Raw genomic sequence first — 57,671 nt, forward strand, 5'->3', positions numbered from 1 at the left:
CCTTAACTCAACTGTATTGAACAATAATGAGGTAAGGTATTGTTGGGTTTCACTTCGTTCTACCCAACCTACAATTATAGTAGCTCTTGAGATTATAAAACTGCAAAAAAAATCCTTAACTCAATTGTATTGAACAATAATGAGGTAAGGTATTGTTGGGTTTATCCTACGGATAAGCGACCCTAACACTTCCTTCTACCCAACCTACAATTATAGTAGCTCTTGAGATTATAAAACTGCAAAAAAAATCCTTAACTCAACTGTATTGAACAATAATGAGGTAAGGTATTGTTGGGTTTCACTTCGTTCTACCCAACCTACAATTATAGTAGCTCTTGAGATTATAAAACTGCAAAAAAAATCCTTAACTCAATTGTATTGAACAATAATGAGGTAAGGTATTGTTGGGTTTATCCTACGGATAAGCGACCCTAACACTTCCTTCTACCCAACCTACAATTATAGTAGCTCTTGAGATTATAAAACTGCAAAAAAAATCCTTAACTCAACTGTATTGAACAATAATGAGGTAAGGTATTGTTGGGTTTCACTTCGTTCTACCCAACCTACATTATAGCTCCCTTTTTAAGGGGATAATAAATAAAAATTTTCATCTCTTTGTCAATCCTCTTCTTTTCAAGGAGAGGTAATTCTAAATTCTAAATTCTAAATTCTAAATTCTTGAATCCCATATAGAACAATCAGGAGGAATTTCCGGGTCAGAATCTTTATCTTGCTCAATTTCCTTTATCCTCTCTTGGTTAGCTTGCTTATTTTCAGCAATCCATTGAAATTCAAATCTTGTAGTGTCTATTCTTTTGTCAGATATTGTGTCTATATTCTCTTGAAATAATGTGTTTATATTGTTTGTTTGTATTGTACTCTTTACATAAGTTGCTTCTTTCCAATTGCAGGCTAATTTTATTTGTGCATTAGTGAGGTTTTTTGCATTAAAAAGGTAAGCTCCACGGAGGTTAGCTCCATCAAGGTTAACTAAATCGAAGTTAGCTTCACTGAGGTTAGTTCCACCAAGGTTAGCTTTAGTAAACTTAGTTCCAATCATGTTAGCTTGGCTAAGGTTAGCTCCATTGAGGTAAGCTTCACTGACGTCAGCTCCAATGAAGAAAACTTTACTGAGGTTAGCTAAAACCAGATTAGCTTTAGCCAGTTTATTCCTACTGAGTATAGCTTCACTAAAGTTAGCTTGAAATAGTCTAGCTCCAATGAGGTTAGCGTCATGGAGATTAGTTTTATTAAGTTGTAGACCAGATAAAGAAAATCCTTCTTGATTTAATCGTTCTACTGCAGTTTTCACAACCCCAGATTTATCGCCTTGACCTTCATTAATAATACTCCAGGTAGAAAAATGTCTTTCTTCTTTTCGTTCTTTACGCTCCGTAAACCAGCTCACTAAACTAACAATAAGAGTAATATTGGCAAGCAAACCAACAACATTTAAAATTGCGAAATTTGTTAACAAATAGTCTATATCTTCTACAAATTTCTCAATAGCAGTTGTTTCCCACCAATCTGCAAAACGTCTGATTGGTCTGGTTTGTTTTTCAGGAGTTTCTTTTTCAGGAGATTGAACGTCTTGAGGAGAAGAAATATATTGTTGTTTCGGATTTTCTATTCCTTCCTCTTCAATATTTATTTTTTCTGGGAAAACTACATTTTCGTACAATAAAGAAGTAGTAAATTCAAAATTAATGCTTTCTAATTTAAGCGAAAATTCCTGTTTACTATCAGCTATTTCCTCAAGAGAATAAGTAGTAAGTTCCCATTTATTTTTTTCATTAATTTGATAGTATTCAATACATATCTTTTCTGAGTCAATAAGAACATATTCTTTGAGACTTTCTATCTGACGATAATGTTGGAATTTTTGAGCGCGGTCGAAATTTTCTGTACTTGATGATCAAACTTCTACAATTAAACAGGGATAATAGATAATATTTCTAGATTTTGTGTCTCGTGGATCGCAACTTACAACTACATCGGGGTAGAAAAAGGAACCATTGCTGGAAACTGCGACTTTAGTATCTGCGATTTGCACTCTACAACCTTTTCCTTGCAGGTGACTTTTTAAAGCAGACGCTAAGTTGAGAGCAATGTCATTATGAGAAAGAGTTTCTCTAGTCATCCCGTAGACTTTGGCATTGATATATTCATATTTTACGGGTTGCTCTTCTTCCCATGCTAGATATTCTTCTGGAGTCATCTTTTCAGTTATCAGTTATCAGTTACCAAGGAAAATTAATTGTGTTCCCTTAATTTAGCAGGTCGGGACGTTGGATGCAACTTCCCTACCGGAAAATGATGTACAAGGTAAATAGTGAAAACCTTGTAGTGCGGGCATATTGCCCACTATATGATCTGATTACAGCGGGAAGCGCTGTAATTCTATTTTCACAACCGACAAGACTTACGTTCGCGGGTTTCTTCCACATTTTGCCAACCATAAGAAAAATGACTAATAGAATTAATTTGAGGAGTTGCTCTTCTAATAGCTTGCATTTGGATCTCCAAGGAAGGGCGACCAGTAACAGGTTGTCCCCAAACTCCAGCGATCGCCGGAATAACTGATACCCCATTTGGTGCCATACTTACCACTATCTCTACTTTTGAAACAATACAACTGGGGTTGCGATCGCCACAAGTTCCATAAGACATGGGATGCCATTCCATTGAAGCTGGAAATTGATCCCAAGGTTGGAGTCGAGAGTCAAACCCATTATCGCGTACCCTTTTGTTACCACCAGGAAAAAATACAGCACCAGCAGAAAGACCTCTTTGTTTCACTGGTTTAGTCGCCACCTTGAGAAAGTCAAGTATTCCTTGAGCTGCATGAGCAACACTCAATTCCCAAACTTGTCGTCCCGAACCTCCTTTCGGTAGTCTACCAGTAGCAGATTCAGTAGTAGCAGGTGAAAAGAAATTTTGCCACTTAGGAGTTTGCTTGTAAGAAACCGCAGAAATATCTCCAGAAGTAACATATCCTTTGTCTAAAAATCTTGTGAGTAATTCCTTTCCTGCTTCATTTTTCGCACGTTGCAATAGAACTTTCCTAGAAGCTTCACCATAAACCCATAAATCTTTTACTTCATCCGCTACAGAGTCTGGTCCTACTCCCCGCAAATAACGAACGTAGTCGAATAAAACACCTTGAGGTCGGCGTTTGAGTACCTCATTAATCATCACTGTATAATCTTGACGTGCTTCTGGACTGTAAGGGTCAATGAATGTATGAAAAGCATGACTTGCACCTAATTGGTCGTGCAAACTCGTATTGTCTGGAATCACATCAAGGGTTGTTTGACCTTTACCGTTGCGAGCTAAAGCTTGTTGACGGTTGGGTAGTTGAGAGTAAGTATAGCCAAAGTTGATGGTAAATACCCAAGCATAAGCTCGTAGACCGCGATCGCCTGCTTTTTTGAGACTCTCAGCTAATAGATCGACATTTTCATAACCAGGGACGCGCAGTACAGACGGCCAAACTGTGGGGTTATTTGCTGCGGGAAGAAGTACTTGTCCATCATAAAAAGCTTCTATGTAAACTTGATTGTAGCCTTTATTAACTACATGGTCGAGTATTCTGTCGATTTCTCCTGGTCTAGCATCACAAGGATATAGTCGCAACCATATGCCTTGAGTTTTTGGCCAGTTTCTCAGGCGACAGTTGTTTACTTCTCTACCGTGTTGAATCAAGATATCTTGATATTGTTTTTCTACTTCTTTATTTCCTGTTAAGACTGCTTGACGTAAGTTTTCTTTTGTAGCGATCGCTTCTGGTGACAACCGACAATAAGCATCTGTTTGTGCTTGAGCTGGTTGCTGATACGAAAATAATGGATTTGCTACTAGGCAAAATAAGGTGCCTAGTAGGGCATGATATAAGGTTTTTTTTGCTTTAATTCTTTTCTGTGAAGTATAAGTTTTGTTCATAAGAATAATTAAATTTATTTCCTCATACAAATAAACAGAATAACACCTATAGCAATGTGCGCTGGCATATTTACAAATTACAGTAACTGTCCAATAGCTAAAAGCCTGATATTATCGGTTTTTTATTCCCCCTTCCGGAGCTGTTGCCTGTTGCCTGTTGCCTGCGCACAGCGCTATAATATCATGTCTCTTTGAATAACCACTTCGGAAAAATTTAGGGAGTAGGGAGCAGTAGGGAACAAGGGGAAATTTGTTTGCGCAGAATTCCGCACCGAAAAAATATTCTCGCCTACAGAGAAGAACATTTTTACCCTTGGCTAATTAGGGCTTGCTGATTAAATATCAAAGCATTGACTGATATTGGTTTCAGCCTTTTTTTGCCTAGAAAAAGTGCAAGCTTTTCGGTCGCTCAAGCTCAAAAAGCTAGTGTTTTGGGGCGATTATGGCAGAAAAATCACTCTTACAATTTTTCCGACTACCTCCTCTACAATTCCCCTAACTCCTGTCTCCTGTCTCCTGTCTCCTATCTCCTACCCCTACTAAAAGACTTCCTAATTAATAAGACTTGATATAATTATTGATTAGCTATTCGGTCAATACCTAGTCTTTCAGTATAGTTTAAGAATAAATTGTATAGCGCTACGCAAATAAATAGTGCGCGGACATTCGTTTATTTCCTACTCCCTGCTTCCTACTCCCTTTTCACTGAAATTTGATTGTCAAATGCCAAAGAACCTACTGCTAAGTAGGTAGGTCTAATTAAACGTTAAAAAAATTGTCGGGGCGGGTTTAACCAAAAGCTTTGATGTAAAGCACGTTTGAGTTCTAAAAACCCGCCTTCTAATATTGCGTTTATAGCGCTGTGCGCAGGGAACAGGGAACACTTAACTGGGAACAGGGGGAATAAATTGCCGTTTGCGCAAGCATTCCGTAGGAATCATATAAGACTTCTAGCTCTTTTGCCCCTACTACAATTTGTAAATATACCAGCGCTCATTGCTATATTTATGCTCACCTAAGATTGACAAAAAAAAATTCGGATTATAGTTACCCGAATTTATACAGCTACTAAGAAAAAACTGAGGAATTGATGATTTTTTCACCTTCTTTGTAAGACAAATTAAAATTAGTCGAATACCTACAACCTATTTTGTACTAAATAATAGGAGGTAGGATATAGTTATAACTACAATAATTTGAATTAATACTCTTTCATTGATTTTAGAAATTGAAGATCTTAACTATGATGACTATCATCTCATAGTCTATGGGAAGTTCATAAGTTCAATGAAAAGAACCTCTAAATATCACCTCACATTTTTGTTCAAATTTTGTCTCAGTTTTTGTGTTTTTTTCAGCAATTATTTTTCTGTTATTTCCAGTTCTATAGCATTCTTAAATTATTGGTCAAAAATCCAGAATTGTATAGACAAAAAAATGTCAGTTATTAACCCCTTTTCCTTATTTCTAAATTCCCAAATATTTTCTGCACAACTTAAATATAACTGCCATATTTCTAGAGGTATAAAAAATATTTTCTTTAGTTAAAAGGCAAAGAGATAATTGCTAAAGTAAGAATTAATATAGTGTTTCTCAGACTTAGTTTAAGATACACTTATTTTCCCTATTTTATTTTTCCTTTTCTCTAAAACCAGTAACTTTGTACTTCAACAGTATAGTAATTGCGATAATCATAATTTAATCTGAGAATTACGCTCCCCGCTTTAAAGCAAGTTCTACTTGTCTAAATTCTTGATTTAAACGCTTCTTCAATTTTTCAGGCACAGGACGATTTGGATAAGAACTATAATGCCCTGCTAAAGAATTAAGAGCAGTTCGCATAGTGGTAAAAGAAGGTAAAGTCGATACAGAATTATCACGTCGGTAGCGAGAGGCATAATCATTAATTGTTTGACGTGCTATTGCTTGAGCTTCCGCCTTACTTTCTGTATTCTCTGGTAACTCAATAGCTGTTTTTAAGGTATTTATTAAAGCTAATGTGTCTTCTTGATAATTTCCACTTAAAGTTGCGGGATTATTAGAACAGCCCATCAAACCTATTACACAAACTAAAACTAAGGCTAGTACACGAGAAATAAAACGTTTCATAGAACTTTATTTGCTATGGTAGCTAATTTGTTATTGATTATTTCATAGTATAGTCTAGCTCAATTTGACATTTTAGTGTAGTTAAATATCAAAAAAATATTCTATTACTACAATTTTTTATTTTTGTCAAATGTCAATTGTTTGACCACGATCGAATAATCAAAAATCCCAGAAATAACTAATTTGTCCCGATCGCACCGAAAGAATTTGAGTATCTTGTAACCACTGACCATCAAAACACCCTAAATGAGTAGTTGTAATCAACGTTTGAAAACGGTCAGTAATTGCTTCTAACAACTGATTTTGTCGATGCAAATCTAACTCTGCCAACACATCATCCAATAACAACAACGGCGGTTCCCTTACTACCTGCTCAATAAGTTGCAACTCCGCCAACTTTAACGCTAACACCAAAGTGCGCTGCTGTCCTTGAGAAGCATATTGTCGTGCTGGAGTATCATTAATAGTAAAAACTACATCATCTCGATGAGGACCTACTACTGTAGTACCTTGATATTGTTCGGCGATCGCCCGTACCTTGATTTTTTCTAAAAAAGCTTGACGCACGCCATCCAAACTATCTTGAATAATCAATTCCTTGCTATCAACCATCACATTCGCTAAATATTCCATCTGCAAAACTTCTATATTTCCAGCGATCGCCCGGTGCCACTCACTCGCTAACGGTGCTAACCTCTGTAAAACACGCTGTCTTCGGCGAATTACCCGCGCTCCAGTAGTTGCCAACTGGGCATCCCACAAAGCTAACTCCTGAGTAGAAATAGAATTTATGGAACCAGTAGTTTCTGCTGCCATTTTCTGTTGGCGAATCTGTTTTAACAAAGCATTCCGTTGACGCAAAACTTGATTGTACTGTTGCAAAATGTGAGCATAAACAGGTTCGAGTTGTACCAATAGTCGGTCTAACCAGTGACGGCGTACTTCAGGTCCACCTCTGACTAAATCTAAATCTAGACTAGAAAACTGAACCACTTTCAGAATGCTTAAAAAGTCTAAATGGCGACGTAAAGTTTCACCATTAATTGCTACAGTGCGTCTACCTTGACTCCGTACAGTTAAAGTCAGCTCAATATTGCCAACTTGCCTTTCTAAGTTAGCTTGTATTTGTCCCGCTGGTTTGCCATCTAGGATTAAATCGCGATCGCGACTAACCCGATGAGATTTGAGAGTGGAAAGTAACTCTACTGACTCCAGTAGATTAGATTTACCTTGGGCATTATCTCCCACTAAAATTGTTTTGGCAGCATCAAAATTAACTTTCTGGTCTAGATAGTTCCGAAACTGTCGTAAATGTAAATGTCTAAGGTACATATTCACTAGGAGACAGGAGACAGGAGACAAGAGACAGGAGACAGGAGAAATAGGAATTTAGAGGAGGTAGGAGTAAGAATTGTCCCTTGATTTTTCTACCATAGTCAGCCAAAAATATAGCAATGTGCGCTGGCATATTTACAAATTGCAGGAGATGTCCAATAGCTAAAAGTCTTAATATTATCGGTTTTTTATTCCCCCTGTTGCCAGATGAGCTGTTGCCTGTTGCCTGCGCACAGCGCTATACTAGCTTTTTGCAGCTCACAGGCACCGAAAAGCTGGCACTTTTTTGAACCCCAAAAAGGCTAATACCTTATGTTTATCAATACTTTGAGAATTAATCAGCAAACCCTACATATTTACTAGAAGTCACGACGTTTAAATTAACGAGTTTAACCACCAGATTAAATAAAACCGCCCCAAATATCTAACTATAACGTCTTAGTTTCTCAACATAAAACTCCTATTATTAAGTATACTAACGAGCGTCAGGGATTACTTCTGACTTTTGTACCTCACCAATCCAACAGCTCCCCTATCTTGTACCAATTCACTTGAAAAATGTCACAAATAGTTTCAAACTTTAAGTGTTAAATAATTTCCTGAAATTACTGTAGCATCAAAGTTTTGAGCTTCTATAAAATCTAACTTTTAAATTTTGACTTTTAACTTTTAACTTTTGACTTTTGACTTCTTATAATTCTATGAAAATAATATTCTTTGGCACACCCCAATTTGCTGTTCCTACTCTGGAAAAATTATTAACCCGTCCAGAAATTGAAGTTGTGGCAGTTGTCACTCAACCTGATAAGCGACGGGGACGTGGCAATAAACTTATCCCATCTCCAGTTAAGTCACTAGCAGTTTCTCACAGTATCCCTGTTTGGCAACCCCGTCGAGTTAAAAAACATACTGAAACTCTCAATTTATTACGACAAGCACAAGTAGATGTATTTGTGGTAGTTGCTTATGGACAGATTTTGTCTGCGGAAATTTTAGATATGCCGAAGTTGGGTTGTGTAAATGTTCATGGTTCGATTTTGCCGAAGTATCGCGGTGCTGCTCCTATTCAGTGGTCTATCTATTATGGTGAGAAGGAAACAGGTAATACCACGATGTTGATGGATGTGGGGATGGATACGGGTCCAATGTTGTTGAAGAGTATTATTCCTATTGGTTTATTGGATAATGCTGCATCTGTGGCGGAAGTTTTGGCAAAGGATGGGTCTGATTTATTATGGGAAACTTTGTTGAAGTTAGAGACAGGGGATATTGAACCTATTCCTCAAGATAATTCTTTGGCAACTTACGCTCCGCTGATTCAAAATTCTGATTATCAAATTGACTGGTCAAGGAGTGCTTTGGAAATTCACAACCAAGTAAGGGGGTTTTTTCCCAACTGTGTCACAAGTTTTCGGGGTCAGTCTTTGAAGGTAATGGCAACTGTGCCAGTAGGTGCTGAATATTGGTCGGAGTTGCCACCTGAGTTGCAGAAGTTAGAGAAGGTGTGGTCTTCTGAGTCTGGGGTTTCTGGGAGTGTGGGGGAAGTAGTGAAAGTTATTAAGGGTTTGGGACCAGTGCTACAAACTGGCGCTGGTTGGTTGTTATTGTGGCAGGTGCAGTTGTCTGGAAAGAAGGCGGTTTCTGGTTGGGATTTTGCTAATGGTACTCGTCTGGCCATGGGGGAGATTATTGGCAGTTAGGATGGGTCATTTCAGTTATCAGTTATAGCACTACACAAATAGGGCGCGGACATTGATAAATCCTCAAACTCAGTCAGGGATTACTTCTGTAGGGGTGTTAATGATATTTTGCTTCGCATAACTATCGTTAATGTCCCTACTGACTTCTAATATCATGTCCGGATAATTAGTGATAAAAAAAACTTTCTCCTTCTTCTTCTTTCTTCCCTCCTGACTCCTGACTCCTGACTCCTGACTCCTTCATCGTTTATTTATAACTGTTCAACCGGACATGATATAACTTCTGACTTGCGCGTAGCGCTATATCAATACCTCCGACTGAAGCAGGAGGCTACGAAAATACGGAGTTCTCTTTTTTTATCTCCTTAAAAGGGGAGACTTGAGACCTTATTTTTCGGTTATTGGTTGTTAAATTTAAAATTTAAACTTATAAATTTTAACTTTTAGTTTAGTTTCAACTGAAAAAATGGATAGGAATTAATTTAGACTATGTTGACAATTTTACAAGTATTAGACTCTCCAAGAATCAATTTCCTGCTCTTGATTAAAGAGGAGCTAAGTAATTTTCTAGGAGGTTTACTAATTTGGACTATTTTAGCCTTTATTTTATATATAGTGGTCTTCTATGAGGCATGGATAAATTTTTACAGCAAATTGTTAATGCTAATAATAGTTTCTTAGAAACTAAGTTAGATAACTATGGCGAAGAGTTATGGAAATGGATGGAGGATAGATTTCAAATTTATGCTGCTTGGCAACATCCCAAAATTTGGATGAACAATGTGACAATAAAAAGCACTGGAGAAGGGACTATAGATTTGGCTGTAAAGTTTTTTATTGATAATGTGAAATTGAAACAATGTCAGCGTGGTAACCGCATCCGCAGTGAAGTTCATGGAGAAATTGTTAGCTGATTAAGGTAGGCTTATTTTTACAGATGAAGCACCCAATGGCAAACAAATCATCTAGGGATTTGCTCCTTCTTGAGAAAATCTGTTTTGGACTTAAATTTAAATACTTAATACAATCAAGTTGGATGAGAATAGAGTTGTTTTTTTGACCGCTAATTATACTCAATCCGGTTTATACAGAACCTTTATTTATGAAGGTAAGGAAGAAGGTAGAGAGAAGAAGGATTAGAGAAGAATTTGAAAAACGTGCTTTTGATATCTGGATTTGGTATTACTTAGACTAGGATTGATGAATTGGATGAAGTAAAAATTAATATTTTTATAATGAATATTATTAGAGAACTCGGCTAATATACTATTGTTTATGTTTAGTGTTTTCTGTAAAAAAAATACCTGCTATGGTTGCTAATCAAGAATTAACAGAAAAAGTTTCTAATCAAAGTCCAGAACTTCAAACTTTTCAACTCAAAACTCAACTTTTGAGCAAGGGAAGAAGTGACTATACCATCGCTAAAACTGATTTAATGAGCGTGAGAATTAAATGTTACGCTCAAGGGGGAGAAAATGTTCTACACTCTCATCCTGGAGAGGACCATACTTTTGTAATTTTAGCTGGACAAGCTAGGTTTTTTGGCAAAGATGGTGAAGTTGGAGTGTTCAGCAGAAACCAAGGTATATTAATCCCTAGAGGTGGTTTTTACAAGTTTCAAAGTTGTGGAGATGAACCTCTAGTTATGTTGAGAGTAGGTGCAGAAAAGGAAAAAATTCCAGTTAATCGTATTGGTATTGATGGTCAGTCATTACCAGGAAAATCAAAGGAAAACAAACATGAGGATGGTGTACCGATAGAAGGGTTATATTATGAATAGCCGCTTTCTTAAGTAGCAATGTTAATGAAGTTTTGAATCAATCAATGTTTTGAGTGATTCCTTCTCTAGAAACTACTAAATTTTTATTGGTAGGTTCTGGAGAAGATTATTGATATGAAATAGAAAATTTAAAACCTTAGATTTTTCTATCAGAGAAGTTTGAAAGAGGATTTCCACTATAATATAATTTTTAATTTACGGTCATTTCAGTTATCAGTTATCAGTACCTCAAAAATAACGTACTATACTATCACGTCAGTTGAATATTTATAAATAAGGGAGTATGGAAAGATTTACTTTATGAAGTGAAGGGATTGTTTTTCCCTCCCGTGAATGGAATGGAGTTCTATCGGGAATTAAACAGTCATCCAATTATCATTCCTTAAGTTGATTTTGAGCTTCTGTAATATTGTTAAAAACCCTTATTTAATCTCCCTTTAATATTGGTAGAATAGTCAAACTTATAAATCAAAAAATTAGTAAGCATTTCCTGCGGAATGCTGCGCAAACAGCTATTAGCTGTCAGCTCTCAGCTCTCATGAGGGGGTTTGAATAAATATAGACTTTCAAGCCAGCTTTTATAGTAAGTATCAATTATGACTCAATTAGTAAAGCTTTTATCTAAAATTAAAAGCAATAGCCGATAGCTGGCGGCTGAATGCTTACAGAAATAAAGCCGAAATAATTAGTAGTAAAATATTATAATTTTTCAAAGAATATGACCTATTTGTGGCTAACATTAGCAAGTATTGTTGGGTGGTTTGTCAGTACTCTAGCAGGTGGTGGTAGTTCATTTCTGTTAATGCCATTCATTGGTTTTTTTTTAGGAGCTTTAGCCATCCCACCAATTATTACAACTGGAGCAATTATTGGTAATGCTGAACGTGCTTTTACTTATCGGCAAAAAATTAACTGGACAGTGATTTTTTGGGAACTACCTGGTGCTATTGTTGGTGCTTGTTTGGGGGCATTTATGTTGACCCAAATTTCTGTAGGATGGCTGAGTTTTTTAGTAGGATTATTTCTAGTTATCTCTGGGATAAATTTAATTATTAAGAATCAAGACCAATCTTTTACTGTTCGTGCTTGGTATTTTTTACCAGCAGGTTTTATTTATTCCTTTTTGTCTGGCATTATTGGTAGTATGGGACCGATACTTGCACCTTTTTACCTGAATTTTGGCTTGGAAAAAGAGGAACTATTGGGCACTCAAGCAGTGAACCGGATGGTAGTTCATATTGTTAAGTTGATCGCCTACGCCATTTTTGGTACTTTAACTTTGCCTTTGTTTGGATATGGAATGCTCATAGGAATAGCTGCTTTTCCAGGTAATTGGTTGGGTAATTTAGTATTAGAAAAAATGAGTCCTCAATTGTTCCGTCAGCTAGTAATTATTTTTGTGCTTTTTAGTGGTGTCTTTATTCTTTGGGAACAAAGGAATATATTAATATTGTGGTAGATTTGGCAGTAATGCTAAAAAAATTTAACCAATATTTTTGTAAGCACTCAGCTATTAGCATTTCCATTTGTCATACTCTGCAATACAGATGCATGAACGTAAAGGACTTACTAAGGTTAGCTTGTTACCTTTTTCTTTCGGTGCGGAATGCTGCTTAAGGAAGTCAGAAGTCAGAAGTCAGAAGTTGTTTTTGTAACTGGGATTTGAGCAACTGTCCAAAAACATTTCGCCTGAAAAGGCGGAGTTTTAAAGCCCAATTATTTTGATAAACATAATTTTTAATTCTCCTTCTAATAGCAATTTGAAAAAAGAATGCTACAAAAAGGTAGACCTTGCTCGAATATGCTTAAAAATAGCTAGTCCAGTTCATTTTAGATAGTTATTTATATTGTTTTTCCCTTTTTTTCAATATTTATCCCTTCTTTCTTCTTTCCTCTTCCTTCTTTCATACGGACGTTGCATAAGGGCGTCCCTACCATTTGTAACAAACATTTATCAAATTGGTATAATACCATTTTCAAAAAATACTGTTACAGTGCTTTAGTCTGTTACTAGGATTATTGATATTAGTACTGTAGCGACCTTTTTTGAATTTGATATTCAGATAATAAGTTAATAACTGATAACTGATAACTGATAACTGATAGCTGACTCCTGATTGCTGATTGCTTACATATTTTTTTGGGATGATAACAAAATTTCATCCACGTTTTCTAAGGTCATCTTTTGTCGGTCGGCTAAATTTTTAATTGTTTGAGTAATAGTTTGAATTTGGAAGTTGTCTAAATTCAGACCGAGTTTAAGAGCACGATGAGCAATACTATTTTTACCTGTAAGTTTATGATTAATTAAAATTGACCGATTTAAATCAAAGTCAGTGGGATTTATTGCTTCATAAGTTCTAGAATTATTGATAACTGCTTTAGTATGAACTCCAGCTTTATGATTAAATGCAGCTTCCCCTACAATGCAATGATTAAAAGGAATAGAAAGTTCAATTTTTTCCGCTACTAATTGATTTAATTTATGGAGATAAGATAGAGAATATTTATTGTTTAAAGCTTCTGGTTCGAGGGTATAAAGACGAGCAATTAATCCAGCTAAAGGAGTAATGCCATTACGTTCACCAATCCCTAAAACAGTTGTATCAATATGAGTTGCCCCTGCTTCAAAAGCAGTAAAACTATTAGCAATTGCACAACCTGTATCATTATGAGCGTGAAATTCTATATCCTCACAAAAGCATTGTCTTATATTTTGAATTAGTTGATAAACCTGGTGAGGAGTTGCTATACCTACTGTATCAGCTACTCCAAAACGATTAACTATTCCTAATTTATTAATTGCTAAATAGACTCGCAGTAAATCTGAAAGGGAGCTACGAAATGAATCTTCAGTAGAAAAACGCAATTCTGCTTGAGGATTTTTTTGATGAATAAAAGTGATAACTTCTGTAGCTATATCTATAATTTCTTCTATACTTTTACGGTGACCAAATTGACGTAAAATTTGTGAAGTACTGATGAACAGATTAATCCCATCTACACCTGTATCTAGGGCTATTTTTGCATCTTCTAGATGGCAACGAATGTGAGTGACAACTTTAGCTTGTAAACCTAATTGAACTAATTTTTGACAATCTTGATAGGATTGAGGAGAAGCTCTCGGAGAAGTAACTTCTATGTATTCTACTCCGAATTGATCTAATCCTCTAGCTATTTCAATTTTATCACTCGTAGAAAAGTTAGATTTAAAAAATTGTTCTCCTTCTCGCAGAGTAGAATCAACTATGGCTAATTTACTTAATAGCATTTTTTTAGTTTAGGCATAATTCTATAATTTTCAGCTAAACATATTACAGGAATTATGGTTAGTATGGTTAATTACAATTAATATCACAAAAAAATGGTATATATTAAAGATATTTAATAATATTTAAGAACATTTAAGTTATTGTTAAAATCTATAGCAAAGCAGTCTTATTTGAGTTGTGAGATATTGTAGATTTTAGGGAATAGGGAACAGGTATGGGAGAAACACCGAAGCAATAAAATGATCACAAATGATTTAGGATTGCTATAGTAACCCTCAATCTTAAATTCTAATTAATATTTTTATAGTTATTTGAGTAAATTATATCAATTTGGAAAAAGAATGTTACGAATAATCAGGGCAATTAAAATACTTTATCGGAGATGTCTCTTGGACTAAAAAAATAAATTACAATCTAAAAACTGGTATTAAAAGCCATTGATTCTGACTCGGTCCGACTGACTTCCCCTCTTGGGAGGGGGAGGGGCGAGGGGTGGGTTGACTCCTAAGAAATATCCTAGCTATTTGTAGGAAAAATTTATCAATTTGGTATTATAGCGTTTCTCAAGTTACTGAGGTACAGTTATTTTTCTTCTTTTCTACTTCCTACTCCCTAAAAAAATGAATATAGTTGAGAAAACAGCTTCTTAAAAATATTCTATGACTACTTTTAAACAGAATATAAAGTTAATAAAATCTGGAAAGTTTCAGGTAAAAATATCTTTGAATTTAGGGAACAGGAAATAGGAGTATTTTCAGTTATCAGTTATCACTACCTCTAGCTGAAGCAAAAAGCTTAACATCAGGAATATTCTCTTTTGACTCGGTCCTTCTACTAAAAAAAACTGTGTTTATGATAGGGGAGCATTCCCCGATCAACAAAATAGTAGGAGACTTAAACCCTCGAATTTTTAAGTAATAAGTAAGCAAGAATTTTTTGAGTTAGTTGTTGAGGTGAAAACTTAGTAGTATCTAAAAGCAAAGTTCGCTCAGGAGCAATTGTCTGTAAAGCTGTTTTTGTTGCTTCCGAATCATAATTTCTGCTCTCCTCAACCAGAATGTTTAATCGTTCGCAAACATCTACAGAGTTATATACTCCTCTTTCCAGTAGAGTTAAAATTTCCTGCTCTTCATCAAAGGTAAATAAATTGGATGCTTCGGGTATACCAAAGTCAGAAAAACTCATAATTTTTTGGGGATTAACTACTTCATTATCTGGATATTTTGTGATTCTATCGAAAGCATCGCTTCTAGTTAAAAGACGTTTTAAGCGAACTGATAATGGGGCATCCAAAATTATAAATTTAGCTTTTTTCAAAGTATTAGCAGCATAAGTAACTTCATTTTTTCCTCGTAAACCATCAAAAATTAATGGATGATTAATTAAAGAGGGATTAACTTGTAACTGGGTTAAAATATGACCCATACCACCGGGAAAACTTTTTTGATACTGACGAGTATATTTAAAACGGTCTATACGACAAATTGTTTGAACGTTTTGCTCATTTGTGGCTGTAATATGAGGAATAATTAATTCTGTTGTTAGGGTGCGTCGATTTGGAAGTAAAGTGAAATCTAATCCAGATTCAGTTAATGTATTAATGACTGTGCTTTTCCCTACACCAGTTAAACCTACAATAATTACTAGAGCTTCATTCTTGATAGATACCCAATCTTGAGGTAGGGGTGAACCAATACCAATTCCCGACTGTAACTGTTTAAAATTTTGATTAGTTTTAGTTATAGTTTGAATCATTTTAAGTTAAGTTTATGAAAATTTGAAATTATTTTATTTAGATAGGTATTATATACGATAAATCTTAAAAAAAAATAAAAAAGATGAAAAAGCATATTTTAAAAGCTCGATGTAACACTGTTCATTTAGGAGGTTTTTCCCATAAACTAGAACCAGCATTAATCATTAATTCTGGCGATCGCGTCGATGTAGAAACTTACACGGGTTATTATCTTTACGACAGAGCACCTAGAGAATTTATCACTCCAGAATTTATAGAAATTTGTCACCATTTACCAGCAGAAAGAAAAGTTGGTGTTGGTCCTCATTTATTAACCGGACCAATATATATTAATGATGCTAAACCAGGAGATGTATTAGAAATTATTCTGGAAAATATTTACCCCAGTTTACCGATGGGATTTAATTCAATTCGTCCGGGATGGGGTGCATTAGCTGAACAATTTACAGAAGCAAAACTAAACTTTATTCCACTAGATTTAGAAAAAAAGATAGCTGAATTTCCTCTTAATAGTGGGATAAAAATTCCACTTCAACCATTTTTTGGAATTCTCGGAGTTGCTACAGAAAATACTCAACGTTCATCTATTCCTCCTGGTATTTATGGGGGAAATATTGACTGTCGAGAATTACAAGTTGGTTCGCGAATTTTTTTACCTGTTTTTGTGCCTGGTGGTTTATTTTCTATTGGTGATGGTCATTCTGCACAGGGCGATGGAGAAATAAATGTAACGGCAATTGAAACTTCAATGAATGGCACTATTCAGATTAAGGTTAGGCAAGATTTACAACTAATTTTTCCCATGGCAGAAACATCGACTGATATTATTTCGTTTGGGTTTGGCAATACTTTAGATGCTGCTTTTGAATTAGCTTTAAAGCAAATGATTAGTTGGTTAGAAAATTTTGTTGGGTTGAGTGCTGAAGATGCTTATACTTTGTGTTCTATTGCTGTGAATTTTCATATTACTCAAGTTGTGAATAATCCTCATAAAGGAGTTCATGGAATGTTACCAAAATCAATATTACCCGCAATAAACTCTATCATATAGAAGAAATTATCTTAAAAAGCTGAATGCGAGCGCATTCCGCACCGAGGAGCTGACTGCTAATAGCTGAAATTACATTCTGCGTAGGTGTTTAGATACCATAAAAAAGAGGCAAGATTTTTCCTTCTTTTTTCTTCCTTCTACTATAAAATAATAATCTAGTTATCGGTCTTAACTTTTTTGCCATTCAGTAAAGCAAGAGGATGAACTTTTTTGCTGTTTTATTTGCTTGAATTTTTAATGCCCGATCAAAAGTAGCGATCGCCTCTTCATAGCGGTGTAGTTTTCCAAGTATAGCGCCTAAGTTATGTAAAACATCAACATTAGCAGTTAAATTTTGGGAACTGAGAGCAGCAAGGGTTAGGACAGCTGTTTTAGAAATACGCATATTTGGCTTATTTATCTATATATATTAGTTTTTATCATTTTCTTTGTGGGTTTAATACCCCACCGTCTACACGGTGTTCAAAATTACTTGGGGTTAGAATCCCCATGTAATTTTCCGACTGTCTCCTGTCTCCTGTCTCCTTCTTCAATGGAATTAGTTTTTATTGGAACAGATTCTATTTAAGTACAGGTGCAGTTTTTTATTTCTGTGGAGGAAAAAAATTGACTACCTGAGTTAACCATATAGTCTATTTGCCTATTACAAAAGTTTATTGTACTAACCCGGAAATTTATTTATCCAGAATTCAGTACATAAAATCAGTTAAGTTTATTCATCAAAATTACTTCAAGTAATCAAATTTCAACTGGTAAGCTACTACGCAGTTAAATTTAATAAACTGTATTGCTTTGATCGCAGAAGTAAAAAGGAAAAATACGCTTAGTTATCTAGGAGAGAAGAAAAAAAGTTAATGATTGATATTCCGTTGTTTCTCCTATTCCATTTAAGTACAGGTGCAGTGTTTTATTCCTGTAGAGGAGAAAAAGAAAAATTGACTACCTGAGTTAACCATAGAGTCTACTTGCCTATTACAAGAGTTTATTGTACTAACCCGGAAATTTATTTATCCAGAATTCAGTACATAAAATCAGTTAAGTTTATTCATCAAAATTACTTCAAGTAATCAAACTTCAACTGGTAAGTAGGTAGGTCTAATTAAACGTCAAAAAAATTGTCGGGGCAGGTTTAACTGAAAGCTTTGACTTCAGCGCTATAGAGTTCTAAAAACTCGCCTTCTAATATTGGGTTGATTTATGCTTATCTACTTAAGCTCCTACAGAGTTAAACTTAATCAAAAGTATTGCTTTTATAGCAGAATTAAAAAGGAAAAAGGTATTTAGTTATCTAAGAGAAAAGGAAAAAGGTTAATTATTCATATTCTATTGTTTCTCCTAGGGATTTACACAAAAAGATATTCCATAACTCAAAAGTAGTAAGCACCTACACAAAATTAATTACATATTCTTGACAATTTTTGTCCAGAACTTTTTTGAGATAGTTAAGAAAGCTTGGAGAGTTTTCGAGTTTCATCAACTTTAATCCACTCATACTTAATAAATTTCCAAAGAATTTCGATTAAGTTGTGCTTGGGTGAGTAAGTTGGACACCAAAATATCTCTAATTTTTTTTCTTTCCATTCTGATAATTTTTCGCTCATTTTATCCCTCGTATAGATGAAAGCTCTATCCATAACTACAGAGCAAGAGTTTAGCTAAATATTGACTAAACTTATTTCAAAAATTTATGACAATTTTACTGTCAATTACTCCCTGATGTATTTCGTAATTTAGTTAATTTTTACATCATATATAGAGCTGCTATCTCTCACTTGAGGAAATTTACTTTGGAAACTTATTCTTTCTCATACCAAATTCACGCAAAGGCAGTTACATCTTAATTTGTGATTTCTTCTTAAAAGAAAAAATTATAAATTCCATAAATTCTAAAATTTCCACCTTTTTTCCTCTTTAATATTTATGTTTTTCTTTCTCTGTTCCCAGCTCCGGTGTTCCCAGTTAAGTGTGTCCTCACGCTTTGCAATATTTTATGAAATTGGTATAAAAGTTTTTTCGTCAAGGATATATTTTGATGACAAAAATAGGAAATTAATTTTCTGTTCCTGCTTAATGACAGTTGCTATATTTTTAAGTTTACGTTTCCACTTATCAGCAAGAACAGGAATAATTAAAATAACTTAGTCACACTCCAATTTGACCTAACTCAAAATATTTCATGGCAATTGAAAAAAGTTGGCTCTAAATTGTGATAATTTATAATTCAGGAATAATAATAAGTACTCATGGCAAATTATTTGTATATAATTTCATCTCTAAGTCTGACAGAGTGAGAAGTTAATGCATAATTAATTATGCTTAAATACTTAATTTAGGAATTATACAAATCTGGAAAAAGAATGTGACGAATAATGAGGGCAATTAAAAGAAACCTACAGGAGATGTTCCTTGGGCTAAAAAGATAAAGTCCCACCTAATAAATGGTATCAAAGCTATTTATTTTTACTCCTGACTCAGTCCTCCTGACTCCTAAGAAATAACCTAGTTATTTATAGCAAATATTTATTACGCTTGGTCTAAGAATTCACGGCCTCATAAAAATAATTTTAAATGTTTCTTATCGGTTTTTTATCTATTAGTAACTATTTGAATTTATTAGTGACAAATATCAAGCTTTATTTTGAGTTTAACAGATATCAAAATTAGGTTGTTCAATCACTTTTATTATTTATAATTTCTTTAATCAAATTGGTATAATACAGTACGATCGTGAATACAGTTTCAAAGAGCCATCTTGGACAAAAAAATCAGGTATAAAACCTCCCCCTTTAAGGAGATAAAAAAGAAAATTTTGCATTTTATCGCCTCCCTATTGCCCGAGGTACTGATAATTGATAACTGAATTGACACTAAGAAATAAAGAACATCAAAAAATTATAAATATCTTTTATCAACCAAACTTAGTATTACTTCAAAATTAATATTAGATTAAATGCTCATCAATCATTGTCCTCAAGTTACCGTTTGTTTACCTACTTATAACTCTGGAGAATTTCTAACTCAAGCAATAGATAGTGTCCTTCAACAGACATTTACAGATTTTGAGTTAATTATTTCTGATGATTGTTCCAACGATAATACTCCAGAAATTATTAAAAATTATCTGCAGAAAGATAACAGAATTAGATACTTGAGAAATTCAAAAAATTTAGGACTGTTTACTAATTGGAATCAGTGTTTAGAAAGTGCTAATGGTGAGTATATTACTATCTTTGCTCAGGATGATGTGATGTTGCCAAAAAATTTAGAGCAAAAGGTAAAAATTTTGGATAAATACCAAAATATAGGTTTAGTTACTTCATCTGTTATGGTGGTTGACGCTAATAATAATCATCTCAATTGGAATTGGGCAAATTATCCTGAGGATAAGTTAGTAAATGGCAAGGAATGGGCGAGGAATATTTTGGGAGAAGCTAATCCTATTTGTTGCCCGTTTGTATTAATGAGAAGACAAGTTTTAGAGAAAGTAGGCGGGAAATTTAATGAGAATTATGCTTATGCTGCGGATTTAGAATTATGGTTGAGAATTGGTTTGGTTGCTGACTTATATTTTGTCAAAGAAATATTGGGATATTATCGATGGCATGAAGGAAATAAAACTCATAGTTTTGATGATTTTTATCAGGTAAAAGAACATTTACAAATTTGTAGTGATTTAATTGATAGTTTAAATTTCTCAGACCCAGAGTTAAATGATTGGGAAAGTGAAGTGTTATCTCGAACTGTTAAATGGGTGAGTTTTTATCGAATTTATAATTATCTGGAAAAGGGAAATTTTGATGAAGCATTCAAGTTATCCGAGTTGCTGGAAAATTGGCGGGGTAAGTCAGTAAAATTAAGTATTTATGTGCAAGAGTTAGGCACTAGAATACAAAAAATTTTACAAGTAAATTCTCGCCTAAAGTTTGAAGTGGATGAATATAGGGACTGGGTTAAAAATCTTGAGAATAAAAATTCGGTTTTAGAAATGAAAATTAATCAGTTAAATGATGAAAAAAAATGGCTAGAATCTCAGATTAAAGCTTGGATACAAACTGCACAAAAATATTATCAAGAAAATAGGAAATAGCAGAGCGGGGGAGTGGGGGAGCAGGGGAGTGGGTAGGGACGTTGCATGCAACGTCCGTACAGGGAGTAGTAAATATAATAATAATTACGCTTCTAGGGTGCTAATTATCAAAAAGGTGATTATATTTGTGTCAATTACTTAATATATTGAAGTGCTATTTAAGTTAAGTATTGTCGAAGGAAAGGTTATTTCTTAGGAGTCAGGAGTCAGGAGTCAGAATGAATAGTTTTAATGCCATTTATTAGGCCATAATTTATCTTTTTAGTTCAAGGGACATCTTCTGCACCTGTCTTTTAATCATGCTTATTATTCGTAATATTCTTTTTTCACCCATGGTATTAGGACATATCAAAAGCTTAAAATTCAGAAAAAGCAGTATTTTTCCCTTTTCCTTCTTCCCTCTTCCTTCTTCTGTGTTTCTTCTTACTTCTTCAGCTTAAAATTCAGAAAAAGCAATATTTTCCCTCTTCCTTCTTCCCTCTTCCTTCTTCTGTGTTTCTTCTTACTTCTTCAGCTTAAAATTCAGAAAAAGCAATATTTTTCCCTCTTCCTTCTTTCCTCTTACTTCTTCAGCTTAAAATTCAGAAAAAGCAATATTTTTCCCTTTTCCTTCTTCCCTCTTCCTTCTTCTGTGTTTCTTCTTACTTCTTCAGCTTAAAATTCAGAAAAAGCAATATTTTTCCCTCTTCCTTCTTCTGTGTTTCTTCTTACTTCTTCAGCTTAAAATTCAGAAAAAGCAATATTTTCCCTCTTCCTTCTTCCCTCTTCCTTCTTCTGTGTTTCTTCTTACTTCTTCAGCTTAAAATTCAGAAAAAGCAATATTTTTCCCTCTTCCCTCTTCCTTCTTCCCTCTTCCCTCTTCCTTCTTCAGCATTCAATAAAACGACTATAAGCTACGCTTGCTTCATCTATTTTTCCCTGTTTTGCTAAAGCATCTCCTAAATTTTTATGAAATAAAGGTGAGGTGGGATTGAGATTTATTGCTTGTTCAAAAATATCGATCGCTTCTTCTAATTCCCCTACTTTTGTTAAAGCTTCTCCTAAATAGTTGTAAGCTAAATCTGACTTGGGATTAATTTCAATAGTACGACGGTAAGAGGCGATCGCTTCTGACCATCTTTCTTTTTTTGCCAAAACTATTCCTAAATTTAGATAAATCTCTGGATTATTTTTCTCTATTTCTAAGGCAAGTTGATATTCATAAATTGCTTGCTGAATATCGCCTTGCTCTGTCAAGATTTTACCTAAATTAAAATGAATTTCGGGATTTTCTGGTTCAGTTATTAGGGCAATTTGATAAAAAATAATTGCAGAGCTTAATTTATTTTTTCTAAATAAGATATTAGCTAAACGACGACATATTTCTGGATGATAGGGTTGAGTTTCTAAGATTTTATGGTAGTTGCTTTCATTCTGAGGATCGTAATCTATTGCTTGACGATAATGACTCAATGCTGCTTTTAAATTTGCCCGATAACGCTGCCGAAAAATATCCCCTAAATTTTCATACACTTCTGTTAAATTTGGTTGTAATTTTATAGCTTTTTGGTAACTGACGATCGCCTCATCCCACTGCTTTTGGCGAGAGTATAAATTACCAATCATTTTGTATAATTCAGCTAAGTTTGGCTGAATTTTTAATGCCTTAAAATACCAATTAATTGCAGCTTTTAAATTACCTTGAATTTCTAAAGCATTTCCCACAGTCTGATAAGCTGAAATAAAGTCTGGTTTTACTTCTATAATTTGATGACACAGAGCGATCGCTCTATCCATTTTACCTTGGGCCAAATATTCTCTGGCTTTTTGGTGCTTTTCTACTACATTCACAGTTAAGTATAGATTTTTTCATACTTGACTATATTAAGCTAAAGTATGTTGCAAATTCAAAGATTATTTATCAAACAAATCTCGGACAATCTTTTGTACTATGTTGGTTTTTGTGAGATACCTAGTTAATAATATATGTAAGCATTTCCTGTGGAATGCTGCGCAAACAGCTATTAGTGGTCAGTTCATCCTACGGAATGCTACGCAAACAGCTTTTTAATGAATGAAGCAAACATTAGTTTAACTTCTACTACATTTTCAACTCTATAAAGCTGATAGTTGACTGCTGAATGCTTGGCAATATATTTTGGATAACATATCTAGTTAAGACTTTTGGTAGTAATTTGATCGAGATTTAGATATATACTAATTTCATTTGAGTTGCGTAAAAAACATGGTCGCTTTTAGGCAAAAAGTCAAAGGTAAGAGGCAATAAGTAAGAAGGTATTCTGGACTTTTTAATGTTAGTAAATAACCAATTATTGTTTTACATCACATCCCGTTAATTCGGTATAAAAAAATGTTTCATCTTCAGGTAGAGCAAAAATATTTCTAAATTCTTTTTCCTCCTGACTCCTGATTCCTAATTAACTATCTAGTTATACCAATACCACCAGATTTAATATTACATTTCAAATGAAAACGCTATATCTAGAGAATATAAACTCAAAAAATTGGCTGAATTTTACCTCTGCTCTACTGCTTTAGCTAAGAAATAGTTCTCTTCTTGGTTAAAGATTGATTTTATTAGTGGTATAGCGACCTATTTATTTTTTTCTGAACTGAAATTATCTAAGTATTAGTAGTCATGAAATTAGATTTAAAGAACCTTTGCTTTCAAAACCAAATTTTTCCTATAGGCATTATTCATGTAGGTGCTTATGAGGGTAAAGATATTAAAACTTATCAAGGGTTAAATATTTCAAAAATTCTTTTCATTGAAGCTAACCCCACAGTATTTGAAAGGCTAAAAACAAATATTGCCGAAGTATCTATTGATGTGCAAGCTGTTAACTATGCTATTAGTAATCAAAATGGAAAAGTAAAATTATATGTTAACTCCATGGGACAGAGTAGTTCCATTTTGCCTTTGAAATTTTATCGAAATATTTATCCAAATATTAAAGAAACACATCAACTAACTGTTGAGTCAAAAACTCTTGATACTTTGCTATCAGAATTAGGACTAACACCAGCAGATTTTAATATTCTCAATCTAGATATTCAAGGGGCAGAACTTTTGGCATTACAAGGCGCAACTAATCTACTTAAATATATAGATGCAGTTTACACAAAAATCAATTATGAAGAACTCTATGAAGGTTGTGCTTTGGCAGAAAAAATTGATGACTTTTTAGCACAGAATGGTTTTGGCAAAATAGCAGTTGCCACGCCTTTTCATCCTTCTTGGGGAGATGCTTTTTATGTGAAAAAACAAGTAATTAGTATGTCTACTCTTGGCAAAAATGGTGGATTGGGTAATCAAATTTTCCAGTATGGTTTATTGAAAATATATGCTCAAGAAAATGGCTTATCAGTAGAGACTCCAAAATGGATAGGGCAAGAATTATTTGGGCATAAAGACCGAGAGATTTCTGAAGATTTACCTGAAGTTTGGGAGAATGATAATGAATTTATCCTCGGTAATACAGAAATTTTGAAAAATGTAGATATTCATGGAGAATTTCTATATAACACTCGCTATTATGCACCCTTTAAAGAATATTTTTGTTCTTTGTTTCAACCTGCACTAGAGATAGAGAAAAAAGTAAAACTTGCTTGGGAAAAATTACACTCTCGTGGCAAAACTATCATTGGTTTACATTTACAATCACATTCAGAGGAAAATAGTAATTTTGCTGTTGCTCCGAGTGAGTGGTATAAAATTTGGTTAGATGGTTTATGGGAAACTTTAGAGGAACCAGTTTTATTTATTGCCAGCGATAATATAGAGGAATTACCTCTGGCTTATTTTGCTGAATATCATCCTGTAACCGCTCAAGACTTGGGGATAGAAGTTAATCAAGAATATCTGAATTTTTTCTTATTGAGTAAGTGTGATTTTGTTGCTATTTCTAACACTCCCTTTGCTTTTGCTGCTTGTCTATTAAATGAAGTCGGAAAATATTTCTTTCGACCTCATTTTTCCACTGCAAAACTTATACCTTTTGAACCTTGGAATAGTACGCCAGTTTTTCGAGATGTGGATATTTCAGAAATAGGGAATAGTGTTTCATTGGAGGTGAAATTTCAGGAAAATCAAGTCGAGTTAGCAAATATTCAGCCTCAGAAAGATGAACTTTCTCAGAAATTAATATCTACCCAATCTCAACTTCAACAAAATCGTGAAGAATTAGAAAATATCCAATCTCAAAGAGACCAAATATTAGAAGAATTAGAAAAATATCAGTCTCAACTTCAGCAAAACCAAGAAAAAACCAAAAATTCCGAAGCACAACTACAGCAAATTCAAACAGAATTAGAAAATACTAAATCTCAGCGAGACGAATTTTCCGCACAATTAGTATCTGCTCAGTCTCAACTTCAGCAAAATCAAGGAACTGCCAAAAATGCCGAAGCACAACTACAACAAATTCAAGGAGAGTTAGATAAATCTTCTTCAGAACTATATGATGTGCGAGAAGAATTAGAAATTACCCAATTCCAACTCGATGAAGTACAGGTAGAATTAGAACAATCTCAATCTAAATATTTCAAGTATCAAGAAGAATTGAATACCTGTAAATCTCAACTTCAAGAAACTCAAACCGAACTAGAAAAAACCAAACTAAAACTAGAAAATCAGGCAAAAATATCACCTAATCAAAATCAAAAAAACTATGCAGAACATCTCAAAAATCTAGCAAAAATTCTAGCAGAAACAATTCCAGATTGATATATAGCAATTCCTAAGAGGCGTGAGGTCAAAAATTATTTTGCTGCGTGGGAGTAGGGAATAGGGAATAGAAAAGAAGAAAAACAACTGTACCTCAGTAACTTGAGAAAGGCTAGATTGTATAAATCTATAGCAATTCTAAATGATGTGCAAGAAAACTAAAATAGATCGTAAAGTCTGAAAAATAACCATTTTAACCTAACTCCAAAATATGTTTTATATAACCTTAATAAGGCTTCTATATAGAGATTACATTTAGGCAATAACCTTTTGTTTTTAATCAAAAGATATCTGTGAAAAAGAAGTCAGAATACAGGAGTCAGAAGTTATAGCAAGCGCGATAAATGTTTGCTACATTTTTGCATTGGGCGGGAGTATGGCCGAATAGCCATTTGACCGTACAAAAGTAGGGGAGAAGTAAACATCAGAATAATTAACAATAAATGGCCTGCTAATTATCAAAAAAGTTATTCAGTTAGCGTGTTAATTACTTAATAATTGAAGTGTCGTCTAAGTTAAGCATTCTTTTTTTCAAAATGGTATTATAGAATAATGAGATATTTAACCCAATTAGGTAAGGATAGAGTCAGGAAAAGTCAAAAAACATTCTTATTAATTCTTACTCCTGACTTATTACCTGGAAAAGGCAATAAAGTCAGCCTTCTAATATAGGGTATGGTGAAAAAAAGTAGGTGAGGAAAGCCAATAGTTTATTTAAGTTTAACAGTAGAAAAATTTTCACTGTTTCAGTTCAAAAAAATGTCTGATTTTTGACATACAGTTCGACTTATTTGTTTTTATTGCACTATATGAATATCTCAATAACCCTTAAAACTTTGATTAATTAAAATTTCAGACTTATTCAGCAAGTCCTAAATATTTATCTCTTTTTCTCCTTCCTTAAAAATTATGAAAACAGCATTAATTTCCGGAATTTCAGGTCAAGACGGTTCCTACTTAGCCAAACTATTACTAGAAAAAGGTTATAATGTTTGTGGCACTTCCCGAGATGCCCAAATGTCTACTTTTAACAACTTATATCGTTTAGATATTCGTGACAAAATAAAATTAGACTCTATGTCTTTAACTGACTTTAGAAGTGTCTTACAAATATTAACCAAATATCAACCAGATGAAGTTTATAATCTAGCAGGTCAAAGTTCAGTAGGTCTATCTTTTCAACAACCTGTAGAAACATTAGAAAGTATCGCTACTGGCACATTAAATTTATTAGAAGCAATTAGATTTACCGGAGCAAAAATTAAATTATATAATGCTAGCTCCAGCGAATGTTTTGGCGATACAGGCGGTCAACCTGCTACAGAAATCACTCCTTTTCGCCCAAGAAGTCCCTATGCTGTTGCTAAATCTACAGCCTTTTGGGAAGTGGCAAATTATCGAGAAGCTTACAATTTATTTGCTTGTTCTGGCATATTATTTAATCACGAATCTCCCCTCAGACCTCAACGTTTTGTAACTCAAAAAATTATTTCAGTTGTTTGTAAAATTGCTAATGGTAGTAATGAAAAATTACATTTAGGAAATATTTCAGTGCAGAGAGATTGGGGTTGGGCACCCGAATATGTAGAAGCAATGTATTTGATGTTGCAACAGCAAGAACCAGATGATTATGTAATTGCTACTGGAGAAAGTTATCCTTTGCAAGATTTTGTAATAGAAGCTTTTGCTGCTGTAGGATTAAATTGGCAAAATTATGTAGAGGTAGATCGAAGTTTATATCGCCCTACTGATATTTCCGTAGGTAGAGCAAATCCAATTAAAGCTAAAGAAAAATTAGCATGGAAAGCACAGTATAAAATGCCAGATGTAGTGCGAATGATGGTTGAGGCAAGAATGGCTAATATTTAAGTTAAGTAGGGCAGCAAAAAATCACACAATCAGGTGTCTAAATATTGTGAATACTTAACAATTTGTAGATAGTTTGTTTAACTAGCTATCAGCATTTTCCGTACCGGAATGCTCCGCAAACAGCATTTCTGTACCGAAACGCTTTTTAATCTTTTTTTGTATGCCCATATTTTTATCCTTGGTCATAATAATTATGAAATATTGAATTTTATAACTGTTTTCATCTAGGGAGAATACAGATATTTTTTCTCCAATCAAAGCATCTAGAAGTTATGTAGTCTATACTTAGTGAAAAACAACAATAATATAATAAGACTATGATTAAAATCAAAATAATACCTTGAGAAAATGGCGATCGCTTAACTAGAAATGAGTTTGAAAAGCGCTGCTTTTCCATGACAAAACATAAAAAAGCTGAACTTATTGAAGGAATTGTTTATATGACTTCACCATTAAGATTTTCTGCCCATGGATAACCTCATCTTCAGATTAATACTTGGTTAGAAGTGTATACTGCTGCTACTCCTGGAGTTAGGAGTGTCGATAATACTACTCTCGTTTAGATAAAAATAATGAACCTCAACCAGATGCCATATTATTTATTGAACCAAGTTTGGGAGGACAAACAACAATTAGTGAGGATGATTATATAGAAGGAGTACCAGAATTAATTGTTGAAGTTGCTGCTAGTAGTGCTGCTTATGATTTGCATGATAAATTAAAAGTCTATCAACGTAATGGAGTCAAAGAATATTTAGTTTGGCGAGTTTATGAACAATAATTCAGTTATTTTTGGTTGTCTGAAGGTGAATATATTTCTGCGACAATAGATGAAAATGGAGTTATAAAAAGTCAAGTTTTTCCTGAATTATGGTTAGCAGTTAAATCCTTAATAGAAGGAAATTTAGCTGAAGTTTTAAATGTACTTCAACAAGGATTATCTAGTTCTGAACACCAATCATTTATTAGTCAACTTCACAGTGAATTAGCATTTTTAGTTAGAGTGAGTATCTTTAATATTGCCATCAATAAAAACCCAGGGTTTAAAGGTCAAAATTTCCCTAAATTATAGTTTGCCGTTAAACCCTGAATAGACAGAAATTTGCCTGAAGTATTCAATCTACTTCAGCAGAAATTATCTATAGCAATATGATTTGAGTTGTGAGATATTGGAGACTTTCAACTTCACAATTAATTAGGATTTTTAGTTAGAGTGAGTATCTTTCTGTTGCTATAGATAAAACGGAGTGATAAAAAGTAGAATTTTTCCTGGATTATAGTTTGCCGTTAAACCCTGAATATACAGAAATTTGCCTGAAGTATTCAATCTACTTCAGCAGGAATTATCTATAGCAATATGATTTGAGTTGTGAGATCTTGAAAACTTTTAGGGAACAGGGAACAGGGAACAGGGAACAGAGAATAAGAAAAAAACGTATCAAGGGAACAGGGAACAGGGAACAGGGAACAGGGAACAGAGAAGAAGAAAAAAACGTATCATATGAATATAATAATTGCTATATTCTATACTTTTAAGGAACATCTCAATTCTCACAACTTATTCCTGATTGCTATAGTTCCGAACACCAAGAATTTATCAATCAACATGATTTGAGTTGTGAGATCTTGAAAACTTTTAGGGAACAGGGAACAGGGAACAGGGAACAGGGAACAGAGAAGAAGAAAAAAACGTATCATATGAATATAATAATTGCTATATTCTATACTTTTAAGGAACATCTCAATTCTCACAACTTATTCCTGATTGCTATAGTTCCGAACACCAAGAATTTATCAATCAACTTCACAATTAATTAGCACTTTTAGTTAAAGTGAATATATTTCTATTGCCATCAATAAAAACCCAGGGATAAAAAGTCAAAATTTACAGAAATTATAGTTTGCCGTTAAACCCTGAATAGACAGAAATTTTCCTCAAGTATTAAATCTACTTCAGCAGGAATTATCTAGTTCCGAACACCAAGAATTTATCAATCAACTTAACGGTTAATTAGGATTTTTATTCGCAAGCTACTTTAGCGATCGCTTATGCAATAATCCTATATCAATTCCCATGTATTAATACTTAACTTAGGTAACACTTCAGTTATTAAGTAATTAAAAAGAGCAGAATAAATTTCTTTGCTAATTTTAGCCAAGTTAATGTTAATTATTCTGATGTTTGCTTCTCCCCCACTCCCCTACTCCCCCACTCCCCTACTAATGAAAATATAGACCTAAATTTTGCCAACATTTCTATTATGATAAATATGTAAGTTTACAAAACTTTATAAAATGAACCCCGTTATAGCAACACCACCAAATCAACTAGACCTGCATACTTGGACTTGGAAAAACCACCAAATCCAATATACAGTCATGGGAACTGGACAACCCCTAGTATTAATTCATGGTTTTGGTGCATCCATAGGTCATTGGCGTAACAATATCCCTACCCTCGCCGCTGGAGGCCATCAAGTATTTGCCCTCGACTTACTAGGATTTGGTGCATCTTCTAAGCCACCCATAGATTACTCATTAGAACTTTGGCAAGAACTATTATACGACTTCTGGAACCAACATATTCAAAAACCCACCGTCTTTATAGGCAACTCCATTGGTGGACTACTTAGCCTAATGATACTAGCAGACTACCCAGAAATCTGTACAGGTGGAATTCTCATTAACTGTGCAGGAGGCTTAAACCATCGACCTCAAGAACTAAATCCTCCTCTAAGATTCATAATGGGAATGTTCAGCAAATTAGTTAATTCCCCAGCTCTAGGACCATTTATTTTCAATCAAGTCCGTAAAAAATATCGTATTCGTGGCACCCTCAAACAAGTTTATCGTAATCAAGAAGCCATTACAGATGAGTTAATCGAACTACTTCATCGTCCTTCCTGCGACCCTGGAGCGCAGAAAGTCTTTGCTTCAATTCTCACTGCACCTGCTGGACCCCATCCCTCAGAATTATTACCAAAAATTCCAGCACCATTGTTAGTAATTTGGGGAGAAAACGACCCTTGGACACCAATTTCTGGTGGGAAAATTTATCAAGACTTAGCAGAGAAAGGTGCATCTATCCAATTTGTTCCCATACCCAACACAGGTCATTGTCCCCACGATGAAAGGCCAACAATAGTTAATTCTTTGATTTTAGATTGGTTATCTCAAAGGTGAAGCTCTTGATAGATAGTGCTTTCAAGATTTGTCAAAAAAAATTACTGAAATATAGTGACAAAACTAGCTTAGTAAGTTAGAATGTCTACCGTGTGAGGAGCGAATCAGCAAGAGCATCGAGACGAAACACGGTCAGTCGTCGATGCTCTTTCTCAAAAACTCTATTTACGTTAAGGCACAACTGTTGTGTCAATTACTTTTTAAATTCATTTTAAGTGGTGTTGAGGATTATTAAAAGGTAGTCATTTTTAATGGCTACCTTTTTAAATTTATTTGATATATCTAGGACTTGCTGATTAACTCTAAAAGCCTTTATTTGTAAATGCTTTAGCCTTTTTTACGAAAAAAAATGCAAGTTTTTCGCTCCGAAAAGCTGAAAATACTCACATTTGCAGCAAACCTAAACAGACAAATATCAGACAATTATTCCTACTGACTGCTCCTGAGTTCTCACTTCTGAGGTCTGACTCCTACAAAAAGACTTTTGCAGCAAATCCTATCTAGTTGTTATTATTAGTTTCTAACTCTGTTGGCATCCAATCAGCAGTAACATATATATGACCTAACTCTTTACCCTGATAACTTCTTTTCGCAAACCGCCAACCAGGTTCAAGAATAATTTTAGTAAATCCGTCAGCTAAACCATAAGTTCTGCCGATCAGTAGTCGTGGTGCATTAGAATCATAACGAGAAATACCCATCAGTCGTATATCCCCCCCACTCATTTGTAAAGACAGAGCATATTCAAGAGCAAGATCGGTACCTCCGATTCGGATAGAATAACCATTACTGTCAGTTGCACGTCCACAAATACCCGTAAAGTCAAAATTTAGTAATAGAGGATCGACCAAGACCGGGCGATCGCCACTTTCATCCCAACATTGTCTGGCATTGGTTTTTTGTTCTAAAATTAGCAACTGTGGCCCAAAAGCACGAGGAACTGCAATTGCAATGTATCTAGACTGCTCGACTTCTTTTTGGTCAAAGAAATTTGCCCTAACTGGTACTGGACGAAGAGAAAAGAAAGTTAATACTCCTAAAGTTGTCAGTGCAGCTATAGACTGCTTAAAAAAAGTTTTCATGCCTCTTGTTTCACCTGATTTTATATAGCTTGAGAATATAGATAGGAAATTTTAGGACTTATTTTCGTACTTATGCTCGTATTTGTCAAATCCCATATATCCCAATTCTCTGAGTTAGAGACAATTTTGTATTTTTAATTACTTTCTGATACAAATTTTATGTGAGGCTGTATAGAATTAGCTGTTAGGTGGTAGGTATTGGGTGGCGCGGTGGCACATAATTATCAAATTTATTAACAAGTATTTCTTTAATGTACAGGCAACGCCTGATTAAAATATTGTTCTATGCAACTTTATATTAATTTGGTATGAGTATTTTCAAGATAGATATTAAAACTTGTCTCAATGTCAAGTTATGATTGATTTAACAAAGAAAAAATAAGATTATGGTATTTAATTTCTAATTTTCGGTGGTTAACAATTAACCCATAAGTTAATCATATTTCCTATACATAAACAAATACTGCAATTAAATTTATTATTGCTTTTGATTACCTATTTTTTTCTATTTTTAGAGTAATTTACGTTCTGAATACTTCTATTTTTATACTTTTTTAATTGTAAATATAGATTTAGTTTTTTTATAAAAAAATTATTGTTTATAGTATCTGATATCCTAGTGTTTGCTACTATATCAATGCTGTTTTTCCTCCTTTACCGAATAATTAATAATCAAATAATTCTGGTTTAAATCCTCCCCTTTGAAGGAAAAAAAAGAAATAATATTTCCTTATATTCAATCCTCTCAATTTTAACCAGAGGTAATTATAAATTATCCATTATCCATTATCCATTAATGAATCTTCCCTATTTCCTCCATACCTATTCCCTTTTCATACCACTTGGTTTCCACATCCCAGATAAAAACGCTATAACAAAAATTATATTAGCTATTTCTGCTTAACTACAAACACAGAGCAATTTGCTTCAGCAACAACCTGACTACTAATAGACCCCTGCAAAATCCGATTTATACCTTTTAATCCCCGACTACCAATTACAATTAAATCTGCATTATAAATATTAGATAAGCGAACAATTTCTTCAGTTGGATCTCCGGTCGTAACCTCTACCTCAGTAGTACAAGGAAGTTTTTCTCGGTAAACTTTGAGCTGCTTTTCAAATTCCCCGACAGAAATATTTTTCCCTTCAGCTTGAGGTTGATCCGCTTTCCGATCCAAATCTGATTTTTCCGCAGCAACCACATGAGATAAAATCACTCTCGTTTCTGATGTTAAGTGAAATTCTGCCAATGCTTGAATTACTAAATCTAGATCTGAGTTTGAATTGCTGAGAGCTACAATAATTGTTTTGAAGGCCATAGACAAGAGTATTAGTACAGATAATAAATAGGTAGTCCTGTATAGCAATAGTAATTGACACACCACGGGATAAATCCGCATAGATTATTAAGGGTAACAAATTTACCGGGATAAATCCAGGTCAAATTTTACCCTTAATGGCACCAAAGATGCCTCTACTCTGTCCGGGGTCAACCCATTCAAGTTGCTTTTGATTCCAATATTTGCAGCACGATTACAGTCAGCATTTATCCATTTTCCCTTCTTAAGTTTTATACAAACCGCGCTTAAAAAGTCAAAAGTCAAAAATTAAAAGTCATAAGTCAAAAATTAAAAGTCAGAAGAAAATTATAGTGGTCAATAAAAATCAACGATTCAGTAAGTATTTATGGTTAATATTTAACTGAAAATTTGACTCCTGATCGAGGTAAATGAAGATAATTTATATAGTATAAATACTTAAGTAGCCTATAGATTTTATACTAATTTTTATGTCACAAATTGAAGTGCCGAATGTGGGTGACAAACTTCACAATTGATTTTTTTCCATATCTACTGGTATGTTCTCCCGCTATCTAAAGATTCTAACGGGAGTTATCCTACATTAGTTATAAATTTTTACCATCATTTTCCTGATTAATTTTTTCTTTTTTCACCCATTCTTGCCGATCCTGCTCCTGAGTTTTTGTCCTAACTCTTACCGAGTTAGCATGAGAAGGCAACCCTTCAGCAGTGGCCAATATATCAATAGTTGTAGCCACTTTATCCAAAGCAGCAGAAGAATATTGAACCAAACTAGAATGCTTCATAAATGTTTCTACTCCCAATGCTGAAGCATAACGAGCAGCACCAGAAGTCGGCAAAGTATGATTTGGCCCCGCCAAATAATCCCCCACAGCTTCTGGAGTCGAATAACCAAGGAAAATAGCACCAGCGTGACGAATACTTTCCATTAAACCCCAAGGATCTGAAACTTCCAACTCTAAATGTTCTGGAGCAAATAGATTAGAAAGTTCAGCAGCAGCTTTGAGAGACTCAACAACAACAACTAAACCGTAATGGGCGATCGCCTTTTCTGTCATTGTGCGACGTGGATGATCCTGAAGTTGTCGCTCTACCTCTGTTACCACCTGACGTGCTATTGCTGAATCTGTAGTTAACAAGATAGCTGAAGCCAATGAATCATGTTCTGCTTGAGCCAACATATCCGCTGCTAAATGAACTGGGTTAGCTTCAGAATCTGCAATAATCATCACCTCTGAAGGTCCAGCCAGAGAATCAATACCTACCGTACCATAAACAATCTTCTTTGCCAAAGTTACATAGATATTACCTGGCCCAGAGATGACATCCACTTTTGGTATAGTTTTTGTACCATAAGCTAGAGCTGCTATTGCTTGTGCTCCTCCGATCCGATAAATTTCTTGAATACCTGCTTCTTGAGCAGCTACGAGTACAGCAGGATTAATTTTCTTACCTTGAGCTGGTGGTGTTACCATCACAATCTTCGGGACTTTGGCCACTTGAGCAGGTATAGCATTCATCAGAACTGTACTCGGATAAGCAGCTTTACCCCCAGGAACATATAAACCAGCTCGATCTACTGGTGTGTAGCGTTTGCCCAAAACCACCTCATCATCACCGAACTGAACCCAAGATTTAGGAACTCGCTGTCGGTGAAAAGCTTCTATCTGTTTAGCAGCAAAACGAATAGAATTTAATAAGTCCTTATTTACTTGTTGATAGGCAGCATCTAACTCTGAACCAGTTACTTTTAACTCTTCTGGAGTCAAGGTAATATGGTCAAACTCAGAAGTATAGTGTAATAGAGCCTCATCACCTTTTTCTTTAACGGAGCGCAAGATTTCTCGCACCGTTGTTTCTTTATCAATAGCCGTATCATCATGGGTACGTTCTGTGATACGTTTTAATTCAGCTTGTGCCTCAAGCCAGTTAGTAATTATTCGCAGCATGGAGATTAGGAATGCCAACTAATAAAGTTCGTTAGTAGAGGGTACTTTCAGAACTCAGAGAGTTGGAGCAACATTAAAACTATGCAGAATGCTCAACACTTGACAATCAAGAAAGAAAAATTCTTATTGGTCGCCAATTGTCTCTTAGCTTTACCCTAATTTAATTGAGGGATAAAAGTAAAACCATTCTCGTAAGTTTCCGAATCACCCATTACTCTTTGTTATAGCGTGAAGTAACAACACTGGCATCTTTAATACTGTACTCAGTTTTCTGCATCATCTGTCAATACCTCCAAAAGCTTAACTTTAGCAAAAGTTAAAATAGCAGAAGGAAGAAGGAAGAAAGAAGAAGGAAGAAGGAAGAAGGAAAAATCTGGCCCTGTATTAATTTTAAGCGTTTGATCTGTCCTAACCTTGGCCTCTACTGCTATACCAAGCCTTGAATTGCAATATTTTTTTAACAAAAAGTATTAGTATTTTTTGAGAATTAATGCTACATTTATATATCTGGTAGTTTATATTTTTATATATTTTGGCTGCTGGGCTAGCAGTGTAAGCCTGTGGAGTGGCCGTAAGGCCGGAAAGAGGGAAAAGCCTCGGAGGCAAGTTCTATGTTAGCGCAGCTCCTCTGTCAAGAGGAAGCAGAAACCTAAGTCGTGAGTCTTAGGAATTCCGCAGTGTCTCTCAAGGGAACTGTCGGGATGAGAGAAATTTCTACAATGTCTGGATCTTAAAGAAAAGTTAAATTATGGCCAATATTAAGTCTGCTATCAAGCGAATCCAGATTGCTGAACGCAATCGTTTACGCAACAAAAGCTACAAATCAGCAGTGAGAACCCTGATGAAAAAATACTTCACTGCTGTTGAAAACTACGCTGCTAATCCTACAGAGGAATTAAAGCAAGAAGTTAATCTGCGAATGTCAAAAGCTTACAGTAAAATTGATAAAGCTGTAAAATGTGGTGTTTTACACAAAAATAATGGTTCTCGCAAAAAGTCCAGGTTAGTTAGATATTATAAAAGACACCTACAGATTGACAGTAAACAGCCAGAGTCTTCAGAAACTAATGATTCTGTAGCTTCTTAAAAAAGATTGGATTACTTAGTCTGATTGCGGAGCTAGGTGCGTAGTTTTTCGCTCTGCAAAAAGGGCGGCGGGGCATCCCGTCCTTAAAGCTCATGGAGTCCGATGCAATGGCAGGACTGCGAAGTGAAAAGCCCACACTATACCGAATGGTTAGTGTGGGAGTATGTCACAAGTCGGTATAGTTGCTCTCTTAGTAAGAACTTAAATTAATTACCCGACTTCATTTTTTCTTCAATAGCTGTCTTGAGTAAAAAAAGTTTAAAATAGTTAAAGCGATCCATTAACAACTTTGTATATTTTTGTGGCCAATATACCTATATCAACTGACAATATAGCACTACAAACTGACTAAGAGAATATTTATAATGTCAAGCCTCCTGATTGCAGAAGGTACTGATAAATGATAACTGGAAGACCTGGAGAGCCACAAATGCAGCTAATTGATACTCACGTTCATATTAACTTTGACGTATTCAATTCTGACCTGGAAGACATACGCCAACGTTGGCAACAAGCAGGAGTTGTCCACCTTGTCCACTCTTGTGTTGAACCACAGGAATTCAATGCTATTAAATCAATAGCAGATCGTTTTCCAGAACTGTCTTATGCAGTTGGCCTACACCCTTTAGATGCTCATAAGTGGACATCTACGACGGCTACTCAAATTGAAGAGTTAGCTGCATCCGAACCTCAGGTAGTGGCCATCGGTGAAACAGGGTTAGATTTTTACAAAGCAGATAATAAAGAACAACAAGAATTTGTTTTTAGACAACAGTTAACCATCGCCAAAAAACTCAACAAACCGTTAATTATCCATTGTCGTGATGCTGCTCACTCAATGGCCGAGATTATTGATGATTTCCAAAAAAATCAAGGACTTGTCAGAGGAGTAATGCATTGTTGGGGAGGCAATCCAGAAGAAACTAAAATATTTATAGACTTAGGATTTTATATTAGCTTTAGTGGAACTGTCACCTTTAAAAAGGCTACTCAAATTCAAGAATCAGCTAAAGTAGTAGATGACGATCGACTGTTAGTAGAAACTGATTGTCCATTCCTAGCACCAGTTCCAAAGCGGGGCAAACGAAACGAACCTGCTTATGTTAAATACGTTGCTGAAAAAGTAGCTGAACTTAGAGGTGTGACGCTAGAAAGTTTAGCATTACAAACTAGCGAAAATGCTTGCAGGCTATTTGGATTATCTATATGATACCCAAAGTATCTCAAGGCTATTAGATTTAGATTTCATTATTAAAAGCCAAACAAGTAAATTACATAGCTTGATATCTAATGGCCAAAAGTAATCCTGAGAGTAGGTTTGAAAGTAAATTGGAATATATGGCACATAAACAGCATATATTGAGTTGGGAAACGCTCTGAAAAAAAAGTTATTGTTATTAAAGTATAATTCTCTGGCAACTGCACCAAATAATTATGATATCTTCAAGAAATTTATCGTTTAACTTGCTTCCATTGAAACTTTAATGACTAATTAGGGTTTGCGTATGGAAAGTCTTTTGGTAGGGGTAGGAGGCAGGAGGCAACCAACCCCTCGCCCCTCCCAGGAGGGGAGAAAAAGGAATTTAGAGGAGATAGGAGCTAAGTTTTGTCCCAAGATTTTTCTGCCCAACTATGCGCCTAAAATACTAACTTTTTGAGCGTGAAGAGCTGAGAACCAGGCACTTTTTTGCAGTCCCAAAAAGGCTACAACCTTTATCTGTAAATACTTTTAGATTTAATTAGCAAGCCCTAATTACTAAAAACTAACTTTTTGTATTAGGCTTTCTGCTCTAAATGTACAACTATACTACTTAGGCAAAACTTCATAATCCTAACCAAATTATAAATAATGATATTAGCTACAGTTTTGTTGTTTGATTCAAAAATAGTAGTTAGTGAGTAAACTTAACAGCAAAAAATTAAAATAAAACTAAATAAAAATTATGAAATTTACTTATGAAATAAATAACTTAGTACAGAAGCTTTACTTTGCTTATGTAGATAAATTGTAAAAATATTAAACAAACTAATTTACAAGTGTATTACATCTTCAAGTTTTAAATAAAATATGTGGGAGATAAAATCACCCATAAAAAACTATAAATAAACAACCAGGATACTCAAGAATGATTCATCAAAAATTAAATATCAACACCCAAAGCAACCTGCCAATTTTCAATATGCCCGATCTGATTGAAATTCAGAGGGCAAGCTTTCGATGGTTTCTAGAGTATGGCCTAATAGAAGAACTAGAAAGCTATTCTCCAATTACAGATTATACAGGAAAACTAGAACTTCACTTTATTGCCAAAAACTACAAACTCAAACAACCCAAATATGTTGTAGAAGAAGCAAAACGTAGAGACAGCACCTACGCAGTGCAAATGTATGTTCCTACCCGCTTAATAAACAAAGAAACTGGAGAAATAAAAGAACAAGAAGTATTTATTGGCGATCTCCCCCTAATGACAGACAGAGGGACATTTATTATCAATGGAGCTGAAAGGGTAATCGTTAATCAAATAGTTCGTTCTCCTGGAGTTTATTACAAATCAGAAACAGATAAAAGTGGACGACGCACATATAATGCCAGTTTAATTCCTAACCGAGGTGCATGGCTGAAGTTTGAAACAGATAAGAATGACTTAGTTTGGGTCAGAATAGATAAAACCCGCAAACTTTCAGCTCAAGTATTACTCAAAGCTTTAGGATTAGGGGACAGTGAAATTTTTGACTCTTTGAGACATCCTGATTATTTCCAAAAAACAATCGAAAAAGAAGGACAATTTGGAGAAGAAGAGGCACTATTAGAACTGTATCGGAAATTACGCCCTGGGGAGCCACCAACTATTGCAGGTGGGGAACAACTACTCCACAGTCGATTCTTTGACCAAAAAAGGTATGACTTAGGAAAAGTAGGAAGATATAAGCTCAATAAAAAGCTAAGGCTAAACTTACCAGACACAGTACGAGTATTAACCAAAGAAGACATATTAGCCGTAGTTGACTATCTAATTAATTTAGAATATGACATTGGTCAAACAGATGATATTGACCATTTAGGAAACCGACGGGTGAGAAGTGTAGGAGAACTCCTACAAAACCAAGTAAGAGTAGGTTTAAACCGTTTAGAGCGAATTATTCGAGAACGGATGACCGTATCCGAGGCGGACTCATTAACACCAGCATCACTGGTTAACCCGAAACCATTAGTAGCAGCTATCAAAGAATTCTTCGGCTCCTCTCAGTTGTCCCAATTTATGGACCAAACAAACCCATTGGCAGAGCTGACTCACAAACGACGAATATCAGCTTTAGGACCAGGAGGACTAACTAGAGAAAGAGCAGGATTTGCTGTACGAGATATCCATCCTTCCCATTACGGGCGAATTTGTCCGATTGAGACACCAGAAGGCCCAAATGCTGGTTTAATTGGTTCCTTAGCAAACCATGCTAAAGTCAATGGCTACGGATTCATCGAAACACCATATTATCCTGTAGAAAATGGTCGAGTGTTGCGCGAGGGCAAACCAATATACATGACAGCAGACGCAGAAGATGATTCCCGGGTAGCACCAGGGGACATTATGACCGATGCAGAAGGTAATATTTTGGGGGAAGTTGTACCAGTACGTTATCGACAAGACTTTACTACTACTACTCCCCAACAAGTAGACTATGTAGCAGTTTCCCCAGTGCAAGTAGTTTCAGTTGCTACGTCATTAATTCCATTTTTGGAACATGATGATGCTAACCGGGCATTGATGGGTTCCAATATGCAACGACAAGCAGTTCCATTGTTGCGTCCAGAAAGACCTTTAGTTGGAACAGGTTTAGAAGCTCAAGCTGCCAGGGACTCTGGTATGGTAGTTGTTACCCGCACAGATGGAGAAGTTAGTTTTATAGACTCAACTAAAATATCTGTGGTCGATCCAGAAGGTAATGAAATAGATTACCCGTTATGTAAATATCAGAGGTCTAACCAAGATACTTGCTTAAATCAAAGACCTTTGGTATATGAGGGAGACCAAGTAGTAGCTGGTCAAGTATTAGCTGATGGTTCCTCCACTGAAGGTGCTGAGTTGGCTTTAGGGCAGAATATTTTGGTGGCTTATATGCCTTGGGAAGGTTATAACTACGAAGATGCAATTCTGATTAGTCAACGTTTAGTATATGACGATGTTTATACATCTATTCATATTGAAAAGTTTGAGATTGAGGCCCGACAGACAAAATTAGGACCTGAAGAAATTACTAGGGAAATTCCTAATGTAGGGGAAGATGGTCTGCGAAACTTAGATGAACAAGGAATTATTCGAGTTGGTGCCTGGGTAGAATCTGGGGATATTCTTGTCGGTAAAGTTACGCCCAAGGGAGAGTCTGACCAACCACCTGAAGAAAAGTTGTTGCGGGCAATTTTTGGAGAAAAAGCACGGGATGTACGAGATAATTCTCTCCGAGTACCCAATGGTGAAAAAGGTCGCATTGTTGATGTGCGAGTATTTACGAGGGAAAAAGGAGATGAATTGCCTCCTGGAGCAAATATGGTGGTCAGGGTTTATGTGGCTCAAAAGCGGAAGATTCAGGTAGGAGATAAAGTAGCGGGGCGACATGGAAACAAGGGTATTGTTTCACGAATTTTACCTATCGAAGATATGCCTTATTTGCCCGATGGTACTCCATTAGATGTAGTGTTAAATCCTTTGGGTGTACCTTCGAGGATGAATGTGGGGCAGATTTTTGAGTGCTTGCTAGGATGGGCAGGTGAGGTTTTGAATGTGCGATTTAAGTGTGTACCTTTTGATGAGATGCACGGTCGTGAAAAATCAAGGGAAACAGTACATCGAATGTTGCAATTGGCCAGGGAACGTTCTGGTAAAGATTGGGTATTTAATGAAAATTATGCCGGGAAAATTCCTGTTTATGATGGACGCACTGGAGAAAAGTTTGACCGTCCAGTAACTGTGGGAATTGCTTATATGTTGAAACTGGTTCACTTAGTTGATGATAAGATTCATGCTCGTTCTACAGGACCTTATTCTCTGGTGACTCAGCAACCTTTGGGTGGTAAGGCACAACAAGGTGGTCAGCGTTTTGGAGAAATGGAAGTATGGGCCTTGGAAGCTTTTGGTGCTGCTTATACTTTGCAAGAGTTGCTGACTGTGAAATCCGATGATATGCAGGGTCGGAATGAGGCGTTGAATGCAATTGTTAAAGGAAAAGCAATTCCACGACCTGGTACTCCTGAATCTTTCAAGGTATTAATGCGAGAGTTACAGTCTCTATGTTTAGATATTGCAGCTCACAAGGTAGAAACTATGGATGATGGTACGACTCAGGATGTGGAAGTTGATTTGATGGCAGATATACCAGGAAAGCGAGCGCCTTCTCGTCCAGTATATGAGTCGTTGTCTAATGAGGAAAACCAGCAGTAAGTAAATTAGGTAGTAGGTTTTAGGTGGTAGGTGGTGGGTTAATTAGATGATATTTCTTCTCATAACCTGACACCTACTGCAATTTACGGCATTACTGAGGGGCAGGGTGAATATAAGTGGGGTGGACATCCTGCCTGGGGTGAAAATATAAGGAACGGGCAAGATGCCCCCAAACACAAAACTATTAAAATCATCCCGCATTTATGCAACGCCCAATTTACTAACTAACTTGTAAAAATTATACTGCCAAAAATGGGGTAAATACAGAAAGCGAAAACTTCTCTAAAGTTAATCAAACTTCCTCATAACTATAGCTATAAAACTAAAGTGAGTAAGTTTGTTCAGTTGTCTATCCATTGAGTCGTTATTACCTACAATTAAGGTATGAAGCTAGTTGAACGTCATGTTATCACCAAATCACATTATTTGTGGTCAGCTTGTGACCAGAAGGCTTTTTTGTCAAAAAATCTGTTCAATTTAGCCAATTACCATGATCGCCAATATTTCTTTGAAAACAAACAGAAACTAAGCTTTAATCAACTGTATCATCTAGTATCTAAGAGTTACGATTATCAAGCTTTGCCAACTAAAGTTAGTAAGCAAATAATCAGAAGATTAGACTCAGCTTGGAGTAGTTATTTTGCCGCTTTAAAAGCATGGCAAAAACAGCCCCATAAATTTTTAGTCAGACCAAAAATCACTAAATATAAAAACAAAACAAAAGGTCGAAATATTTTAGTCTATTCTCACGAATCAATTGACAAAAAAAAACTCAAAAAAGGAAGATGTCACTTATCCATGAGTGAGTTAAAAATTCCCAGATCACAAAAGTCAATTATAGAAATGAGAATAGTACAAAAAAGCAGCTGTTATATGATTGAAATACTCTCTGAAAAATCGGAGAAAACAACAGATAATCAACAGGTAGCAGGAATAGACTTAGGAGTGAATAACTTAATGGCTGTAACTACAAATCAAACAGGTGTAGCACATCTATTGATAAATGGCAGACCATTAAAAGCGATTAACACCCTTGATAATAAAAAACTATCCCTGATACAATCCCAACTGAAAACCAAAAATCATCAAAACTCATCTAATCGGTTAAACGCTCTAACTCATAAACGAAACTGTAGAGTAGAAAATTATCTACATACAGCTAGTAAAAGAGTAATAGATTGGTGTGAGGTACACCAAATAGGAACCTTAATAATTGGACAGAATGAAAAGTGGAAACAATCTATTAATCTCGGGAAAAAGAACAATCAACAGTTTGTTAACATACCTGATTATAGATTAATAGAAATGTTAAGATATAAAGCTCATTTAAAAGGGATAAAAGTAATAATTACCGAAGAATTCTATAGATCACAATCAAGTTCTTTAGAGCAAGATGAATTACCAAAATATGGTGAGTCAAAACCGATATTTAAAGGAAAAAGAATAGCAAGAGGATTGTATAAAACAGGAGAGAAAAAGTTATTAAATGCTGATGTGAATGGAGCATTTAATATAATTAGAAAAGTAATTCCCGATGTTTTTGACCAGGGAATAAAGGGTTTGCCGTTTAACCCTGTAGTGCTTGACCCACTACGAATGACTATACTTTCAGACTTTTTAGTAAGTTTAGTTGAGCGGTTTGGAGTGTGACTCAAAAAAACCGAATATTAATCATTACTAATACCAATTCACTTAAAAAATATCACAAATAGTTGGTAACTGATGAAGTAAAATAATAAGCTGAAATTACTGTATAGTGGAGGTTTTAAGTTCCATTAATATCACTTCTGACTTCTGATTTTTGACTTGGTGACTTTAGTGAAACGGTATAACAATTCCTCAGTTCCCTAATCCAAAATCATTCGCTGAATGTGCAATGCCTATTAATTTTGTAGTCTTAACTCTTTATTGTAAAAATGCCAAAACTTGAACAAAGATTTGATTATGTCAAAATTGGTCTAGCTTCTCCAGAAAGAATTCGTCTCTGGGGAGAAAGAACTCTACCAAATGGTACAGTCGTAGGAGAAGTTACTAAGCCAGAAACTATTAATTACCGGACTCTCAAACCAGAGATGGATGGATTGTTTTGCGAACGCATCTTTGGTCCGGCGAAAGATTGGGAATGTCATTGTGGAAAGTATAAGCGAGTCCGACATAGAGGTATTGTTTGTGAAAGATGTGGAGTAGAAGTAACTGAGTCACGGGTGCGCCGTCACCGTATGGGATATATAAAATTAGCAGCACCAGTTACTCATGTTTGGTATCTCAAGGGTATTCCGAGTTATATGGCAATTTTGTTAGATATGCCATTGCGAGATGTAGAACAAATTGTTTACTTCAATGCTTATGTGGTACTAGACCCAGGAAATCACGAAAGTTTAAGTTATAGGCAACTGTTAACAGAGGATGTTTGGCTAGAAATTGAAGATCAAATTTATAGCGAAGATTCAACAATAGTTGGGGTGGAAGTTGGCATTGGTGCTGAAGCTTTACAAGTCTTATTACAAAATCTTGCTCTAGAGGAGGAAGCAGAAAAACTAAGGGAAGAAATTGCTAATTCTAAAGGTCAAAAACGCGCCAAATTAATCAAACGTTTGCGAGTAATTGATAATTTTGTCGCTACGGGTTCAAGACCGGAATGGATGGTTTTAGATGCTATTCCTGTTATTCCACCCGATCTACGTCCAATGGTACAGTTGGATGGTGGTCGCTTTGCAACTAGCGATTTGAACGATCTTTATCGACGAGTGATTAACCGAAATAATCGCTTGGCAAGATTGCAAGAAATCTTAGCACCAGAGATTATTATCCGTAATGAAAAACGAATGTTGCAAGAAGCAGTTGATGCTTTGATTGATAATGGTCGTCGCGGTCGCACTGTTGTGGGAGCAAACAACAGACCTCTGAAATCTTTGAGTGATATTATCGAAGGAAAACAAGGTCGTTTCCGGCAAAACTTGTTAGGTAAACGGGTTGATTATTCAGGACGTTCGGTAATTGTTGTCGGACCGAAATTGGCAATTAATCAGTGTGGTTTACCACGAGAAATGGCAATAGAATTGTTTCAACCATTTGTTATTCATCGGTTAATTCGTCAGGGATTAGTTAATAATATTAAAGCTGCCAAAAAACTGATTCAAAGGGGAGACCCGAATGTTTGGGATGTGCTGGAGGAAGTAATAGAAGGTCATCCAGTGATGTTGAACCGGGCACCAACTTTACACAGATTAGGTATTCAAGCTTTTGAACCTATTTTAGTAGATGGTCGTGCAATTCAGTTACATCCTTTAGTTTGTCCAGCATTTAATGCTGACTTTGATGGCGACCAAATGGCGGTTCATGTGCCACTTTCTCTAGAGTCGCAAGCAGAGGCAAGATTATTGATGTTGTCATCGAATAATATTCTGTCTCCAGCGACTGGTCGTCCAATTATTACCCCTTCTCAAGATATGGTATTAGGTTGTTATTATCTGACAGCAGAAAACCATAGAGAGCAAGGTGGAGAAGAACTATATTTTGCTAACTTTAATGATGTAGTTTTAGCTTATGAACAGTCTAAGCTAGGTTTGCATACTTATGTGTATTTGAGGTTGCCTGGTGATGTGACGGTCGAAACAGATAAACCAGAAGAAATGCCTCCCGATATCCAACAGATATCAGAAGAAGTGGCGGTTAAAAGTTATTGGATGCCATTGGATAGCAAAATATTACCTGATACTTTGGGAGAGTTGAAGTCAGAGAAAACTCTAGAAAATGGAGAGGTAGTGAAGCGTTATCACTTGTATCGGGTTCATTATACTCCACAGGGAAAAATTAAACAGGTTCATATTAAATCTCGCCAGGTGCGGGAAATAAATGGAGAAGCAGCGACACAGTTTGTGGTGACAACACCTGGTCGCATAATTCTCAATCAAACAATTGAAAGTGTTTTGTAAAGGAGTCAGGAGTCAGTCCTCAGGAGTCAGGAGGAAAGAAGAAGAAACAGGAGTAGAAGGAGAAAGTCTTTTGCTCGCCCTCTTATCCGGACAAAATATCATACCTCAAATCAGCAACGCCATAGTTGGCAACTGATGATGTGAAAGAATAAGCTGAAATTAGTGTATAACCACTACTTTAAGTCTATAAACTTTCACTTCTGACTTCTGAGTTCCGTGAAACGGTATTAGTGCTCCACTTGGGGAGACCCTAAAGACCGCACTAACTCACCGCATCAGCGACAGAGGTGGAAAGTACCACAAACCAGGTCGCACATTAGCAAACTGACCTGACACCGCTGTTGATCGCCAAGAGAAGGAAGAGGTGAGGAAGCAGAAAACAAAACTACTTACTCTTTTCTCTTTCCTTGAAGAACAGTTTTTGATCTACAGCACTTTTGAGGAAGCGTGAGGTACAGTTTTCATTAATGGATAATGGATAATTGATAATTGATAATTACCTCGGGTTTTAACCGTTACGGAATTGAATATAAGGAAATATCCTAGCACTTTTTTTCCCTTTAAAAGGAGAGGGTTTAAACCAGAATTATTTAATTATTAATTATTAATTATTCGGTAAAACTATTCTTATATTTCCTGTTCCCTGTTCCCTGTTCCCTAGAACAATAAAACTTTGTACCTCATCAACTCGAAAACAGCTGTAAATAAAATTAGTAAACTAATAAACAAAGGTAGAGAATAACATGATTTTTCGGAATAGAGTTATTAATAAGGGTCAATTGAAAAAGCTAATTTCTTGGTCTTTTAATAATTATGGTACAGCCAGAACTGCACACATGGCAGATAAATTAAAAGATTTAGGATTTCGTTACGCGACAAAAGCAGGAGTTTCTATTAGTGTTGATGATTTACGAATACCTGCTTCTAAACGACAACTTTTAGATGCAGCAGAAGAAGAAATTCGCGATACAACTGACCGCTATACAAAAGGAAAAATTACTGAAGTAGAACGCTTTCAAAAAGTAATTGATACCTGGAATGTTACCAGTGAAAATCTTAAAGATGAGGTAGTTCGTAACTTTAAATCAACAGACCCTCTGAACTCAGTTTATATGATGGCATTTTCTGGAGCGCGGGGTAATATTTCTCAGGTGCGTCAGTTGGTGGGAATGCGTGGTCTGATGGCAGATCCACAAGGGGAAATTATTGACTTGCCAATTAAGACGAATTTCCGGGAAGGTTTAACTGTAACAGAGTATATTATCTCCTCCTATGGTGCGCGCAAAGGTTTGGTTGATACAGCATTGAGGACTGCGGACTCCGGTTATTTGACTCGTCGTTTAGTTGATGTTTCTCAGGATGTAATAGTTCGGGAAGCAGACTGTGGCACAAAGCGGGGAGTAACGGTGACAAGCATGAAAGATGGTGAACGCGTGTTGATTCCCGTACAAGATAGGTTATTAGGTAGAGTGGCAGGAGAGGATGTTAAACATCCAGAAACAGGAGAAATTATTAGTAGTGGTGGTGTTCAAGCAGTCAGAAATCAAGTATTTACAGAAGATTTAGCTAAAGCAATAGGTAAAGCAGGTGTAGAAAAAGTATTTGTGCGATCGCCATTGACTTGTGAATCACCCCGGTCTGTCTGTCAACAGTGCTATGGGTGGAGTTTAGCTCATGGTCAGATAGTAGATATGGGAGAAGCTATTGGGATTATTGCTGCTCAGTCTATCGGCGAACCAGGTACTCAATTAACAATGCGGACATTCCATACTGGTGGTGTATTTACAGGGGAAGTAGCACGTCAGTTCACATCTCCTTTTGCAGGTGTAGTCAAGTATCCATCAAATGTGCGTACTAGGTCATTCCGGACTCGTCATGGGGATGAAGCAATGATTGCAGAAAATAATTTTGACCTGACAATAGTAGGAACTAATGGCGGTCAAGAAAGTATATTCATTGCTCAAGGTTCTATTTTGATGGTACAAAATAACCAACAAGTGTTAGCAGGAGACATTTTAGCAGAAGTACCAAAGGCAGGTCAGGTCAGAAAAACAACGGAGAAAGTTACAAAAGAAGTAGCCTCAGATTTAGCAGGGGAAGTTCTATTTGCTAAGTTGGTGCAGGAAGAAAAGGTAGACAGACAAGGAACGACAACGCGCATTGCTCAAAGAGGAGGTCTGATATGGATCTTATCAGGAGAAGTTTATAATCTGCCACCAGGTGCAGAAGCAGTAATCAAAAATGCTACTACAATTAATGTTAATAGTGTAATTGCTGTGACTAAGTTGGTGACAGAGCATGGCGGTGTGGTACGAATTCCTTCTACGGAAAAAACTCAAAATATGTTGAGTGCAGGAACTCCACAGGCAACAACGGATGAGTCTGAAGGATCAGTGACTACGACTAACGTTCCTACCGAACTGCCAGTACATACGAAAGCACAAAATAATCTACCTCGTGAGATTGAAGTCATTACTGCAAGTGTGCGACTAGACCAGGCAAAAGTTAGGATGGAAACTATTGCTAACCGAGACCAGTACATCATTGAAGCCCAAAATCATCAACGATTTGCTTTGAAAGTTACTCCTGGCAGTAAGGTTGGCAACCACGAAGTTATTGCTGAACTTTTAGAAGAAAATTATAAAACTACTACAGGTGGCATCATTAAATATGCTGGAGTAGAAGTTCTCAAACGCGGTAAAGCTAAACAAGGCTACGAAGTGACAAAAGGTGGTACATTACTATGGATTCCTGAAGAATGCCACGAAGTCAATAAAGATATATCTTTGCTATTGGTAGAAGATGGTCAATATGTAGAAGCAGGTACAGAGATAGTTAAGGATATTTTCTGTCTGTCTAATGGAGTTGTAGAAGTACACCAAAAAAATGATATTCTCAGGGAAGTGGTAATTAAACCAGGTGAACTACATAGTGGAGATTATGAAACAGATTTAGGGGATTTGACTCTAATCAATGGTCAGATTGCAATGCCAGGAAAGGAAGTGGTGCCAGGATTAACAGTCTCTGAGTTAAAGTATATTGAATATGTAGAAACTCCAGAAAACCCTGGATTATTATTACGGCCTGTAACGGAATTTCATGTCCCTGACGATCCTGGTGTTCCTTCTCAGAAATCAATTAATTCTTCCATTGAGTTAAGAGCAGTACAACGCATTCCTTTTAAAGATGGGGAACGAGTTAAATCTGTAGAAGGTGTGGAATTGCTGCGAACCCAGTTAGTATTAGAAATTGGAGAAGAAGCTCCTCAATTAGCTGCTGATATTGAGTTATCACCAGATCCAAAGGAAGAGGGAGTAATGCGTTTGCAGTTGGTGATTCTAGAATCTTTGGTAATTCGTCGCGATGTAACTGCAGATACAACCCATGGTAGTACAAGTACCGAACTTTTGGTTAAAGATAGGGATGTGATTGAAGCTGGAGCTGTGGTTGCTCGCACAGAAATTTTATCTAAGGAAGCTGGTGAGGTACGCGGTATCAAAGAAGGTTCGGAAGCTATTCGTCGTATTTTGATCGTCAGAGATGCTGACTTAATTAAAATACCAGTTAATACTTTGCCATCTGTAGCTCAAGGGGATTTATTAGTTGCTGGTACGGAAATTGCTCCTGGAGTATTTATTGAACACTCAGGTCTGGTTTCTAAAATTCAGAAAACAGTTGCAGATAATGGTGAAGAAGGTTATCAAGTTATCTTACGTCAAGGCCGACCTTATCGTGTTTCTGCAGGGGCGATACTGCTGACCATGGATGGAGATTTGGTACAACGAGGAGATAATTTAGTACTGTTGGTGTTTGAGCGTGCTAAGACTGGGGATATTATTCAGGGTTTACCTCGAATTGAGGAATTGTTGGAGGCTCGTAAACCAAAAGAGTCTTGTATTTTAGTGAAGTATCCTGGTCAAGCTCAGGTTAAGGTTAATGAGGATAATGTGGAGCTTAGTGTGGTTTCGCCTGACGGCACAATTACAGATTATCCGATCGGTCCTGGGCAGAATGTAATTGCTTCTGATGGACAAAATGTCAATGTGGGTGAATCACTGACAGATGGACCCCGAAACCCCCATGAAATTCTGGAGATTTTCTTCAACTATTACCGCGACCATGAAAGCATTTATGAGGCTTGTTTGAGGAGTTTTGAGGCTTGTCAGCAGTTTTTGGTAGACCAGGTGCAGGCGGTTTATCAATCTCAGGGTATAGATATTTCTGATAAACATATTGAAGTAATTGTGCGTCAGATGACTGCTAAGGTGAGGATTGATGATGGTGGTGATACTACTATGTTGCCTGGAGAGTTGATAGAATTACGACAAGTGGAACAGGTGAATGAGGCTATGTCTATTACTGGTGGAGCAACAGCTCAGTATACGCCAATGTTGTTAGGGATTACAAAAGCATCTTTGAATACAGATAGCTTTATTTCGGCAGCTAGTTTCCAAGAGACTACAAGGGTCTTAACGGAGGCAGCAATTGAAGGTAAGTCTGATTGGTTAAGGGGATTGAAGGAAAATGTGATTATTGGGCGGTTGATTCCAGCAGGTACTGGTTTTAATGCTTATGAAGATGCTCTGAGTGCAGAGATTAGTCGTTTAGAACAAAGTTGGGATGAGGATGTGGATCTGATTGAGGAAGATAATTTACAAAGTGTAGTGTTAGACGATCAAACAGCACGTTCATTAGAATTAGAAAGTGGTCTGGATTTATCACCTGTGAATAATAATTTTGCAGATTCTCAAGGCATATCTCAAGATCGAAATCAATTGATAGACGATCGTATGCCTGATTTTCCTCAGATTTTAAACAATAGTGAGTCAGTTTTAGATGACTCAGATTTTGTATCCGATAATTTTGAGTCTGATTTTCCTGGCGACTTGGAAGATGACTTAATAGATGATGATGATGATGGTGATGATGGTTTTGATGATTTTGATGAAAACACGCCTGATTTAATTTAGGAGTCATTTCAGTTATCAGTTATCAGTTATCAGTTATCAGTACCTCCTGTAATAGGGAGGCTTGAAATACTGAAGTTTATCTTCTCTTGGTCTCATGGATATGGCGCAGGTTTCCTCGCCATCCCACCCTACGGGAAGCTCCACTTTTCATGTCGGCGACAGCCGTTAACGTAGTTGTGCGCTAGCTAAACGACCGCTTTTTCATCCCCTTGAAAGGGGAGAGTTGAGACCCTCTTTTTTGGTCAGGAGGGAAGAAAGAAGAAGAAAGAATAAGGAGCTATAAGCTTTTTAATGAATGAAGCAAGTATTCATTTGTAGTAAGATAATTAATAAAGCTTTTATCCTAAACTAGAAGCAATAGCTGATAGCTGACAGCTGATGGCTGAATGCTTACCTAAAAACTAACAATTAAACATTATGTCATTAAAAATATTCAACTAACAATTACTCTATCTGATCCAAAATTAGAAGAGGAACAGCTTCAAACAGATACCGAGAATATGTTGTCGGAAATTAAAGAATTTGATGGCGTACAAAATGTAGATTTAATGCCAATAGAAAAAGCCGAACCTAATGCTAAAAGTATCGGTGGTTTTTTAGTAGGAATTCTCACTGCAGAAATTAATGCTAAATCTTCCCATAATTATTGTCCTCATATTGCTGGCTATTCTATTCCACTATTTTAGTTGTGGAGCGTCCAGAACGTCTATTTTTGGCTGTCTGTTTTTAACGATCGCTTGTTTTTGGTTGTCTGTTTTTTGCGTTGGCGGAGCAAGTGCGGCAGCTATATCGCTTGTCTTAGCAAGAGTAACTTTTGACTGGCTATTCTAATGCACCATTTTAGATGAAACAGTCCACTACCAATAGCTCTTCCTTCTTCCTTCTTCCTTCAAATATAAGCTTGAAGTTCCGACCGTAGGACAGTGTCAACCCGCTGATATTCTGCTTGTAACTGAGAGAAAATCTTATCTGCTCCTTCTGTTGTACCTTCACGCCCAATATATTCCAACTCTTTGCAAAGCTCAGACAAATTACTAGCTCCCACAGAAGCACTGCTAGATTTCATACTATGAGCAGATCTTTGTAGTAATATTGCCTGCTGTTGCTTAATTGCTTGACTCATTTCATCTAAAAGTTTAGGTGAATCTTCCAGATAGCAATCAATTACTTCTACTAAAAGCTCTGATTCACCTCCAGCCATTTCCTTCAACTCTTGCAACACTAATAGATCGACGACTCCTTTTAACTCTAGTTGAGGTAAAACATCTTGTTCAGTTTTTGTTTCTGGGAGACTGCATTTACTTAAAACTGTAGTCAATGCTTCTAAGCGAACTGGTTTACTAATATAATCATCCATACCAGCAGCTAGACAATTTTCCCGGTCGCCCTGCATTGCATTGGCTGTCATAGCGATAATACGCGGGCGTTTTTCTTTTTCCCATTCAGTACAAATTTGGCGTGTAGCAGTCAAACCATCCATTTCTGGCATTTGTACATCCATCAGTACCACATCATAAGATTGACGACGTAAAGCGGCTAATACTTCTAAACCATTAGCGACAACATCAACTCGATATCCTAAATTTTTGAGAATATTAATTGCTACTTTTTGGTTAACGACGTTATCTTCAGCTAATAGAATTTTCAGAGGTAATTTTTCTGCTAACTTGGAATTTGATTGAATTTTAGATTTTTGGGTACTATCAACTATACTCTCTCTCAGGATACCTACTAACACTTTTTCTAGTTGAGATTGTTTAATTGGTTTGTTGAGATAAGCAGTAGCATTGATATTAACGTTCTGAGTAGAGTATTCTAGTTGACTTAGAGAACTGAGAAAAACTAAAGGTAATTCTTGACAATTAGGTAACTTGCGAATTTTATTAGCTAGAGTGAAGCCATCCATTACTGGCATATATACATCTAGAATCGCAAAATCAAATGTCTGTCCTGACTGTAATAAATTTATCGCTTCTTGCCCACTACCTACAGCTTGAGAAATCATACATAAAGATTCTGCTTGAAGTGTTAGTACTTGCCTGTTAGTAGCATTGTCATCTACAACTAACAAATGTTTATTTTTTAATATTGTTTCAGTTTCTGATTTCTGACCAAGACATGAATTTTCGCCAATAGCAGTAGCTACTACAGTGAAAAAGAAAGTCGAACCAATTCCTGCTTCACTTTCTACCCACATCTTTCCTCCCATAATTTCACTTAACCGCTTGCTAATAGCTAATCCCAACCCTGTCCCTCCATAGTTACGAGTTGTAGAGGCATCAACTTGACTGAAAGGTTTGAACAGACGATCCATACGTTCTTTAGGAATACCAATACCAGTATCTTTAACCGCAAATTGTATTTCGTAGACAGTAGAGCAGGGAACATATGATTCTAGACATTCTGTTTGATTGGGAATGGGACAATCCCTTTTTTGGGAAGGGTTTAAATCTTGATTTTGAAGTGAAGCTGTTACTGATAATACCACTTCCCCAGTTTTTGTAAATTTGACTCCATTACTGAGGAGATTAACTAATACTTGACGTAATCGAGTTACATCTCCTACTATAACTTCAGGAGTTTGTTGCTGTATTAGATAAGCTAGCTCTAAATTTTTTTCGGCTGCTTTTGGAGCCAATAAATCTAGACATTCCTCTATACAGCTTCGGATATTAAAAGGTTGTTCCTCTAAACATAGTTTGCCAGATTCAATTTTAGAGAAATCAAGAATATCGTTAATTAAGCTCAATAAAGCATCTCCACTGTTGCGGATAACTTCGACAAAATCTTGCTGTTGTGAGTTTAGCTCTGTGTCTAACAGTAAACCTGTCATCCCAATAACTGCATTCATTGGAGTCCGGATCTCGTGGCTCATTGTTGCCAGAAATTCACTTTTGGCTCGGTTAGCAATTTCTGCTTCTTCTTTAGCAGTTCTGGTTCGGTCTTCTGCTTGTTTCTTCTCTGTGATGTCTGTTATTGTGCCAACAGCGCGATAGGGTTTACCTGATTCGTCACAAATACGTTGTCCTTTGGTCAATATCCAGACATAATGCCCATCCCGATGTTTGATGCGATGGTTATGCTGAAAACGTTCTGTTTCCCCTGCTAAATGTGCTTCTACATCTCTGAGAGTTGCTTCTAGATCGTCTGGATGTATATTATCTGACCAAGTAGATAAAGTGTGAGGAAGTGGATCGTCTTCGTAACCAATAATTCTCATCCAGGTAGGTGAATAGTAAACCTGATTTGTTTGTATATCCCAATCCCAAATACCATCGTTTGTACCAGATATAGCAAGTGCATAGCGTTCTTCGCGATCGCTCAAAATAGATTCTATCCGGCGACGTTGAAGAATTTCTGCACTGAGGTCTTGATTTTTTTTGTGTAGTTCTTGAGTTCTTTCCCTGACTCGGTTTTCTAGAGATTCGTTTGTGTGCTTAATTTCAGTAAATTTTTCCTGTAAAGCTAATAGCATTGACTGAAAGTTAGCAGTGAGGGTATTAATTTCTGCGATTCTACTCTTCTTTGCCAAACCTATAGGAGCTTCTTGATACAGTAGTTTTTGAGATAAGTCTGTGGTTACTTGTGTCAGTGTTAACATCGGTGCTACTAATTTTTTGCTCACTAAGACTGATATGATTAATCCTACCACTGCGATTATTTGCATTGTCACCAAATTTTTAATATAACTCGTTTCTAGGAAGTCTATGTAAGGAGCTGTAGGTAATGTTACATATAGAGTCCAAGGAAGATCGGCACTAATTTGCATCTTTTTTCCATAGAAAGATTTTTTCCATCGTTTCATCTTTGGCATTCCTGGTGTTGTTGGTTGCCACTTAAAGATATCTCCTTCGTATTCCACATTTCCTGTTTCCTGTAAGTCAAATTTTTCCTTCGTAGTTGCCTCTGAGCTACCCTCAGTAATGATGTATTGTTTGCTATCAACCAGTATTATATTTATTTCTTTTATTTGAGTATTTAGTTGCTGAAGTTGACCTAATTCAGCTATGCCGACAGAAGCATAAACTATTCCCTGGAAGCTATTCTCTTTGACTATTGGTACTATGATACCTATATGAGGAAAAGGAGATGCTTTATCTCTATGAATATCTGTAACTTGTGGTTGCAATTCTTTGGCAAGTTTGCTCCAAGTATACTTATTAGATATGTTTAAGTTGACTAATGATTCTCCTAATTCATTCAATGCAGGTTCAGCCGCAATTATATTACCCTTAGCATCAGTAACATATACTTTTAAAAAAGAGGTAAATGCTTTTTTTATTACTGATGTACTTTGTTGAAGAGTAGATATTTCATTCTCAGGTACTTGAGCTGCTATTTTTGCTAATTCTTCAACAGCATACAAGTGTTTTTGATACCAAAACTGTAAATTATTTACCAGAGGAATTGTTGTTGCCTTCAGTTCTTTTTGAATATCTTTTTCTACTATTGTTAGTATATGTTGTCCATTCAATATTGTGAGGATTAAAGCAGGTAATAAAATCAATGCGACTAATAAGTGAAAAATAGTTTCTTGAAAAGAGATTTTTTTGTAACTTTTAGATAATTTAAACAGTTGATGTATAGGTAAATAACTGATAATCAAGTTAGCAATTAAGGCATTTAAAAAGCCATTAATTGACTGCTTCAACATAATTAATACAGTTTGTGTTGTACCTACGTTCAACATTAATCCATAAAATAATGCTACTAGAGGCATCCCAATCAAAAGCCAATATATTCCATCTAGCAAGACTATATTTTGCCAAGGGCGACGCTTTAACATTATTCCCACAAATATAGCTTCCAGAGTAAAGATAGCGATCGCATAGGGATGGTGCCAGAGGAAGTATGTGTGACTACCAGCAATGAAGGCGGCTATTGTTCCCCATATAACTCCATAGAGTTCGACTATCATAAACACTGCAATACTACCGAAGAGAAAATCTACCCCAAAGAATAAAGGTAATTTGAAATAATTGCCTAAATAACCTAAGATGATTAGTAATATTAATCCTAGTTTGCTTGTCAAGCTATAATTTTTTAGTGATTTTTTATTCTTATGGGAAAAGTTCATTTTTTTTTACTTTGTTTTTGGCAGTTATCAATATTCATAAAATTACATTTTACTTGATGGTATTCAAGTTGTCTAAATTAGGATAATTAAACTTCGTAATTATTCAGAAGTTTGAACAATAAATATTATATTAACTGTCTTAATATTAATCTATTAATGAAAAAATAGCTACAGATATAAGCTGATAATTTGGTTAAGGTTCTGATAAATTTCTCCCTATTCCCTATTCCCTATTCCCTCTTTTCTGGAGATATCTATAGATGTATTTAGGGCTTGCTGATAAAATATCAAAGCATTGAATGATATTGGTTTTAGCCTTTTTAGGAACGAAAAAAGTGCGCTTGTTTCAGTCTAATACCAATTTCATAAAATATTGCAAAGCGTGAGGACACACTTAACTGGGAACACCGGAGCTGGGAACAGAGAAAGAAAAACATAAATATTAAAGAGGAAAAAAGGTGGAAATTTTAGAATTTATGGAATTTATAATTTTTTATTTTAAGAATAAATCACAAATTAAGATGTAACTGCCTTTGCGTGAATTTGGTATAAAACGCTCAAAAAGGAGCGTATTTTAGGCGCATAGTTTGGCAGAAAAATCAAGGGACAATTCTTATTCCTATCTCCTCGCTCATTCCCATTTCTACTGTCTCCTGTCTCCTGTCTCCTACCCCCTACTAAAAGACTTTTTCAGCAAACCCTATTTATTGTTGATAATTCATCATTTTGATGTTGATGATAAACTACCAACAATAACTCACAAATATTAACTTCTGAGATTTACTTGAAATTGATCAACCAAAGCATCTCGTACCTTTTGCTGAATTGGATCGATATCTGCATCAGTAAGAGTACGATCGCTCATCCGATAGATTAATCGAAATGCTAAACTCCTTTGACCCTCCGGTACATTTTTACTCCGATATTCGTCAAATAATTCTATTGACTCTAATAACTTTCCAGCAGACTCAGAAATTACCTGTTTAATCTCATTCACAGACACCTCAACTGACACAAAGAAAGCAATATCTCGGTCAGCAGGTGGGAACGTAGAATAACCACTAAACTTACGCCTCAACATATCTGCTTGAGTCATCACTGACAAAAGTACCTCTAAATTTAGTTGAAAAACATAAACCTCATCTGGTAACTCTCGCTCCTGTCGTAGTTGAGGATGCAATTGCCCGAATACACCGAGTGACTTACCCTCCAACCATAAAGACGCTGTTCTCCCTGGATGCAACAAAGGATTTTCTGAGCTTTGTTTATACTCAACTACTAAATAGAGTCGTTCAAACACTTGTGTCAAAATACCTTTAGCTTCAAACCAACTTAAAGGTTGTTCCCGACCACCTAGAGTCCAACTCTTGGGAGCATTACCCATAATGCCAGCGATCGCATCTGCTTCCTCAAATTTTTCTCCCTGCTTCCAGAAAGTACGACCTATTTCAAACCCATTTAATGCTCCATTTCCTTGTTCGAGATTATATTGAAAAGCATCAATAAGTCCGCTTAATAATTCTGTACGGAGAGCAGAATATTCCACAAACAGAGGGTTAGCGATCGCTATTTGATTTTCTCCACCTTGCTTAACCAAAGAATAGTGCATCAATTCTGTTAACCCTGCTCCGCGGAAAGCTGCCCTGAGATTAAGCACAGCAGACTGTTCCGGTGGTAAATAACCCGCAGCACTTTTACTTGGTAGAGTTTCGCAGAAGTTATCATATCCATACAAACGGGCGACTTCTTCTATAAGATCTATTTCCCGTTCTAAATCTCGATAACGATACGGAGGTACTGTCACATTCCAAACTACTTCTTCTGTAGTCTCCGATCTAATTAAACCACATCCTAAAGATGTGAGAATACCTTCCACTTCTTCTGGTTGGAGAAAAGATTCATACAGAGTACCTTCTCCGCGCTTCAGCGGTCCTAAAATTTCATTAATTCGTTTGAGACGCAGGGATAGTTCACGAGTTACTGTCAGGTGGTCTCCTG

General features: G+C 35.8%; 33 protein-coding genes and 2 pseudogenes (1 of these 35 cut by a window edge). 19 read left to right on the forward strand and 16 right to left on the reverse strand.

Annotated features, from left to right (window positions below; translation table 11 throughout):
- Positions 1-673 precede the first annotated feature (673 nt).
- From F6K18_RS36440 to recF, 5 genes and pseudogenes are all read right to left on the reverse strand, one after another.
- On the reverse strand, positions 674-1,684 hold the full coding sequence (locus tag F6K18_RS36440) for a pentapeptide repeat-containing protein (protein WP_353735012.1): 1,011 nt from the start codon (positions 1,682-1,684) through the stop codon (positions 674-676).
- Between the two features lie 57 nt (positions 1,685-1,741).
- Positions 1,742-2,221, reverse strand: a pseudogene (locus tag F6K18_RS04400) (Uma2 family endonuclease); the annotation flags it as partial.
- Between the two features lie 188 nt (positions 2,222-2,409).
- On the reverse strand, positions 2,410-3,945 hold the full coding sequence (locus F6K18_RS04405) for a hypothetical protein (protein WP_287519003.1): 1,536 nt from the start codon (positions 3,943-3,945) through the stop codon (positions 2,410-2,412).
- Between the two features lie 1,710 nt (positions 3,946-5,655).
- On the reverse strand, positions 5,656-6,054 hold the full coding sequence (gene psb27, locus F6K18_RS04410) for a photosystem II protein Psb27 (RefSeq protein WP_287519006.1): 399 nt from the start codon (positions 6,052-6,054) through the stop codon (positions 5,656-5,658).
- Between the two features lie 159 nt (positions 6,055-6,213).
- Complete coding sequence (gene recF, locus F6K18_RS04415; RefSeq protein ID WP_287519008.1) at positions 6,214-7,386, reverse strand: DNA replication/repair protein RecF; 1,173 nt, start codon at positions 7,384-7,386, stop codon at positions 6,214-6,216.
- A gap of 704 nt (positions 7,387-8,090) precedes the next feature.
- Here recF and fmt point away from each other — a divergent pair.
- From fmt to F6K18_RS04435, 4 genes are all read left to right on the forward strand, one after another.
- Positions 8,091-9,089, forward strand: coding sequence for a methionyl-tRNA formyltransferase (fmt, locus tag F6K18_RS04420; protein ID WP_287519011.1), 999 nt, complete (start codon positions 8,091-8,093; stop codon positions 9,087-9,089).
- Positions 9,090-9,721: 632 nt separating this feature from the next.
- Positions 9,722-10,003 (forward strand): hypothetical protein, encoded by a 282-nt coding sequence (locus F6K18_RS04425; protein WP_287519014.1) that lies wholly within the window; start codon positions 9,722-9,724, stop codon positions 10,001-10,003.
- Between the two features lie 395 nt (positions 10,004-10,398).
- Positions 10,399-10,869: a cupin domain-containing protein gene (locus tag F6K18_RS04430; RefSeq protein WP_287519016.1), complete on the forward strand. Its 471-nt coding sequence runs from the start codon at positions 10,399-10,401 to the stop codon at positions 10,867-10,869.
- Between the two features lie 718 nt (positions 10,870-11,587).
- A complete protein-coding gene (locus F6K18_RS04435; RefSeq protein WP_287519019.1) occupies positions 11,588-12,328 on the forward strand; it encodes a sulfite exporter TauE/SafE family protein in 741 nt (246 codons plus the stop codon).
- 669 nt (positions 12,329-12,997) lie between these two features.
- Here F6K18_RS04435 and lysS read toward each other — a convergent pair.
- Both lysS and F6K18_RS04445 read right to left on the reverse strand, forming a co-directional pair.
- Complete coding sequence (gene lysS / locus F6K18_RS04440; protein ID WP_287519022.1) at positions 12,998-14,140, reverse strand: homocitrate synthase; 1,143 nt, start codon at positions 14,138-14,140, stop codon at positions 12,998-13,000.
- An 895-nt stretch (positions 14,141-15,035) separates the two neighbouring features.
- The gene (locus F6K18_RS04445) at positions 15,036-15,896 is read right to left on the reverse strand and encodes an AAA family ATPase (protein ID WP_287519025.1); all 861 of its coding nucleotides are present in this window, start codon (positions 15,894-15,896) and stop codon (positions 15,036-15,038) included.
- A gap of 83 nt (positions 15,897-15,979) precedes the next feature.
- Between F6K18_RS04445 and F6K18_RS04450 the strand changes: the two genes are divergently transcribed.
- A complete protein-coding gene (locus tag F6K18_RS04450; RefSeq protein WP_287519026.1) occupies positions 15,980-16,948 on the forward strand; it encodes an acetamidase/formamidase family protein in 969 nt (322 codons plus the stop codon).
- 184 nt (positions 16,949-17,132) lie between these two features.
- Here F6K18_RS04450 and F6K18_RS04455 read toward each other — a convergent pair whose 3' ends face one another.
- Positions 17,133-17,333, reverse strand: a complete 201-nt coding sequence (locus F6K18_RS04455; RefSeq protein WP_287519028.1) for a tetratricopeptide repeat protein — start codon at positions 17,331-17,333, stop codon at positions 17,133-17,135.
- Positions 17,334-18,390: 1,057 nt separating this feature from the next.
- On the reverse strand, positions 18,391-18,582 hold the full coding sequence (locus F6K18_RS04460; protein ID WP_287519029.1) for a transposase: 192 nt from the start codon (positions 18,580-18,582) through the stop codon (positions 18,391-18,393).
- Between the two features lie 1,316 nt (positions 18,583-19,898).
- Between F6K18_RS04460 and F6K18_RS04465 the strand changes: the two genes are divergently transcribed.
- Positions 19,899-21,035, forward strand: coding sequence for a glycosyltransferase (locus F6K18_RS04465; protein WP_287519030.1), 1,137 nt, complete (start codon positions 19,899-19,901; stop codon positions 21,033-21,035).
- 867 nt (positions 21,036-21,902) lie between these two features.
- On the opposite strand, the gene F6K18_RS04470 is transcribed toward F6K18_RS04465, so the two are convergent.
- On the reverse strand, positions 21,903-22,865 hold the full coding sequence (locus F6K18_RS04470; protein WP_287519032.1) for a tetratricopeptide repeat protein: 963 nt from the start codon (positions 22,863-22,865) through the stop codon (positions 21,903-21,905).
- Between the two features lie 808 nt (positions 22,866-23,673).
- Here F6K18_RS04470 and F6K18_RS04475 point away from each other — a divergent pair.
- The 4 genes and pseudogenes from F6K18_RS04475 to F6K18_RS04490 all read left to right on the forward strand — a co-directional run bounded on the left by F6K18_RS04475 (position 23,674) and on the right by F6K18_RS04490 (position 30,813).
- On the forward strand, positions 23,674-25,761 hold the full coding sequence (locus F6K18_RS04475; RefSeq protein WP_287519035.1) for an FkbM family methyltransferase: 2,088 nt from the start codon (positions 23,674-23,676) through the stop codon (positions 25,759-25,761).
- Positions 25,762-26,670: 909 nt separating this feature from the next.
- Complete coding sequence (locus F6K18_RS04480; RefSeq protein ID WP_287519037.1) at positions 26,671-27,630, forward strand: GDP-mannose 4,6-dehydratase; 960 nt, start codon at positions 26,671-26,673, stop codon at positions 27,628-27,630.
- Positions 27,631-27,974: 344 nt separating this feature from the next.
- A pseudogene (locus F6K18_RS04485) lies at positions 27,975-28,606 on the forward strand (Uma2 family endonuclease); the annotation flags it as partial.
- Between the two features lie 1,319 nt (positions 28,607-29,925).
- Positions 29,926-30,813 (forward strand): alpha/beta fold hydrolase, encoded by an 888-nt coding sequence (locus tag F6K18_RS04490; RefSeq protein WP_287519039.1) that lies wholly within the window; start codon positions 29,926-29,928, stop codon positions 30,811-30,813.
- Positions 30,814-31,313: 500 nt separating this feature from the next.
- Here the strand turns inward: F6K18_RS04490 and F6K18_RS04495 are convergent, their stop codons facing one another.
- The 4 genes from F6K18_RS04495 to F6K18_RS04510 form a co-directional block, all read right to left on the reverse strand.
- Positions 31,314-31,895, reverse strand: coding sequence for a DUF3747 domain-containing protein (locus F6K18_RS04495; RefSeq protein WP_287519040.1), 582 nt, complete (start codon positions 31,893-31,895; stop codon positions 31,314-31,316).
- 890 nt (positions 31,896-32,785) lie between these two features.
- A complete protein-coding gene (locus tag F6K18_RS04500; RefSeq protein ID WP_287519042.1) occupies positions 32,786-33,217 on the reverse strand; it encodes a universal stress protein in 432 nt (143 codons plus the stop codon).
- A gap of 587 nt (positions 33,218-33,804) precedes the next feature.
- The gene (gene hisD, locus F6K18_RS04505; protein ID WP_287519113.1) at positions 33,805-35,169 is read right to left on the reverse strand and encodes a histidinol dehydrogenase; all 1,365 of its coding nucleotides are present in this window, start codon (positions 35,167-35,169) and stop codon (positions 33,805-33,807) included.
- A gap of 263 nt (positions 35,170-35,432) precedes the next feature.
- On the reverse strand, positions 35,433-35,633 hold the full coding sequence (locus F6K18_RS04510) for a hypothetical protein (RefSeq protein WP_287519044.1): 201 nt from the start codon (positions 35,631-35,633) through the stop codon (positions 35,433-35,435).
- 284 nt (positions 35,634-35,917) lie between these two features.
- Between F6K18_RS04510 and rpsT the strand changes: the two genes are divergently transcribed.
- The 9 genes from rpsT to F6K18_RS04555 all read left to right on the forward strand — a co-directional run bounded on the left by rpsT (position 35,918) and on the right by F6K18_RS04555 (position 51,282).
- Entirely contained in the window at positions 35,918-36,256 is a 339-nt protein-coding gene (gene rpsT / locus F6K18_RS04515; protein WP_287519045.1) for a 30S ribosomal protein S20, read from the forward strand.
- Between the two features lie 430 nt (positions 36,257-36,686).
- On the forward strand, positions 36,687-37,466 hold the full coding sequence (locus F6K18_RS04520) for a TatD family hydrolase (protein WP_287519115.1): 780 nt from the start codon (positions 36,687-36,689) through the stop codon (positions 37,464-37,466).
- A 295-nt stretch (positions 37,467-37,761) separates the two neighbouring features.
- On the forward strand, positions 37,762-37,914 hold the full coding sequence (locus tag F6K18_RS04525) for a hypothetical protein (RefSeq protein ID WP_287519046.1): 153 nt from the start codon (positions 37,762-37,764) through the stop codon (positions 37,912-37,914).
- 468 nt (positions 37,915-38,382) lie between these two features.
- Positions 38,383-41,691, forward strand: coding sequence for a DNA-directed RNA polymerase subunit beta (gene rpoB / locus F6K18_RS04530; protein ID WP_287519048.1), 3,309 nt, complete (start codon positions 38,383-38,385; stop codon positions 41,689-41,691).
- A gap of 384 nt (positions 41,692-42,075) precedes the next feature.
- Positions 42,076-43,341 (forward strand): transposase, encoded by a 1,266-nt coding sequence (locus F6K18_RS04535; RefSeq protein ID WP_287519050.1) that lies wholly within the window; start codon positions 42,076-42,078, stop codon positions 43,339-43,341.
- 266 nt (positions 43,342-43,607) lie between these two features.
- The gene (locus tag F6K18_RS04540; RefSeq protein WP_287519052.1) at positions 43,608-45,626 is read left to right on the forward strand and encodes a DNA-directed RNA polymerase subunit gamma; all 2,019 of its coding nucleotides are present in this window, start codon (positions 43,608-43,610) and stop codon (positions 45,624-45,626) included.
- Complete coding sequence (locus tag F6K18_RS04545; RefSeq protein WP_287519055.1) at positions 45,616-45,762, forward strand: hypothetical protein; 147 nt, start codon at positions 45,616-45,618, stop codon at positions 45,760-45,762. The genes F6K18_RS04540 and F6K18_RS04545 overlap by 11 nt, the downstream gene beginning before the upstream one ends.
- A gap of 607 nt (positions 45,763-46,369) precedes the next feature.
- A complete protein-coding gene (locus F6K18_RS04550; protein ID WP_287519057.1) occupies positions 46,370-50,596 on the forward strand; it encodes a DNA-directed RNA polymerase subunit beta' in 4,227 nt (1,408 codons plus the stop codon).
- Between the two features lie 500 nt (positions 50,597-51,096).
- The gene (locus F6K18_RS04555; RefSeq protein WP_287519059.1) at positions 51,097-51,282 is read left to right on the forward strand and encodes a hypothetical protein; all 186 of its coding nucleotides are present in this window, start codon (positions 51,097-51,099) and stop codon (positions 51,280-51,282) included.
- A 203-nt stretch (positions 51,283-51,485) separates the two neighbouring features.
- On the opposite strand, the gene F6K18_RS04560 is transcribed toward F6K18_RS04555, so the two are convergent.
- On the reverse strand, positions 51,486-55,673 hold the full coding sequence (locus tag F6K18_RS04560) for a response regulator (RefSeq protein ID WP_287519061.1): 4,188 nt from the start codon (positions 55,671-55,673) through the stop codon (positions 51,486-51,488).
- 766 nt (positions 55,674-56,439) lie between these two features.
- A protein-coding gene (gene pheT / locus F6K18_RS04565) for a phenylalanine--tRNA ligase subunit beta (RefSeq protein ID WP_287519063.1) crosses the window boundary here: on the reverse strand, positions 56,440-57,671 show its 3' portion. It continues 1,222 nt past the right edge of the window; the window shows 1,232 of its 2,454 coding nt (coding positions 1,223-2,454); its start codon lies beyond the right edge, outside the window; the stop codon is at positions 56,440-56,442.

This window comes from Okeania sp. SIO2C2, from assembly GCF_010692625.1.
In the GTDB taxonomy this organism is placed as follows: Bacteria; Cyanobacteriota; Cyanobacteriia; order Cyanobacteriales; family Microcoleaceae; genus Okeania; species Okeania hirsuta.

Coding starts and splice junctions, on each gene's coding strand:
- F6K18_RS04525 (WP_287519046.1), top strand. CDS start 37,762: ATGGAAAGTCTTTTGGTAGGGGTAGGAGGCAGGAGGCAACCAACCCCT.
- F6K18_RS04405 (WP_287519003.1), bottom strand. CDS start 3,945: ATGAACAAAACTTATACTTCACAGAAAAGAATTAAAGCAAAAAAAACC.
- hisD (WP_287519113.1), bottom strand. CDS start 35,169: ATGCTGCGAATAATTACTAACTGGCTTGAGGCACAAGCTGAATTAAAA.
- F6K18_RS04435 (WP_287519019.1), top strand. CDS start 11,588: ATGACCTATTTGTGGCTAACATTAGCAAGTATTGTTGGGTGGTTTGTC.
- rpsT (WP_287519045.1), top strand. CDS start 35,918: ATGGCCAATATTAAGTCTGCTATCAAGCGAATCCAGATTGCTGAACGC.
- psb27 (WP_287519006.1), bottom strand. CDS start 6,054: ATGAAACGTTTTATTTCTCGTGTACTAGCCTTAGTTTTAGTTTGTGTA.
- recF (WP_287519008.1), bottom strand. CDS start 7,386: ATGTACCTTAGACATTTACATTTACGACAGTTTCGGAACTATCTAGAC.
- F6K18_RS04465 (WP_287519030.1), top strand. CDS start 19,899: ATGCTCATCAATCATTGTCCTCAAGTTACCGTTTGTTTACCTACTTAT.
- F6K18_RS04500 (WP_287519042.1), bottom strand. CDS start 33,217: ATGGCCTTCAAAACAATTATTGTAGCTCTCAGCAATTCAAACTCAGAT.
- lysS (WP_287519022.1), bottom strand. CDS start 14,140: ATGCTATTAAGTAAATTAGCCATAGTTGATTCTACTCTGCGAGAAGGA.
- F6K18_RS04495 (WP_287519040.1), bottom strand. CDS start 31,895: ATGAAAACTTTTTTTAAGCAGTCTATAGCTGCACTGACAACTTTAGGA.
- F6K18_RS04535 (WP_287519050.1), top strand. CDS start 42,076: ATGAAGCTAGTTGAACGTCATGTTATCACCAAATCACATTATTTGTGG.
- F6K18_RS04550 (WP_287519057.1), top strand. CDS start 46,370: ATGATTTTTCGGAATAGAGTTATTAATAAGGGTCAATTGAAAAAGCTA.
- fmt (WP_287519011.1), top strand. CDS start 8,091: ATGAAAATAATATTCTTTGGCACACCCCAATTTGCTGTTCCTACTCTG.
- F6K18_RS04450 (WP_287519026.1), top strand. CDS start 15,980: ATGAAAAAGCATATTTTAAAAGCTCGATGTAACACTGTTCATTTAGGA.
- F6K18_RS04555 (WP_287519059.1), top strand. CDS start 51,097: ATGTTGTCGGAAATTAAAGAATTTGATGGCGTACAAAATGTAGATTTA.
- F6K18_RS04480 (WP_287519037.1), top strand. CDS start 26,671: ATGAAAACAGCATTAATTTCCGGAATTTCAGGTCAAGACGGTTCCTAC.
- F6K18_RS04490 (WP_287519039.1), top strand. CDS start 29,926: ATGAACCCCGTTATAGCAACACCACCAAATCAACTAGACCTGCATACT.
- F6K18_RS04455 (WP_287519028.1), bottom strand. CDS start 17,333: ATGCGTATTTCTAAAACAGCTGTCCTAACCCTTGCTGCTCTCAGTTCC.
- F6K18_RS04475 (WP_287519035.1), top strand. CDS start 23,674: ATGAAATTAGATTTAAAGAACCTTTGCTTTCAAAACCAAATTTTTCCT.
- F6K18_RS04445 (WP_287519025.1), bottom strand. CDS start 15,896: ATGATTCAAACTATAACTAAAACTAATCAAAATTTTAAACAGTTACAG.
- F6K18_RS04540 (WP_287519052.1), top strand. CDS start 43,608: ATGCCAAAACTTGAACAAAGATTTGATTATGTCAAAATTGGTCTAGCT.
- rpoB (WP_287519048.1), top strand. CDS start 38,383: ATGATTCATCAAAAATTAAATATCAACACCCAAAGCAACCTGCCAATT.
- F6K18_RS04430 (WP_287519016.1), top strand. CDS start 10,399: ATGGTTGCTAATCAAGAATTAACAGAAAAAGTTTCTAATCAAAGTCCA.
- F6K18_RS04520 (WP_287519115.1), top strand. CDS start 36,687: ATGCAGCTAATTGATACTCACGTTCATATTAACTTTGACGTATTCAAT.
- F6K18_RS04560 (WP_287519061.1), bottom strand. CDS start 55,673: ATGAACTTTTCCCATAAGAATAAAAAATCACTAAAAAATTATAGCTTG.
- F6K18_RS04460 (WP_287519029.1), bottom strand. CDS start 18,582: ATGGATAGAGCTTTCATCTATACGAGGGATAAAATGAGCGAAAAATTA.
- F6K18_RS04425 (WP_287519014.1), top strand. CDS start 9,722: ATGGATAAATTTTTACAGCAAATTGTTAATGCTAATAATAGTTTCTTA.